The following is a 57,291-nucleotide window of genomic DNA, read 5'->3' as shown; positions in this document are numbered from 1 at the left end:
CGGCATCCTGGGCGCGGCCCTCTACGATCCGGTTTGGACCGGTGTGGTCGGCTCACCCCGCGATTTTGCCCTCGCCGCGCTCGCCTTCGTCCTGCTGACCGTCTGGAAGGCGCCGCCCTGGAGTGTCGTCGTGTTCACGGCCTTGAGCGGCCTCGCCCTCACTTGGGTTTGAGCGTCCGCTCGGCTCGAGCATCATCCTGGATATCGGATCCAGGACGATGCTCTAGATCGTTGTTTTTGCATCGTCTTTTCCCGAAAGCCGGCGGCCACCTTTCGGGACGATGCTTTCAGGGCCCGGTGCGGCCCGGTGCGGGGCGATAGGCCTCCGCCGGGAGATCGCGCGACAGACTCTCTCCGGTCGTGCGGCCCGGAGCCGGGCTCGGCATCAGCCCGCCGCCCGCGCCCTCGGCCGGTTTGGGCACATCGGTGATGTAGCGCTGTGCGCCCCCCGCCGGGGTCGTGGCCTGTGGGTCGGTTGCCGGGGTGGCACCCTGCGGCGTGGTGGGGGCGAGGTAGCGGCGCCCGCCGCTGTCGGGCGGTGTCGGTGCCGGCGGCCGGAGCGGCGGCGCAGCTTGCGGCTGGGCCGGAGGCACGGTCGCCGATTTCGGTGCGGCGTCAGTGGGCGCTTCGCTGGATGCGGGCCGGGCGGCCTGCCTCTTTGCCGGCGCGGCCCTTTCACGCCGGACCGCGGCCGGGCGCGGACGGGCCGCGGTCCGGCCGCCGGACACGCCGGGAAGGTTGATGGTCATCCGCTCGACCGCGGCGACGAGATCGTCGAGGCTCGCCTGCGCCGTGCGGCACAGCCGAATTCTCAAGGAGAGCGCGCGTCGGCCCGCGGTCGGGGCCACCGACCCGTCGAACAAGCCGCCGCTCCTCGCGACCCGTTGCGCCGCGCTCGCCCGCTCGAACCACTGCCAAGCGTAGAGGCAGTCGGTGCCGAGCGCGAGGCCGACCGGTCCGTAGCCGTTGCGCCGCGGCGCGACCACGCGAAGGGGCTGGCCGGGAAAGCGGACGGCGATCTCGCCCTCGATGCCGAACTGGCTCGGCTTGGCCAGCCGCGGCGGGAAGGCGAGCAGGAGGTCGCCGGTCTCGTTGCGCAGGGCGATCTCGGCATGGTTGCGGCCGTCGCCGCCCTCGAAGCGGATGCGCTGGTCGAACCCGTCGCGCAGACGCGTCTCGACGACGCCCGCGACCGGGCCGGCGCCGGGCAGGCGCAGCACCGGCGCGGACTGGGCCGAGGCGGACTGGATCAAGACGGGACCCGTCAGCAGCAGAGCCGCCGCCGCGAGGGGCCGGAGGAGACGCGATCTCACGGAAAGCCCTTCCCGTTCGGCCCGGTCCCGGAGGAGAGGCGGGAGGGCACCGAGAAGCGGTCGCTCTCCGGGTTCGACGCGGCCCGGCCGCGCTCGGCCTGCTGGTCCTGCCACAGCGTACCGGGCGGCGCCGGGGAGAGCCCCTCGGGCTTGTCGAGACCGTTATAGCCCGGCAGCAGGGTGAAGCCGTAGCGCTCGTAGGGCATCGGCCCCGCCCCGTTTACCCGCCGCGCCACCAGCGGCGGCCGCGCGGTCACGGGCTCGCGGGCGTACGAGCCGGGCGCGGCCGGTTCGGAGAGCGCCCGCTGCAGCGACCCCGGCGGGTAGCGCAAGGGGTTGTCGAGGGGCACGCTCAGCGGAAATTCGCCGCGCTGCACCGCCGCCGGCACCGTGCCGGCCTGGGCGCCGACCGTGGCGGCGTCCGGCCGCGGCACGCGCCCGTAGGAGGGGACGTCGGGCTTCGGCTCGGTCTTCGCCTGCGCCGGGGACCGGGCCGGTGGCTGCGGGGCGGCACAGGGCAGGGGCGGCCCGCCGGGATCCTCGCGGAACAGCAAATCGACGACCTTCGGAAACAGGCCGTCGTAGCGGTTCACGACCTCGAGATAGGAGCGTTGGCGCTTGAGACGCTGGAGCGTGAGAGCGTAGCCGAACACCGTGGTCTCGCTCGGCATCCAGGCGACGGCGCGCTGAAACCATTCGAGCGCCGTGTCGAACTGGCAGGAATTGTAGGCGTACCACGCCAGCCCCTGCGCGCCCTCGCCGGAGGCCGAGGCGATCACGACCTTGGCGTAGCGCTCGATCCGGGCCGGCTCGATGAAGGGCGGGTTGGCCTGGGTGAGCTTGCGTTCGAGCACGTCGATGAACAGCAACTCGTTGCCGACGAAGCGGTCGCGCCAGGCGTAAGCCACCTCTTCGGCCTCGCGCAGCATGTTGAGTTCGCGCAAGGTGTGGGCGAGGCCGTGGGCGACCATGGCGTCGCCGCCGCGGCCGATGGCGAGCTTGAACCATTCCAGCGCCTCGCGGAACTGGCGCCTCTTGTAGGCGTACCAGCCGAGCAGGCCGGTCTGGCTCGGGTCGCCGCTCTTGCGGGCGTAGGCCTGGAAGGCGGTGAGGTCGGCGAGCGTCGGCGTCTGGGCCGGCTCGTCGTGCAGGAAGGCGGCGATGCGGGCGCGGGTGATGTCGAGGCGGATCGCGTCGAATTCCGAGACGCCCTCCGAGACGGTGCGCCCCATGGCGATGAGCCGCTCGGCCTGATCCATCTTGAGATGGCCCATCGCCTTCTGGATCGTGGCGAGCCGCGCGCCCGCATCGGCGCTGCCGTCGAGGACGGACTTGTAGAGATCGAATGCGTCCTCGGTGGCCCCCGTGGCGGCGAGCGCGTCGGCGATGATCCAGAGGCTTTCGAGGTCGGTCGGGTCGAGGGCGCCGGGATCGGCGCGGTAGAGCGCGACCACCTCCTCGGCGTTCTTGCCCGAAGCGTTCCGCTCGGCGGCGGCCTTGATGCTGTTGCGGAACTCGGCCCGGCGGAGCTTGCGCGCGAGCTCCTCCGAGGGCTGCCAGTTCGGTTCGAGCGAGCGGCGGTTGGTGATCGCCGCGCGCAGGTCCTGGAAGCGCCCGGCGGTGAAGAGGTCCCACAGCGGCGCCTCCTCGGGCGGACTTGGCTGCAGGGTGTCGAGGTCGGAGGGCTCGGTCCAGCCCGGATAGAGCCGCTTCAGCCGCGCGATCTCGGCCTTCATCCGCGCGGTCTGCTTCTGCGAGGCGTAGTAGCGCAAGGCACTCTCATCGACCATGCCGGGCGTGCCGCCGGTCTCTGGATCGACCACGATCGCGGGCGCGCGGGCGCCGTCGCCGTAGATCAGGCGTGGGGCGGCCTCGGGCGCCGGCTGCGCGCCGCCTTGAGCCGCGGCGGGCCCAGAGCCCGCGGTCAGGAGGAGTGCGGCGAGCGCGGCCGCGGAGGGCGTCAGGATTTCACGCATGACGGATACCGCATCCGGGCCGCGATCAGCGCGAGAAGGTGGAGGGTGGTCGGATAGTAGTTCTGATTGTCCTGCACCGTCCTTAACGGTTCGGGAAAGGGCGTGCCGTCGGCGGCGCAGGCGGTGAGCGCGGGAATCGCCGTGTAGCCGACCTCGCTCAGCCACTCGACCGGCTGCCCGTCCCGGGTGTCGACGATCGGCAGGCGCTCGCGGTCGATCCCGCCCCACAGCGTCTTGAAGGGCGCGTAATCCTCCGGCCGCCCGACCCCGGCCCAGGCGAGATAGAGCGGCACGCGGATCGCGTTGTAGGAGAACAGCGGCGGGAAGCCGTCGGCGGGGCGAAGGGCCTCCTTGGCCGAGATCCACTCGGTCGGCAGGCTGCTCGGGCCGAAGCGGGACTGGCGCAGGAAGTCGAGGCCGCTGCGGATCAGCGAGGCCCAGTCGTATTCAGGCGCGACGATCGCCAGCCGCTGGAAGGCGGGAAAGACCCAGTAGGACAGGTTGATGAGCGGCCCGTCGGCGCGCTCGCGGGCGGAGAAGCCGGAGACCGCCGGCAGCAGGAGCGCCCCGTGCGGATCCTTGAACAGGATGGTCTTGCGGCCGAACTCGACGGCGATGCGGCGCGCGGCGGTGCGGTAGGACGGCTCGCCCCAGGCCTCCGCCGCCTCGGTCAGAGCCCAGGCGACGAGGATGTCGCCGTCGGTGGCGTTGTTCATGTCGGCCACCGCCGGGCGGTGGTCGGGGGCCCAGCGCCAGGCCAGCAACTCGTCGGAACGCACCATCAGGTTGGCGCGGGTCCAGCCCCAGATCCGCTCGAACGCGACCCGGTCGCCGGCCGCGACCGCGATCAGCATGCCGTAGCCCTGGCCCTCGCTGTGGCTGATCATGCCGTTGGCGGTGTCGACGATCCGGCCCTGCTCGGTGACGAACCGCGCCCGGTAGGCGCGCCAGGCCGCGTCGTCGCCGAGCGTGTTGGCAAGGGACGGCCCGGCATCGGTCCGCGCCGGCGCCTCGGGGCGCGGCGGGCTCGGCAGGGCGGTCGCGGGCGGCACCGTGGTGGCTTCCGACTGCTGAACCGCCGGCTGCGCCGCCTGCGCGGGCGACGGCTGCTGTGCGGGTTGTTGGGCAGCGGCCGGCCCGGCCGCCGCGAGGGCGATGACCCACCCGGCGCGGCGCAGGACCGCGCCGAGACGGAGACGGGCACTGGCACGAGCGCGAGCACGAGACCGTGCGGGGGCGGGCCGCATCAGGAGTTCCTCCGGCCGAGTTGGCGCACGAGGCCCGTGGTGGCGAGGCCGAGGCACAGGGCCATGAACAGGGTCATGCCGACGTAGTAGCCGGGATTGAGGGAGAGCCACGCCGCCGAGACCAGCCGGAAATTCGCGAGCGACCACGTCCGGGTCTCGATCAGCGCGACGCGGTCCGGTTCGACGGTGGTGAGGGTGCCGTCCGAGGCGTCGAGGAAGGCGGCACGCCCGACGAGGCGGGTCCAGACCACCGGATCGACGAGGCAGGAGACCGAGGCCTTGAGCATCGACGGGTTCGGGGCGGTGACGAGCACGGTGGTCTCGCTGAGCTGGGATCCGCTGCTATCCTCGGCGATGATCAGCGAGGCGCGCGGATTGATCGGCACGTCTCCCGCTGCCGGCGCCTCGATCAGACCGGTCACGTCGCTGCGCAGCCGCAGCGCCGCATTCGCGAGCCGGGTCCAGCCCTCCCGCAGAACCGTGGGCACGAAGGCGGCTCCCGACAGGGTCTGGTCCCAGCGGGCCACGAGCTCCTCGTCGGTTTCCGGGGCTGCCGACCGCGGCGGCGCGCGCGGAGAGGGCGCCGGGGCAGGGGCGGCCGCCGGTGCGGTGGGAGGCGGCGCGGCCGCGACGCTGACCGGTACCGCGGCGGGCGGCAGGGCGCAGCGCATCGGCAGGTTTCGCCGCAGCCGGTCGAGGGTCAGCACGCCCTCGGGCCCGAACTGCCCCGGTGTCGCCACCGTCTCGGCCCGCCCCTGCCAGACGCGGCGGATCTCGTCGGGATCGAGGCCGGCGGCCTGGATCGTCACCGGGTTGAGGGCGCGGGCGGGTGCCACCACGAGCTTGGCGCCGCCCTCCGTGCCGCCGGCATCGGGCACGAGTTCGAAGTCGATCACGCGCTTGGCGGCGATGGCGAGGCGGGCGGCGAGGGTCGCTGCGGCATCCGCCGTCTCGCGATCGGCGACCGGCAGCACGAGGCGCGGCCGCCCGCCCGATGCGGTGAAGGGGACGGCCCCCGCCTTGACCGCGGCGAGGTCGGGACTGCGCACGGCTCGCGCCAGCGCCGGGATTTCGAGGCGGGTGCGGTCGAGGAAGAGGAAGCGCGGCTGGCGCGCCGTCGGCGAGAGGGTGTCGCAGACCTTGTCGGCGGCGTTGGGCAACTGCGCGCTGATCTCGACGCTGTTCAGGCCCGGTCGCCACAGGCTCAAGGGCAGCGGGATCGCCTGATCGTCGAACACCTCGCCGCGGGCATAGGGCAGCGGTACGCTGGCGGCGTTGCGGCCGTTGATGTCGACGACGATCTGGGCGCTCGAATCGAGGCCCGCGGCGTAGCCGCCGGCCAGATGCAGCATGGCCTTGCCGTAATCGGCGGGCACGAAATCGGCGGGAAAGCGCAGCTCGATCCGGGTGCGCAGCAGGCGTCCGTTGAACTCGCGGCTGGTGACGCCGAGGCGCTCCAGTTCAAGCCGCTCGCCGCCCTGAACCTCGTAGCCCCGGATCAGGGGGGCGAGCGCGGCGCCGGGCGCGCTGCCGCCGCCATCGCCGGCCGCGGCGAGCTGGGTGATGGCGGACCGCACGTCCTCGGGGCCGGAACCGGTGACGACGAGCGTCGGTGCCCGGTTGCCCCGCGGCGGCAGCAGGGCGAGCCGCGGCCCGGTGATCGGCCCGAGATCCTCGATGCCCTCCGTGCCGCGGATCTCGGCGGCGGTGCCGACGAGCAGGTTGACGCCGTTGCGGCCGGAGAGCGGCGGCCCGAAGCTGACCGCCGGCCGGGCGAGCCGGCTGACCACGGCCACGGCCTGTACGGCGCCGATCATCCGCTCCAGCCGCGGCAGGGTCGGCTTCTCGTTGAGCAGCACGCCGATGGGCAGCGCCCCGCTCTCGTCGGGCTCCAGGGCGGCCAGCGATTTCAGATCGAGATCGGCGGCCGGCGCGACCACCAGCCCGGAGCGGGAGGGGTCGATCTGGGTCCACAGCTCGTAGGTCGCCTCGATCCCGCAATCGACCCGGTGGCGCTGGCTCGCGGTCAGGGTCACGGCGTTGTAGCCGGCCTTGAGGACGCCGTCGGGAATCGCGAATTCCACGACTTTGACCGCGCCGGGCGCCTGGATCCGGGTCCAGCCGACCTTGGTGCCGTTGACGAGGCCGGTGAGTTCCGAGCCTTCCGGTGCCACCGAGATCGCCGAGAGGTAGGAGACCCGCAGCCGCGCCGCGCCCCGCACCTGCCCCTCGGTGAGGTAGACCGGGTATTGCAGCACATCCTCCTCGCCCGAGAGGCGGAAGCCGCGGGTGCCCGCGGGCAGGCGGCGGGCCGGGGCGATGGTCGCTTGAACCGGGGGCTGGGAGCGGCGCGCGGTGTCGGCGTTGTCGCCGGCCGTGGGACGGGCCTGCGTCCCGGCCGGTGGGGCGGCGGACTGGGCCGGCGCTTGGGACGGGTTCTGCTTGCGCAGGGCGTCGCCGGTCGGGGGCACGGTCAGGCGCTCGGCCGGACCGGTTCCGAGGAAGCTCTGCGCCCGCGCGGCCGATCCCGACATGACCGAGCCCGCCGCGGCCATGCAGGCGAGCGCCCAGGCCAGCCGGCGCCACGGACCGAAGCCGAACCGTGAAGGATGCCGCATCGCCATCCCTCTCACGCCGTGCCCGCTTCGCGGCCGGAGCGCCCGGCGAGCGCACGTTCGTTCTCGTAGTCGAGCATCATCCGCACCCAGTCGTTCGAGGCGCGGGAAGGAGCTTGGGAAGGGGCCTGGGAAGAAGCTTGGGGCGCGTTCGGCGCCTCGGCCGGCGCAGGCTCACGCGCCGCCGGCGGAACGGCCTGGAGCGCGGGGGGCTGCGCCAGAAGCGGCTCGGGCAGGTTCGCCCCCGTCGGGGCCTGTTCCGGCGCGTCGTAGATCGGCGAGGTGCCGTCGATCACGGGCGCGACGGCCGGGCGGGCGTCGGCGGCGAGGGCGTAGCGCACGGCGCGCACCGGCTCGGAGAGCCCCCACCAGATGAATTGCAGCGTGCCGGTGAGGATGTCCTTGTGCCGCCGCCGTCGCATCTGGAAGCGGCGCATCGCCTCCGCGTCGCCGTACATCAGGCCGGCCAGCGCCACGTAATCCTGCGGGCGCAGGCGGCCGAAGCTCAGGCGGGCGAAGGCCTCGTCCTTGGTCCGCTCGATCCCTTCCAGGGTCACCGGCAGGGCGCCGGCCGGGCGCGCACCGGGCACCGGAACGACGGTGAGCGCGCCGGTGAGCGTGCGGTGTCCGACCCCGGTCGGCAGCAGGGCGGCGGGCAGGCGCACCGTGCAGGCTTCCGCCGAGACGCGCTCGATCGTCACGTCGATGGCCCGGCCGGCCAGCGTGATCTGGCCGCGGCGGTTGATGGCGAGCGAGGGCGCGCGCTCCAACTGGCGCCGCTCGGCGCAGACCCCGAGCGCGGCGCCTGCGGTGAGCAGGTTGAAAAAGTTCCACAGGCCGACCACCAGCATCAGGTTGGTCACGCCCGGCTCGAACAGGTAGCGCCACGCCGCCACCGCGCAGCCCGCCGCGAGCAGCCCGTAGACAGCGAAGAAGGGCAGCGAAGCCGACGAGAGGTGGTTGTGGTCGAGGCTGATGCCCTTGTCGGTGACATTGAAGGTGGGCTTGCGCGGCGACCAGATCACCGAGACGATCGCCTTCGACAGATAGAGGCCCTGGACGTACTCGTAGAGTTCCGACACGAACGGCCAGCGGAATTTGCCGTAGACGTAGTTCTGCATCATCAGGTTGATGACGATGTAGGTCGCCGTGTAGGCAATCGACTCATCGACGCTGGCCACAAAAATCTTCAGATCGAAGAAGATGTGCAGGAGCGGCGCGAACATGAAGATCAGCCGCGGCACCGGGAAGAACCAGAACGTCATGCTCGAGAGGTAGGCGATCTTCTGGATCGGCTTGAGCCCCTTCTGCAGCACCGGGTTCTTCAGCAGCAGGATCTGGAACATGCCCTGGCACCAGCGCGAGCGCTGGCCGATGAAGGCCGAGAGCGTCTCGGGCTGGAGGCCGGCGATCAGCGGCTTGTCGACATAGGCGCTGGTCCAGCCGCGGGAATGCAGCTCGAACGCGGTCTCGCAATCCTCGGTGATGGTGATGCCGGAGAACCCGCCGGCCTCGTCCAGCGCGGTGCGGCGCAGCAGGGCGGCGGAGCCGCAGAAGAACGAGCCGTTCCATTTGTCGAGCCCGCGCTGCGTCACCGCGTAGAACATCTCGTTCTCCGACGGCATCCGCTCGAAGGTCTTCAGGTTGCGCTCGATCGGATCGGGATTGAGAAAGGCGTGCGGCGTCTGAACGAGGAAGAGCTTCGGATCCTCGGCAAAGTAGCCGACGGTCTCGCTCAGGAAGGAGCGGAACGGGACGTGGTCGGCATCAAGCACGACGACGATCTCGCCGGTGGCGAAGGCAAGCCCGTTGTTGAGGTTACCCGCCTTGGCGTGCTCGTTGCGGGCGCGGGTGAGATAGCGGCAGCCGAGCCCTTCGGCGAGTGCGGTCAGCTCCCGCCGGCGCTCGCGCGCGGCCTTGGCCTTCTCGGGGTTCGGGTCGGCGCATTTCTGGTCCGATCCGCCGTCGTCGAGGAGCCAGACGGTGAGCTTGTCGGGCGGGTAATTCATCTGGCGCGCGGCCGCCAGCGTCATTGCCAGGATGGCGGCGTCCTCGTTGTAGCTCGGCACGAAGACGTCGACGGTGGGCAGGTCGGCCGCGCTCGCCGCCGGGGGCGGGCGCCGCTTGAGCGGGTCGGCGTTGATGATCAGGCTGACGAACAGGATGAAGACGCAGTACAGCTCGCCGACGAGCAGCAGCAGGCCGAAGCCGAAGCTGACCGGGTCGCCGGGCGAGGGCAGCGTGTCGGTGACCCGCCACAGGATGTAGCGGAGCACCACGAGGCTCCCGAGCGCCAGGAACACGAAGCGGGTGCGCGGCCCGTCGAGGAACAGCCACAGCACGATCATCGCCGCCATGGCGGCAAGGCTCATGGCAAGCTGGTTCTGGGTCCCGACCGGCTGGCTCAGCAGGACGAGGCCGGCGACCGTCGTTCCCATCCACGCCAGCCACCGCAGCGCACGTATCACACTCGCCACCCCTGCGTCGTGGACCGGTTCATCATTCAAATACGACGATTTCCGGATGCGTTCACGCGTCCGCAGCCCAACTTTGCGAACAGGGTTGATGTCGCGCCGCAGAGCGTCCGGTCATCCGTAGAAAGATGCCTGCGACTTTGGAAGGACCTTCACGGAAATCGTGCGCGACGTTAAGGAATACATTCCTTTCGGCGCGGGTTGTACTCAATTGAGCGGAAATACTTCGCGCTGAGACGCCGCGGCAAGGCGGCGGATTGTCCATGCGGCCTCAAGGTCTGACCGCGTCCGGCACGCACCATCGGCGCGATGCGGCGGGCCGGGATTCCCAACCTGTCGAGGAGGGCGATGCGCGCCTTCCCCTCAGAAATTCGCCCGCGCCTCGATGCTCGAATAATAGCCCGTGCCCTGCACCCGATCTTTCACGTAACCGACCGCGAGTGACATCTGGACCGGGCCGAAGCTCAGGCCGGAGAGGTGGGCGCCGACGCGGTACTGGCGGAAGAAGTCGTCGCCGAGGAACAGCGCCTCCGGGCCGATATAGACGCCGTCGGCAACCATGTAGCCGACGCGGAAGCGGGAATAGTAGGCGTTGAACTTGGTCGAGTAGGAGCCGTAGGCCGAGACCATGGTCCGGTCGGTCGGCGTCGCGTAGAAGTTGCCGGCGACCTTCAGGCCGACGCCGGTTCCGACCACCGGGTTTCCGGGGTCGGGGATCGAGAGCTGGTTGCTGCGGACGTTGAAGCCGATATAGCCGGCGAGCGCCGCGTCCCGCCAGATCCACTCGTAGCCGGCGAGCAGCGAGCCCTCCTGCTGGTAGCCGGTGACGCGCCCCCCGACGGACTGCCCCGGATAGGAGTAGGTGCCGGCCACGCCCTCGACGCGCACCCGCGCGCCACTCACCGTCGGCGGGCTTCCCAGCGCCGTCGTCACCGTGACGGAGCCGAAGGCCGAGGAGTTCGAGGTGATGCTGGTCGAGCCGTCGACGGCCACCGCCCAGCTGTCGTCCACCGCCTGCGCCTGCGCGCCGGTGTACCAATCGACGCCGGCCGCCGCGGGGGTCGGGGCCGGCAGGTCGGCGGCCTGGGCCGGAACAGCGAACGCGACCGCGAGGCCGCAAGCCAGAACACGGAGATTCCCGGGAGTCCGTTGATGGTTGCGAGAAACCACAGCCATTCGATCCTCGGATACGCACATACTACGCACCGATTTATCGGGGTCCAAGGTTAACGGGAGCCTCCCGGAAAGCGAAAAAGCCTCGGTTCTCTCGGCCGACATCTTGTCATGCGGCGTTCGCTGATCGCTTCAGGATCCTCTTCCACCATTCGAGGCGAAGCCGAAGCAATCCAGGCCGTGACCTTTCCTGAAAGGCCGCGCACTGGAATCGCTTACGCCGAGCCTCGCGATGACGAGGAAGGCAAAGCCCAAGCGATCAGCCGGAGACCGCCACGAGCGTTCGCGAGGCCGCCCGGTGTCAGGCCGCCCGGACCTGCGGCGCCGCCGCGCTCAGCACCGCCGCGAGATCGTCGGGGCGGAACGGCTTGTCCAGTTGCAGGAACTGCCGTGCGGCCGCCGGCAGATGCCCGTGCGGGCTCGCCAGGATGATGCGAATGTCGGGATAGCGCTCGACCACCGTCGCGGCGAGCTGGAGGCCGGTCATCACCGGCATCGACTGGTCGGCCACCATGGCGTCGTAGGCCGCGCTCTCGCACAGGAGCGCCAGGGCGTGCTCGCCCGAGGCCGCCTGGACCACTTCGTGGCCGAGATCGGCCAGCGCCTCGGCCACGCTCGCCCGCACGAGGCTGTCGCTCTCCACGAGGAGGACGCGCAAGGCGGGCTGCCAGAGGGCCGGCTCCTTCGGTCGCCGCGCGGCGGCCTTGAGCCAGATCTCGGCGAGGAAGGCCTCCGCGCCGGTCCCATCCGAGATGAGGCGCCAGCCGGCGCCGATCCCGGCGAGGAGCCGGGCCACCGTCTCCAGATGTTCGGGATGCGGCGCCCGCGCCCGCCGGCCCGGCTCGTGCTGCCCGCTGGCGATGAGGACGCGCAGGCAGGGCCCCGGCGGCAGGCCGAATCCGGTCCCAGGCTCACCGGCATGCTCGCCAACCTCCTCGGCAGCGCCGACGGCGAAGCCGCGAAGCCCATGATCGCGGAAGTGAAAGGCGAGGTTGAGCAGGACGACTTCGAGGATGCGCTCGGCGCACAGCACCCGCGGCAGGTCACCGGGGACGCGGTTGATGACCGGCACGTCGCGCAGCACGTTGGCCCCCATGAAGGCGAGCGCCGCCTCGACGCTCGTGCCGAGGTCGCACTCGGCGATTCCCTCATCCTCGCCGCGCACGAGACTGAGCATCCGCCGGGTCAGCGCCGCCCCGCGCCCGGCGCCCGCCAGCGCCGCATCGACGAGGCGCGCCGGTTCAGGGCTCAGGCCGTGGCGGCGGCGCAGGGTGCCCAGATTGGCCGACACGATCGTCAGCACGTCGTTGAAATCGTGGACGATGCCGTCCGTCACCCGGCGCAGGACAGCGTTGCGCCGCCGCTCGTTCAGGCCGGCGGGCGTCTCCGAGACGCCGCCCTCGATCGCCCGGCTGAGGGCATGGATGCGGCGGCCGTCGCCGGCCTCGCGCAGGAAGCGCACCAGCACCCGCCGTTCCGCCTCGGGAGCCGGATCGGGGCCCTCGGCGCGGGCGCGCAGCACCACGTCGTGCGGCCCGTCCGCCCGGCGCGCGGCGTCGAGCGTGAGGTCGAGGAGCGGGCGATCCTCCGGCTCGAACCACGCGGCGAGGTCGGACAGGTCGGCGGCATGGTCCGCGGCCGACGCCGTGCCGGTCATGTCGGCATCCGACCAGACAACCCGGCGCGTTTCCGGATCGATCTCCCAGCAGGTCCAGCCGGACATCGCCTCGAAGGTCTGGAGGCGACCCTTGATCCGGTCGAGGCCGGTTCCCGCCAGCGCCAGCGCCGCCTCGCGGCTCTGGGAACGGCCGGCGACCGCCTCGCTCAGCGCGGCGAACTCGCGCACCGGCGATGCTGCGGCCTCGTCCGGCCCGGCCTCGCCCGCCGCGAGGCGCTGCAGCGGCTGCGCCGCCCGGCCGCCCAGGGCGTAGCCGAGCGCCCCGGCGGCGCCCACCACGGCCAGCGCCAGCACGAGGAGACGTCCGTCCGGGCGTTGGGCCATCGCCGCGCCCGGAGGCGCGGAGGCGGTCACCACCCAGCCGGGAGAGCCGAGTTCCCGCCCGCCCTGGACCGGTACGGAGGCCGAGCGGTGCTCGCCCCATGAGGTGGAGGCGGTGCCCGCGAGCACCCGCCCATCGGCGCCGCGCACGGTGAAGACGACCGCCTCGGGCAGGTCGAGCGCCCCGCGCAGGCGCGGGCCGATCTCGAGGAAGGCCGGGGCGGCGCGAAGCTGGATCCGGTCGGAACGGCCGGGCATCCCGAGAGACAGGATGACATCGAAGGGGGCCGTCTCGTCGCCGCTGTTGGTGGCGATGACGATTTCGGCGTTGCGCGCCCGCGCGAACCAGGGCTGACGGGCGACGCTGCTGCCGGTCCGGCGCGGATCGGCGGCGGCCCGCACGCTTCCATCCGCCCCGATCAGGGCGGCATCCCCGTAGCGCGGGTTGAGGGCGAGCCAGTCGCGCAGCAGGGCGGCGCGGTCGGCTTCCGTCAGGGCGGGGTCGCCGGGGCGCAGCAGCAGCGCGAGGGTCCGCGCATCCGCGACGCTGCCGTGAAGTTCCGTATCGACCGCCTCGGCGAAGGCCCGCGCGCCGGCCTGGGCGGCCCGCTGCGCTCCGTCCGCGGCCGGGCTGGCGCCGAGCAGGGCGGTCCCGATCCAGGCGAGCAGCAGCGCGCCCGCCGCGATCAGGGCGAGCTGGGCCGCGTTCAGCACCTTGAGCGAGATCCGGACGGAATCCAGCATACGGGAGCTCCGCCGGCACAGCCGGCCGGCCGCAGGGAACCGGGATTGGCCTGCCTGCCCGATAGACGAGGGCGGTCAGCGCTTAAGGGCCGGTTAACGCTGGCCGCATTGCCCGCGATTGGAGGCGACGGTCCCTCGGATGAACCACGCCGCGCACGGCCCTGCGTGCGAAAACCGCACCCGCTCGGCTGGCAGGCGGGGCGCATTCCGAATCGGATGCCAGGTCGGTCAAAGCCATTTCGAGGGTTTTGTGGCTTTTGTGGCATGGCCCTTGCCAGAGGGCACCCGCCGGCCGTGAGGGCCGGTGACGGCGAGCACGCGAATCCGCACTCATACCCCCGAGCGGACGATTCTCGTGAGCGGTTCCAACGGGACGGAGCCGGCCTCGTCGTCTTCAAAGTTGCGGAGCGCGAGATCGAGATGAACGCAATGGCCCTTTCCGTCGCCGTCGCCCCCGAGATGGCCGAGGATGCGCTGGCGGACCACCTGATCGAGATGACGGTCGAGGATTGCCAGCGTGCCTTTGCCGAGGGCCGCGTCACCGCGGAGGCGCTGGCGGCGGCCTTCCTGGCACGGATCGAGACCTACAATCCGCGCTACAAGGCGCTCATCGTGATGAATCCGCAGGCACTCGACGACGCCCGCGCCATCGATGCCCGCCGCGCGGCGGGCGAGGCGCTGGGACCGCTCGCGGGCGTGCCCGTGGTCATCAAGGACACGATGGACATGGCCGGCCTGCCGAGCACCGGCGGCTGGCATTTCCTGAGCGCCGAGGCCGGCGGCGTCGATCTGATCCCGGCGACCGACGCGCCGGTGACGGCGCGGATGCGCGAGGCCGGCTGCGTCATCCTCGGCAAGACCAACGTGCCGGTGCTGAGCCATACCGGCAGCCACGCCAACGATAGCTGGGCCGGCCCCACCCTCAATCCGGCCGCGCCCGACCGCATCCCCGGCGGGTCGAGCGCCGGTACGGCCACGGCGGTCGCCGCGAGCCTCGCCGTCCTGGGACTGGCCGAGGAGACCGGCGGCTCGATCCAGAACCCGGCCTCGGCGCAGGGGCTGGTCGGCATCAAGCCGAGCTTCGGCCTCGTGCCGAATGCTGGGGTGATGCCGCTGGCCGGCAGCACCCGCGACGTGGTCGGGCCGATCACCCGCTGCGTGCGCGACGCCGCGCTCACCCTCGACGCGCTCGCCGGCTACACCGCCGCCGACCCCAAGACCGTGGCCGGCATCGGCAAGCGCCCGGCCGGCGGCTACGCGGCGGGCCTCGACGCGGGCGCGCTGGCGGGCAAGCGCCTCGGCCTCTACGGGCCGGGCTGGCGCGACCTGCCGCTCTCGGAGGAGGCGGCCGCCCTCTACGTCCGCGCACAGAAGGAATTGGAGGCCGCCGGCGCCACTCTGGTGGCCGACCCCTTTGCCGGCACGGGTTTCGCCGCCATCGCCGAGCCGACGCCGGGCCTCGTCTACTTCGATGCCCGCGGTTTTGAGTCCGCGCCTTACGATCTCCAGCTCTACCTGGAGCGGATGGGCCCGGACGTGGCGATCCGCAGCTTCGCCGCCTTCGCCGAGGCGACGAAAGCCGAGGATGCCTTCGCACCGGGCGGCGTGCTGCACCCGATCACCAACCTGCCCGGACTCGCGCCCTGCCTCGCCGACCCGGCGAGCCCGCCCGACCTCTCCGACTTCCTCGCCGCCCGCGAGGCCTATCTCGCCCTATTCGACCGGGTGATGGCGGAGCACGGGCTCGACGCCCTGGTCTTCCCGCAGATGCGAGCCGAACTGCCGCCGCTGCACGGGCCGGGCACGCTGCTCGAGACCACGGTCTGCGAGATCAACATCGCCGGCCTGCCGGGGGTGACGCTGCCAGCCGGTGCCTACGCCTCCGGCTCGCCGTTCAACCTGATCTTCGTCGGGCGGATGTGGAGCGAGGGCGACCTGCTCGCCTGCGCCTACGCCTACGAGCAGGCGACGCATCACCGCCGCGCCCCGACCCTCGACGCCTGATTCTTCAACTTGGGCAGCAGGCCCGTCCGGCTCCCACGGGGCCGGGCAGGCTTGCCCTGTGATCTTGCCGTGCGGACCTGCCGTGCGGGCTTGCACGGTGTGGTCCTTGCACCCTGTGCATGTGTTGAAATTGTGCGCGACCGACCTGCATCCCCGGCGCTATCCTGGCCTCAAAGGGGGACAGGGCCGGGATGCTGACCGATCATCGCCACGAGGAGATCCTCTCGCAGCTCGCGCAGACGGGGCGCGTCGGCGTCACCAGCATCGCCGCCACCCTGGCGGTCTCCGACGAGACCATCCGGCGCGACCTGAAGATGCTGGAGGAGCGCGGGCTCCTGCGGCGCATCCACGGCGGCGCCGTGCGGCCGCGCCTCGATCAGGAGCGCCCGCTCACCGAGCGCAGCGGGCTCAACAGCCGCGAGAAGGGCCGCGTCGCCGCGCTGGCCGAGGGGCTGGTGGAGGACGGGATGTCGATCTTCATCGACACCGGCACCACGACGCTGGCGCTGGCCCGCCGGCTAACCACCCGCAAGCTCACGGTGACGACGAATTCCGTCGACCTCGCGCTGCTGCTCGCCGACAGTCCGGCCCGGGTGAACCTGACGCCGGGCCGGCTGCGCCCGAACGACAACGCGCTCGTCGGCTACGACACCGTGGACTACGCCCGGCGCCACTTCTTCGATCTCGCGATCATGGGCATCGCGGCCTGCGACCTCGCCCAGGGCTGGATGGATTACGAGGAGCACGAATCCGTCCTGCGCCGGGCGCTGCGGGGCCAGACGCGGCGGGCGGTGCTACTCGCCGATTCCCGCAAGTTCGGGCGCCAGGCCAACCTCCAGACCTTCGATCTCGCCGCGCCGCTCACCGTGGTGACCGACCGGCCGCCGCCCGAGCCCTTCGCCGACCGCTTCGGCCGGCACGACATCGATCTGATCTGCGGCTGAGGGCCTGTTCGGCTGACCTTCTCCGGCGCGCGCCCCGCTCCTCATGCTGAGGTGCCGAGCGATAGCTCGGCCTCGAAGCACGCCAGAACCGCCGATCCCTTGGCACCAGCCGACTGGGACAAGCGTCGCGGCGTGCTTCGAGGCTGCTGGCGCAGCACCTCAGCATGAGGATCGTGGTGATCGCCGGAACAGATCGATCACACCGGCTCCGAGACCGGTCCCGAAGCATCACCTTACGCGGTGATCCTCGGGCATGACGCCTCACGGCGTCGGCAGCGTCGGCGTCACCTCGGGCGGGGTCTCGCGCACGGCGCGCAGCTCGTACCAGAGGGCGTTGAGCACGCCGAGTGCGGCGGCGAGTCCGAGGCCGAGGATCCAGGCGAAGTACCACATCGTCGCGTTTCCTGAGGCGAGAGGAGGCCCCGGCGATACCCGGGGCCGGGATCGTCAGTAGGCCGCCGAGCCGGGGGCGGTGATGTCGCGGTCCGAGACCTTGCCCCACAGCACCCGGTAGACCCAGGCGGTGTAGACGAGGATGATCGGCAGGAAGACCACGGTCGCGATCAGCATGTTGCGTAGCGTCGCCCGGCTGGAGGAGGCGTCGAACACGGTGAGTGCGTGGCCCGGATTCGTGCTTGAGGGCAGGATGACCGGGAACATCGACAGGCCGACGGTGGCGATGATGCAGGCGATGCCGAGACTGGAGGCCAGGAAGGTCAGCCCCTCGAACCGGGCGCGGAAGCCGAGCGCCGCCAGCAGCGGGCCGGCGATGCCGACGAGCGGCACCAGCGCGAGCGCCGGATGCGCCCGGAAGTTGGCGAGCCACGCGCCGGCATCCGCCACGACTTCCTTGGTCAGAGGATTGGACGGGCCGTCGCCGGGGAGCGGCGTGACCACCCGGTAGCCGCCGAAGGCGCCGGCCCAGACCAGCAGGCCGCCGAGGGCGAACAGGACGGCGGTGGCGAGCGCGGCCTTGAGCCCGATGGCACGGGCGCGCTCGGCGACCGGCCCCTCGGCCTTGAAGGCGAGCCACGCCGCGCCGTGCGCCACCAACATCGCCAGCGAGACGAGACCGCACAGCAGCGCCAGCGGGTTGAGCAGGCCGAGCAGGCTGCCCGCATAGATCGGGCGAAGGTCGCCCGTGAAGTGGAAGGGCACGCCCTGGAGCACGTTGCCGACGGCGACGCCGAAGATCAGCGCCGGCACCGCGCCGCCGACGAACAACGCCCAATCCCAGCGCGCCCGCCAGACCGCGCTCTGGCGCTTCGAGCGGTATTTGAACGCAACCGGCCGCAGGATTAGGGCGAACAGCACGAGGAACATCGCGAGATAGAAGCCGGAGAAGCTCAACGCGTAGAGCGCCGGCCACGCGGCGAAGATCGCGCCGCCGCCGAGCACCAGCCAGACCTGGTTGCCTTCCCAGGTGGCGGAGACGGTGTGGATCGCCACCCGCCGCTCCACGTCGGTGCGGCCAACGAAGGGCAAGAGGGCGCCGACACCGAGATCGAAGCCGTCGGTGAGGGCAAAGCCGATCAGCAGCACGCCGAGCAGAACCCACCAGACGAGGCGCAAGGTTTCGTAGTCCGAGAGAAGGGCGAGCATGAGGGAGACTCCTCGGGGAGGGGCCGGCGCGGCGGGGCTGGCCGGCAATCAGGAGGGGAAGAGCTACTCGGCGGCGACGAGGCCGGTCTCGTTCCGGTTGGCGCCGGCACCGGGGAAGAGCGCGGCCGGGTCCTCGGCCAGGGTCTCCGGACCCTTGGCGATGGCGCGCAGCATCAGTTGCACCTCGATCACCGCCAGTACGCCGTAGACGAGGGTGAAGCCGGCGATGGTGATGAGCAGCGAGGGGATGCCGAGTTCCGAGGTGGCGAGCGCGGTCGGCAGCACGCCCTCGATGATCCAGGGCTGGCGGCCGAACTCGGCGACGAACCAGCCGAACTCAATCGCGATCCAGGGCAGCGGCAGGGCCAGAAGCGCGGCCCGGAACAGCCAGCGCGGCGCCTCCGCTTCGCGGGCGGTGTACCAGAGCGCGGCCCCGAACAGGCCGATCAGCAGGAAGCCGCAGGCCACCATCGCCCGGAAGGTGAAGAACAGCGAGGGCACGTGCGGCACGGTGGTCCACGCCGCGCGGTCGATATCCGCGTCGGTCGCCTTCAGCGGATCGCCGATCAGCGGCTTGAGGAGCTGCGCGTAGCCGAGATCCTGTTGCGTCCGGGCGAACTCGGCGCGGGCCGCCTCATCCTTGCGGTCGGCCTTGATCCGCTCGAGGGCGGCATAGGCGACGAGCCCGTTGCGGATGCGGTCCTTGGCGTGCCCGACGAGTTCGGTGATGCCGGGGATTTCGGTCGTCAGCGAGCGGGTGCCGATCAGGCCCATCGCGTAGGGAATGTGGAGCGCGTAGCGGGTGGTGCGGTTCGCCAGATCCGGGACGCCGAAGGCGGTAAAGGCGGCCGGCGCGGGCTCCGTGTGCCACATCGCCTCCATGGCGGCGAGCTTCATCTTCTGGTGGTCGGTGACGGCGTAGCCGCTCTCGTCGCCGAGCACGACGACGCTGAGCGCCGAGGCGAGGCCGAAGGCCGCCGCGATGGCAAACGAGCGCTTGGCGAGTTCGAGATGGCGCCCGCGCAGGATGTAGAAGGCCGAGACGCCGAGCACGAAGACCGCGCCGCAGACATAGCCGGCCGAGACCGTGTGGACGAACTTCGCCTGCGCCACCGGATTGAAGATCACGGCGGCGAAGTCGGTCACCTCCATGCGCATCGTGTCGGGGTTGAAGGCGGAGCCGACCGGGTTCTGCATCCAGCCGTTGGCGATCAGGATCCAGAGCGCGGAGAAATTCGTGCCGAGCGCCATCAGCCAGGTGACGACGCAGTGGGCCAGCGCCGAGAGCTTGTCCCAACCGAAGAAGAACAGCCCGACGAAGGTCGCCTCCAGGAAGAAGGCCATCAGGCCCTCGATGGCGAGCGGCGCGCCGAACACGTCGCCGACATAGTGCGAGTAGTAGGCCCAGTTCATCCCGAACTGGAATTCCATGGTCAAGCCGGTCGCCACACCCAGCGCGAAGTTGATCCCGAACAGGAGGCCCCAGAACTTGGTCATGTCGCGCCAGATCTTGCGGCGCGTCATGACGTAGACCGTCTCCATCATGGCAACGAGGATCGAGAGTCCGAGCGTCAGCGGCACGAACAGGAAATGGTACATCGCCGTCAGCGCGAATTGCAGGCGCGACAGATCGACGAGCAGCGGGTCGGTCATGGGAGGCTCCTTGTCCGATGCTGCCTCTCGCGCCGCCGCGCTTTTGCATCCTTGACGCAGATCAAAGCCGCTCCGGTGGCCCAAGCCGCACAAGGCGGCATGACCCGTCGATCCCTCCGCGCCCGCTCCGGCCGCGCCGCGTCCGAACCCGCGGCGCTCACCCTCGCCCGAGGGGCGGCGCGGGCCGGCCTGTCGCGCCTCCACGGGCTCCAGGCCCTGCGCTGCGCCGTGACGCTGGGGCTCGCCGTAGCGTTGGCGCGGCTCGCCGGGGCGCTGATCGAGACGGGCGAATGCGACGGCCTCGCGCTGGGCGTCGCCGGGGCCTGCCTCCTGGCGGTTGCCGGCCTGGCGCGCGCGATCGAGGCGCGCAGTGCCGCCCTGGAGGCGGAGGTCGCCGTTGCTCTGGTCGATGCGGCCGAGGCGCGGCTCGCGGCCATGCCGGCGCGTGTTGCCGCCGACCTGCCGCGCGGCGCGGTGATCGCCGGCCTGCAGCGGCATCCCGGCGCGCTCGCCCGGCTCGTCGTCGGCCACGCGGCGGCGCGCAGGATGATGGGGCTCGGGCCGGTGCTGACGGCGGGCGCGGTCGCCTTCGTCTCGTGGCAGGCGGCCCTGGCGCTGCTGCTGGCCACACCGGTGATGATCGTGTTCTTCGCCCTCGTCGGCGGCATGATCCGCGACCGGGCCGCAGCCCAGGAGGCGGCACTCGGACGGCTCGCTACCCAGTTCGCCGACCGGGTGCGGAGCCTGCCGACGATCCTCGCCGCCCACGGCTTGCCCCGCGAGACGGCCAAGCTTGACCGGCGGCTCCAGGCCTATGCTGACGGCACTATGGGCGTGCTGGCGGTGGCCTTTCTGAACGCGGGCGTGCTCGACTTCTTCGCCTCGCTCGCCATCGCCATCCTGGCGGTGTTTCTCGGGCTCGGCCATCTCGGCCTCGCCGAGATTCCGGGTTTTGCGCATCTGGCGCTGTGGCAGAGCCTGCTGATCCTGCTGCTCGCCCCCGAATATTTCCTGCCGTTCCGCCGCTACGCCGAACTCTACCATGCCAAGGCGGAGGGAGAGGCCGCCGCCGAGGCGCTCGCCTGGGTGTTTTCGGAAGAGGCCGAGCCGAGGCCCGAACGCGGCGTGGTTCCGGCGGCGGGTGCCCGCGGCCTCGTCCTGCCCCATGCCGGGTCCGTCGCCGATTTCGACCTGCCGGAGACGGGGCTCGTCGCCGTGACTGGGCCGAGCGGGGCCGGAAAATCGACCCTGCTGCGGGTGCTGGCCGGCGTCGAGGCGCCGCTCGCCGGGGCTTTTCGCCTGCCGGATCAGGACCATCCGGCGACCTGGGTGTCTCTCGACATGCCGATCCCCGCCGGCACGCTCGGCGTGGCGATCGCGGACGGTACGCCCGCGACGCCCGAGGCCGTGACGGCGGCCGCCGAATCGCTCGGCCTGAACGACGATCCGCACTGGCCCGGCGGCCTCGACGCCCCCGTGCGGGCGGGCGCCGAAAACCTCTCCGGCGGCCAGCGGGTCCGGGTCGCCGTCGCGCGCCTGCTGCTGCGGCCGGGCCCCGCCTTCTGCGACGAGCCCACCGCCAAGCTCGATCCCGACAACGCTGCGCGGGTGCGCCGGGCCCTGGCTGCCGCCGCCCGCACCCGCCTCGTCGTCGTGGCGACCCACGATCCGATGCTGGCGGCGATGGCCGACCGGCGCATCGCCCTTGGGGCCCCCGTTTCCGAGAAGCAGGCCGCCTGATGCGCACCCGCTCCGACACAATCTCAACCGATCCGATCCCCGCCGGCTCGACCCGAGCCTGGCGCCTCGCCTTCGCCCTCGCGGCCCTGGCGCTCGCCGCGAACCTCGCGCTCGCCGGCACTGCCGTGAGCTTCCTGGCGGCGGTGGCCCTGGCCGGGGCCGGGCCGGCGGCCTTCGCCTTCAACTTCCACCACCCGGCCGCCCTGGTGCGCCTGTTCGCGATGCTGCGCACGGCCTCGCGCTACGGCGAGCGCATGGCCGGCCACCGCGCCGCGTTGAGCGATCAGGTTCGCCGCCGCGCCGGCCTGTTCGCGGCGCTCGCGCGAGCGCCGGAGAGCCGCGGCGCCGGCTGGCAGCTCGGCCGCCCGGAGCGGCTCGCCGACTTCATCGACGACGTGGCCGATGTCGATTACGCCCGGCTGCGCGTCGGCTTCCCCCTCGCCATCACCGGTGCGGCGCTCGCCGGCCTCACGCTGCTGACCGCCTTCATCGCACCCCTTGCGCTCCTTCCCGCCGCCGCGCTCGCGCTGGCCGGGGGGCTCGTCGCCCGGCGCACGCTCGCGCGGCTCACCGCAACAGAGGCTTGGGTCCGAAACGCGCGCCGCACCGCCGCCACCGCTCTCGGAGCCGCGCTGGCCGGCGCCGTGCCCCTTGAGGCCGAGGGGCGGCGCGGCCCGGCCCTGCGGATCGCCCTCGACCCGCTGCGCGATGCCGAGCGCGAGGCGGCCTGCGGACGGCGGGCGCTGGCCCGGTTCGAGGCCGTGCTGGCGCTGGCCGGCCCGGCCCTGGCCCTCGCCGTGCTCCTCGCCGCCTGGGGCGCGGGCGCCCGCGGCACCGCGCTCCTGCCCACCGCCTTCCTCGCCTTCGCTTGGCTCGCGCTGGCCGAGCCGATCCTGGCGCTGCCGCGGGCCCTGCTCGGCTCCGTCCGCGCCCGCCTCGCCCGCCCCTCGCTCGCCCGCACCGCCCTCGCCTCCGAGGTGGGCGCCGCTGCGGAGCCGGCGCCCCGGCCCGGTCCGGCCCGCGGCGCCCTGACCCTGCACGGCCTGCGTCTGCGGGCGCCGGACGGGCGCGACCTCGGCCCGGCGCGGGATCTCGCCGTCCTGCCCGGCACGCCGCTGACCCTCGTCGGCGCCAGCGGCTGCGGCAAGACTACCCTGCTGAAGGCGCTGGCCGGCTGGAGCGCGGACGAGCCCGGCGCGACGATCCAGCTTGCCGGCACTGCTCGTCCGGCGGCCGAGCGGCGGGCGCTGACGCATCTGAGCCTGCACGATGCCGCGATCCTCTCCGATACCGTGCGCGAGAACCTGTTCGCACCCACGGCCTCCGACGCGGATCTGTGGGCGGCGCTGGAGGCGGTCGAACTCGACGCCCGCCTCCGCACCGGCGGCGGTCTCGATACCTGGATTGCCGAGGGGAGCTTGTCGCTGGGCGAAGCGCAGCGCCTCAATCTCGCCCGTGCGCTCCTGAGCCCGGCGCCGGTCATCCTGCTCGACGAGCCGGCCGAGCATCTCGGCGACGATCAGGCCGCGCGCATCCTCACGCGCCTGCTCGCCCGGTGGCGCGACCGCATCGTCGTGCTGACAAGCCACCGCCCCGATCTCGGGCTGCCCGGACGCCGGGTCTCCCTCGGGCGGGATTGAGGAGAGCCGACGCGGGATCGCGCCCGCCGCCGTATCCGGGAGATCGCCGCGTCGCGCCTCGCGCGTCGGCTTCCGAGGCGGCCAAGATCGGTGCAACGATCCCGATAACAACGAGAACGAAGAAAGGGCGCATCCGGAAGAAAGGTCGCGCGCCCGTCGCCGTAATGCGGCGGCCTGATCCGTACCTCATCCTCGACGCGTTTCGGCCGGGCCCGGTTTCGACTTCACAAGCGGCGCAGGCGCAGGCTATTGAATCGGCTTGAGCGTGCCGCGGGCGGGAGGTCTCCGATGCAAGGCTCTGCCGAGAGCAGCGGTGTCCAGCCGATTTCAGTCGGGCACGCCTGCGTCCACGACCGGTCGGAGAGCGGCTGCGCCGCGTGCAAGGTCCGCCTCGTCAGCGTCTGTGCCGCCCTGACGCACGAGGAACTCGCCGGTTTGGAGGCGCTGAGCCAGACCGTCCATCTCGATCCGCGCCAGGCCCTGTTCCAGCAGGACGACCGGGCGGGCGCCGTCTACAACGTCACCGAGGGCGCCTTGCGCCTGTCGCGGCTCCTGCCGGACGGGCGGCGGCAGGTGATGGGCTTTGCCATGGTCGGCGACTTCCTCGGCCTCGCGCTGCCGGAGCGCTTCACCGTCACCGCCGAGGCGCTGGCGCCGACGACGCTGTGCCGGTTCGAGCGGCGCGCCTTCGCCGGCCTCGTGGCGCAGACCCCGCACCTGCTGCAGCGCCTCTACGAGCGGGCCGGCCACGAGCTGACGCTGGCACAGGATCACATGATGCTGCTGGGCCGACGCACCGCCGAGGAGAAGGTGGCGAGCTTCCTGCTCGGCCAGCGCGCGCGCTACGGCCGCATCGGCCACGATTCCGTCACTGTCGAGCTGCCGATGGGCCGCCAGGACATCGCCGACCATCTCGGCCTCACCATCGAGACGGTGAGCCGGATGCTGACGAGGCTCGACCGGGAGAAGGCGATCCTGATCGTGCCCGGCGGGGTGCGCCTGCTGGACCCCGCCCGGCTCGAACATCTCGCGGCGAACTGAGGCCCCTAGCCCATCGTCCCGAAAGGTGGTCACCGGCTTTCGGAAAAAGGCGATGCGGAAACAAGAGGATAGAGCATCGTGCCGGATCTGATATCCGGCACGATGCTCTATCGTTCGAGGGTCTGAAGATAGCTGATCAGCGCCTGCGCCTGGTCGGGATCGAGCCGGAATTCCGGCATCGACGGGTGGCCCGTGGTGATGCCCTCGGCCAGCGCCTCGCTCAGATCCGTGACGGGATAGCGATGGTGCAGCTCGCGGAAGGGCGGCGCCTCCGCCAGGGGGCTCGCGCCGACCCGGCCGATCGCGTGGCAGCGGGCGCAGTGGGTCCGCGCGATGGTCTCGCCGCGCTGGGCGCGGGCATCGAGGGCCTGGGCCGCGGCCGGCAGGGCGATCAGGCCGAGGGCGAGGATCGAGAGGGCGGTCGGTCGGCGCATCAGTGACACATCAGGCAAGGGAGGGGGCTGCGTTGCAGCATCTCGTGGGTGACGCCGCCGAACAGCCACTCGCGCAGGCGCGTATGGCCGTAGGCGCCCATCACGATCAGGTCGGCCTCCTGCTTCAGGGCGAAGCGCAGGATCTCGTCGCCGTCGCTGACGACGGTGCGCAGCAGGTGCGTCGTCACGGAGGCGCCGTGGCGGGCGAGGTGGCCGGCCACATCCTCCGCGCCCTCGTAATGGGCGCCCTCGCCGGTGCTGGCGACGAAGACCTGATCCGCCTCGCGGATGAAGGGAAGGGCGGCCGAGACCGCCCGGCGCGCCTCTAGGCCGTCCTTCCAGGCCACGACGATCCGGGCGCCCCGAAGGTGCTCGACGCGCGGGGGCACCACCAGAACCGGGCGGGCGGCCTCCATCAGGACGGGGCCGGGCGAAACGCCGAGGGCACCGGGCGCGGCGTCTTCGGGGCCGCGGCGTCCCACCACGACAAGGTCGGCCGCCCGCGCCTGCTCGACGAGATGGGTGATCGGGCCGGCCAGGGCCTCGCGCCAGTCGCGGCGCAGCGGCGCGTCGACGGAGCGCTCGAACAGATCCCGCGCCTGCGCGAGCGCGGCGCGGGCCTTCTCCTCGAAGTGCGGCTCCTCGTCGTCGATCTCGCCGATATCGCGCACGTAGTCCGGTGCCGGCACCTTGCAGGCGGCGGCCCCGGTCAGCGTCGCCTCGAAGCGCCGCGCGAGGCCGGCGGCGAGCCGGACGCGGTCCGCGGCGGCCCCGCCGAGATCGACCGAGACCAGGATGTTCGCGTAAGCCAATCTCGCCTCCTGGGGCTTCCCCTTCCGCTCGACGGCGCCATCCTTGCCGGCCGCCCGGCACGGATGCCTTGATCCAGCGCAAGGCGGTCGGTGGGCGCGACGGCCTGGGCGGGTGCCGCCCGTCTCAGACCAAATCCGGCTGATCCCTTCGGGATGGCGGATTGGGTCACCGCTCAAGCGCCGCGCGGGCTTGCTGAGACCACCTCCGGTCGATGGGCCGGCTCCGTCCCGCCTGCGTCACTCCGGGCCGCCCGCCCTCAGGGCGGCCGCGACGGTCGCGCAGGCGCGGTGCGAGAGGGCGGCCGCCGTCGTGACGGTCGAGGCCTGCTGCCAACTCAGGAAATCCGTGCCCGTGCGCGTGCCGCCCAGCGCATAGATTGCCGAGCGTCCCGCGCGCGTCCCGGCCTGTTCGACGACGACCGACATCCGGAAGTACTGGCGCGGGGACGGGACGGGCCCGGCTTGGCGCAAGGACCCGTCGAGGTGGGAGGGGCGCAGCCGCGCCACGAGGGCGGCGAGATCGAAGCGGCCGCCCTCGTTGTAGACGGTCAGCACCGGCCTCAGGATCGCGGCGATGTCCGGTGTCATCGAGGGAAGCCGCTCGATCTCGTCCACGCTGGCGAAGGGCGCGTTGCGCGGCCCCCAGGGGAGACCGCGCCCGCGGTATTGCGACCGCTCGGCGCCGCCCGTGGGTTCGGGGACGTCGTCGGCGTCGCGGTAATCGACGATCTCGGCGGCGACCGCGAGGACCGTCCGGTCCGGCACGCCGAGCCGGCGGAAGGCGTCCTCCATCGCCGGCCGCGGGGTCCGGTTCAGGTCGATCAGGCGCCCCTGGTCCTGCAACGACACGAAGGCGGTCCGGCTGCCGCCCAAGGGACAGGCCACGACGGTGCCGTCCTCGGGAAAGTCGAGGCCGGCGAGACGATAGGCCCGCCGCACGCCGAGATCGTAGGCGATCAGGCGCGTGATCCCATCGGCGATGCCCTGGAGCTGGACGATCCGTCCGCGCGCCTGCGTCAGGGCCGTGCCGGAGCGGACCTGAAGCAGCGCCCCGGCCAGGATCGCGCTCACCACGGCGAGGATGCCGAGGACGGACAGGAGAACGAAGCCGGCCTCTCCCTCCCGCCCCTGTCCCGTGCCGGGCCTGCCTATCCAGGAGGGATTCATCGCCGGTTGCCGAGGGCGATGACGAGCGGGGTCCAGCGCCGCGGGTCACGGGGGGCGAAGGCGATCCGGATCTCGACGAGCCCGGGCAGGCGGCCGGACGCGTCTCCAATCGGCTGCCAGGCCGGATGCCAAGTCGGCGGGGTGCGGTCCTTGAGCGTCCCGAAATAGCGGATCGACAGGCCGGTAATGCCGTGCAGCAGAACCTCCGAGGGGGCGGCGGGGTCGCCCGAGGGCACGGCGCCCGGCAGGCTTTCGAGCGGCGCGCGACTCTCGACGAGATCGAAACGGCCGTCGCCCCGCGCAAGACCGCTGAGGGCGACGGTGAGATCGAGCGGTCGTTCCAGGGCCTGATCGGCGCCGATCGCGGCCCGCAGGCCGTCCGGCCCGCCCTGCAGCACCGGGCCGGTCCCGTCGATGCGACGCGGCGTGAGGCTGCCGAGCGTCCGGCGCAGATGCTCGCGGACGGATTGCACCTCCTCGGCGGTCGCGACGGCGCCGGCCGCCGCGGTGGCCGTGCCCGCCACGCGGATCGCGCCGACGAGCAGCGTGGCGAGCAGTGCCGCGAGCGCGAGGCAGACGATCATCTCGATCAGGGTGAAGCCGGCCTCCGACTCAGCTTCGGCCATCGGGCTCCCCCGAGACCAGCGTGGTGTAGATCGCCTCGCTCCCCGGTTCGCCCCGGAACACCTCGATCAGGAAGAACGGGGGGACCTGCATCCGGCCGAAAGCAGGACGGGTGTCGGTGACGCGAAGCGTCCAGGCCCGGCCGTCCGAGAAGGCGCCCCGGCTCAGCCCGGGCCGAAGCGGGCCTGCCGCGGCGTGGCGCAGGGCGATGCCCTCGGCCTCGTCGAGGCTGACGCGGGCCGTGTCGAGGCGCCGGATGCCGGTGGCGGTCATGCCGGCGATCTCCAGGGCGATCAGGGTGCCGAGGCTCGCCACCGCGAAGGCGACGAGCACTTCGGCGATGGTGAAGCCCGCCTCCGTCTCTGCCGGCTGCGCCGGCCCGGAGCCGGCGCGCCGCATCGACCGGAGACGTCGCTGCAATCGGTGCCACCGGCTCACGGCTGAGGCTCCCGGCGCACGCGGCCGGTCAGGGGCGCCACCGTCACGGTCGCCCCAAACCCTGCCCCCGGCGCGGCAAGCACGATGCGGCCGCCCGAGGCGCTGCCGTCCGGCAGGAGCCTGATCTCGCCCGGTGCCCCCCAGGACGACGGCGGAACGGCGACGCTGACGTGGAGGGACTCGGCCGGGATCGGCGCGGCGCCCGGACGGGAGCTGAGGAAGCGGCCCGCCTCCGCATCGTAGACGAGGCGGCCGGTCCGGCCCGTGCGGAGCGCCTCGGCCCGCAGCCGGTCGATCTCGGCGGCGACCCGGTCGGCGATCCGGCCCGGCTGGCGCGCGGTCTCGCCCAGGACGACGGAGCGGGTCCCGAGGGCGACGGCGGCGGCAAGGATCGCCAGCGTCACCAGCATCTCGATCAGCGTGAAGCCGTCGCACCCGCATTCTTGTCGTCGCGTCGTCGCTGTCCGAAAGCCGGCGGCCGCCTTTCGGGACGATGCTCTCGCTCCGTCGCTCATGGGCGGCTCCTGCTCCCCATCGTCTGCCGGTCGGTCCTCTCGCTTCCGGATCGGCCGATGCTACGACGCATTCCTTTCGGATCGTTGTGAGGCCGGCGTCCCGCAAGCACGGGATCGGGCACGGCTTCGCTCTCCCCGTCGGAGCGTCCCGCCGCGCCGTGTCCGGCGTCGGCGGGGCGCGGGTCTCACTGGGTGAGAGTGGCGCTGGAGAAGGTCTGGTTGCCGCCGCCGTGGCAGGCCCACACCGCCGTCGTCGCGCCGGGTTGCGGTGCGATCCCGAGGACGTCGAGGCAGAGATTGGGCGCTGCCGCGGTGGTCAGAGCGTTGCCGCCGCCTTGCGCCCGCGTCGTCCAGGCCTGGTTGGTGCCGCCGTGGCAGGCCCACTGGAAGACCTGCGTGCCGTTGGCGACCGGCGGCCGCAACAGGCTCACGTCGAGGCACTTGCCGCTGGCGGCGTTGACGAGGGCGGAGCCTCCCGCGGTGGCCCGGACGCGCCAGCGCTGCTCGGCGGCGCCGGTGCAGGCCTGCTGGGTGACCGGTGCGCCGTCATTGCCGTTGCCGGCCGGCACCGAGAGGCACAGCCCGGAATGCGCGGCCCTGAGCGGAATGCCGGCCGTGTTGCCGGCTCCGCCGCCGGTGGCAGTGCCCGAGAAGGTTTGGTTGCCGCCGCCGTGGCAGGCCCACACCACCGTCCCGGCTCCAACCTGCGGCGTGGCTCCGAGCACATCGAGGCAGAGGTTGGCGGTAACCGAGATATAAGCGTTGCCGCCGCCTTGCGCCCGCGTCGTCCAGGCCTGGTTGGTGCCGCCGTGGCAGGCCCATTGGAACACCTGCGTGCCGGGGCCTGCCGGCAGGCGCGCCAGGCTCATGTCGAGGCACTTGCCGCTGGCGGCGTTGACCAGCGCGGAACCGCCCGCGGTGGCTCGCACCCGCCAGAGCTGCTCGGCGGTGCCGGTGCAGGCCTGCTGGGTGACCGGTGCGCCATCGTTGCCGTTGCCGGCCGGCACCGCGAGGCACAGCCCGGAATGCGCGGCCTTGAGCGGAATCCCGTCGGTGCCCGGCGCACTGCCGGGCCCTGTTCCGGGATCGGTTCCGGGGTTGGTTCCCGGACTCGGGCCGCCCGTCCCCGGGCCGCCATCCGCGATCGGGCCGGTCCCGCCGGGCGTCGCCGGGGTGCCGAAGATCGGTGTCGTCGATTGCGGCGGCGCCGCGACCGGGCCGACCGCGAGGATCACGCCGGGGGAGGGGACGCCCTTCCGGTCGATCGCGATGAGCTGATAATAGCCGGGCGGTGCCACGTTGCCGGAGGGCGGGCCTTTGAGCGAGACGGTCTGATCCGTCTGGGTGAAGGTCACCGGGTAGCGGCGCTGCGTGAAGTTGAAGCTGTGCGTGACCTGGCTCAGCCCGATCAGCACCACCTCCGCGATCTCGTCCCGCGACCCGAGCTCGAACTGCATCGTCTGGCCGTATTGCAGCCGGTTCGTCGTCAGGCTGAGGATCTGCGGACGCGGCGCCAGAACGGCGCGGCCGTCCACCTGCGTGAACAGGTAGGGCGGATAGTAGAACTCGGCGTTCTCGTTGACGACGGGGCCCGGCGCGCCGCCGCCGGCGATGACCAGCGCCCCGTTCTGCAGCAGCAGGGCCGAGGAGTGGTAGCCGCGATAGACCGCGCCCGAGGCGCCGACCGACCAGCGGCCGGTCTTCGGATCCCAGCTCTCGCTGGAGAGCACCACGTCGCCGCCGCCGCGATCGTTGTACCGGCTGCCGCCGGTCACGAGCACCTGACCCGTGGGTAGCACCGTCGCATTGGCCCAGCTTCGTCCCGTGCTCATCGGCGCGGTCTCGGTCAGGACGGGCGTATCCCCGTTGATGTCGATCAGCGTGGCGCGGCTGCTCGACAGAAAGCCCTCGCCGTTGGAATAGGCGTTGCCGCCGACCTGGATGATCTTGCCGGGCTCGTACATCGCGGCGGTCGAGTTCGGCCCGACATTCGGCGCCTCGATGGCCGTGCGGGCCTCGTGCTGTGCCTCGCGGAACGGCAGGGTGCGGACCGATCCGTTCCCGGCCGTGTCGAGGTACCACATCGTCTCGGAGGAGATGCCGAAGACCTGTCCGTTCGGCGCGATCCAGGCGCGGGGATACCAGAACCGGTTGAAGTCCGGGCCGAAGGCCGCCCGGCTGTTGGCGCCGAACAGGCTGCGCCACCGGGTGCCGTCGTAGACCTCGGGGGTCATCCCGGTCATCCAGCCGCGGCCGATGTCGCCGTTGGGATCGGCCCATCCGCCGAGATAGGGATAGGAGCCGCCCACGATCACTTGCTGGCCGTTGGGCAGGGTGAGCATGGTGGAATAATAGCGGTCGCTGGCCAGTTGCGCCGTCGTGGCGGTGACTTTGTCGGCCGCCGCGTTCAGCACCGCGCTGCCCCTGTCGTTGCCGTCCTCGAAGATGCCGCCGGGGATCAGGAGCGAGCCGTCCGCCTGGAAGGCCTGCGCCCCGCAGAAGCTGTTGACCCGCCGCGGCCCCGGCAGGATCACGTGGCTGTTGCGGTCCAGGCCGGTATAGGGATTCCAAATGGCGAAGGTGCGCCCGTCCTGGATTTCGGGCTTGCCGCTCGCGGTCCCGAAGGACACGATCTTGCCGGTGGGCAAGAGGCCCATATGGATCGCGTTCAGCGGCCATTCGCGCACGCCCGACCACATGCCGAGGGTCGGGGCGCTGTCGGGAATCTGGAGGCCGGCGAAGAGCGGGTCCTGCACCGGGTTGACGACGATGCCGAAGCGGGCGGCTTCGGCGGAATGCAGCCCGCTCGCGAGCATGGTGGCCGAGAACAGGGCCGTGCGGCGGGCGCGCGCCCGCCGCCGGCCCTCGGCCGGATTCGGTCGTGTCATGATGTACTCCCCCTTTTGGATTGAAAGATCAGGCCGGATCGCGGACCGCGCCGCGCGCCGGGCGGCCGATTCCGTTCTCGAAGGTTTCGAGGAGGGTGAGGTCCTGCAGCAGGCGCGGCCCGTCGAGCGGATCGCTGCCGTAGGCCATCGCCATCCGGCCGGTCCGATCGAAGACGAGGATGGTCGGCGGCGGTTCGGGCAGGGCGGCGGGTGGGTAGCGCAGCGCCGCGGCGAGCGCCGCGGTCGAGGCGGCGTCGCTGTCGAGGAAGCGCAGCCGCGTCGCCTTGCCGACCAAGCCTTCGGCGAAGGCGCGCAGGCGCGCCGGGTCGTCGCGGGCGGGATCGGTGCCGATGCTCAGGAAGGTCACCCGCTCGCGCAGGGGCGCCGGTAGCGCCTGCGCGAGCTTGTCGAGGTCGAGAACGCGCACGGCGCAGGCGATCGTGCAATCCGCGTGGACGAAGGACACGACGACGAGCCGGTCGCGCAGGGATTCGGGCTGCAATCGGTCGCCATGCTGGTCCAGCCGCCGGGGCGGCGCGGTGCCCGGCCAGAGGAACGCGTCGAGTTCGCTGCGCGGCGCCGGAGCCGGCTCGGCCCCGACCGGCATGGACAGGGGCAGAGCGGCGGCCAGGGCAAGACAGAAACCCACTGCAATGATTTTCGTCGACATCTTCAGCATTGATCGAGAGGCGACAGGCGGTCGCGCTGAACTTTGCAAATGATGGTCGGGAAAAGTTGACGAGGGGTAAGACTTGTTCTGCAAGGCCGAAACCTCGTCCGATATCCTGAATGAAGTCTAAGGATCGGATTGCAAGATCGGGTCCTGCCTCAAAACATCAAAACCGAGTATTTTTGGAACGGTTTGTGAGGATCTGTTCCCGCGGGGATCTCATTCTGTTTCCAAATCGAAACGGCAACATTGTGCATTAGTGAGTGGCGGGCGGCGGGCGTAAGGGTGGTACAGAAGAATATTCGAAACAAACTCGCAGGATGGACGGGCTGCGGCGCGGCTCCCGGCCGTAGCGAGGAAGCCGAAGCGCCGATCAGTCTTGGAATTTGCAACAAATGATACCTTGAAAGGCGAATCTTATGGGCTGCCTATTGCTCAAATAGGCAGAAAAACCGGCACGGGTCGACAATGTATACGCTTAATGTCGCTGTCATTGTTTTCGGTTTGTATTGAAAAATCGCGAAGGCGTGGCGTGCTAATCAGTCGTGTGAAATGGGAGAAGTCGCCCCTCAACAACTCGTTAACCATAAATCCCTAACGTTCCGGTCAGCGAACAAGCCAGGGTGCGAAGGATCGGCGACGGCATGAGGTGGGGGGCATATGTCGTCGGGGCGGCGCTCGTCTTCGCCGCTGGCGCGGCGCTCGCCGCCGAACCGCTGGGGGGCGCCTATCCGGCCGCTCCGGCGCCCGAGCCCGCGCGGCGGGGATCGGCCGGGATCGTCGTGCACGGCACGGACCGGTTCGTGGGCGGCGAGACCCCGGTCCGCGCCCCGCTCCCCGGCGGCATGGTCACGCTCAACCTCGTCGAGGCCCCCTTGCCGGTGGCGGCGAAGGCGGTCCTCGCCGATACCCTCGGCTGGGGCTACACCCTCGACGAGCGGGCCTCGGGCACGCTCACCCTGCAGACGGGCGGCCCCGTCACCCGCGACGCCTTGCTGGCGATGTTCGAGACCGCGCTCGGAAGCCGGGGGCTCGTCCTGCGCCGCCGGGGGCGCACGGCCCTGATCGCGCCGGCCGGCGGCACGGGGGTGCAGCCGGTCCAGGGGCCGGGCGCGGAGGCCGGGGCCGTCGTCGTCCCCCTGCGCTGGATCGCGGCGGCCGAGATGCAGGCCATCCTCGCCTCGGTCGCCCCGCGCGAGGTGCTGCTGCGGGCCGATCGCACGCGCAACGTGCTGATCCTGTCGGGGGACGCCGGGCAGATCCGGGCCCTGCGCCAGACCATCGAGGTGTTCGACGTCGACTGGATGCGCGGCATGTCGACGGCGATGCTGCCCGTGCGCAGCGCCAATCCCCGCACCATCGCCCGCGACCTCTCGCAGATCTTCAACGCGGAGGCCGCCGGGACCGGCGACATGATCCGGTTCGTGCCCAACGAGGCGCTCAGCGCGATCCTCGTGGTCAGCTCGCGCGCGGTCTATCTCGACCGTGCCCGCGCCTGGCTGGAGCAACTGGAATCGCTCGCCGCCGAGCGGGAGCGACAGCTCTTCGTCTACCGCATCCAGAACCGCTCGGCCAAGGAACTGGCGCAGGTGCTCCAGGGCGTCGTCGCGGCCGAGACCGGCATGCCGGTCGGCACCGGCATTGGAACCGCGGGTTTCGGAGGGGCGGGCCTCGGGGCAGGGAGCTTCGGGGCAGGCAGCTTCGGGGGCGGCATCGGCTCGGACATGTCCGGAACGGGCATTGGGGCGGCCGGATACGGCGACCCGTCGACCCTTGGCGCAGGGGCGGCCTCGGGGAGCCAAGCCTCGGCGCAATCCTTCTCGAACCAGCCCTCGGGAGGTTCGGGGTTCGGAGCGGGGGCATCTGCGGCGGGCTCGGCCTCGTCCGGTCACGGCTTCGGGCAGGCCGGAGCCGGCCTCGCGCCGGGTGCCGCAGGCGGCGCCTCGACCTACGGCGCGGCACCATCTGCGGGGGGCTACGGCGCCGATCCGGGCACGATGGGCGGCTATGGCGGGGGTTATGGCGGGGGCTATGGACGGCGCGACGCCATCGGCATCGTGGCGGACGAGGCCAACAACAGCCTCGTCATCTCGGCCACGCGCAACCAGTACGACAAGATCCTGCGCATCCTCGGCCGCCTCGATGCGATGCCGACCCAGGTGCTGCTGGAGACCGTGATCGCCGAGGTGACCCTCAACAACGACCTGCGCTTCGGTGTACAGTGGTTCCTGAACAACGGCCGCTCGCAGTTCAACAACATCCAGAAGGACACCTTCGGCAACGGGTCCATCGCCGGCACCGACGCGCTCATCAAGGCCGCGGCGCGGGGCGTGCCGGGCTTCAACTATCTGCTCAACGCCGCCGACTTCAACGTCGTGCTCAACGCGCTGCAGGGCGTGACGCGGGTCAACGTCATCTCCTCGCCCAACATCACCGTGCTCGACAACCGCACCGCCAAGCTGCAGGTCGGCGATCAGGTGCCGATCGTACAACAGACCGGCCAGAGCGCCCTGTCGGCGAACGCGCCGATCCTCAACCAGATCGAGATGAAGGATACCGGCGTCATCCTCTCGGTGACGCCGCGGGTGAACAAGAACGGCCTCGTGGTGCTCGACATCAACCAGGAGGTCAGCGACGTGGTGAAGACGACGACCTCGGACATCAACTCGCCGACCATCCGGCAGCGGCGGCTGGCGACGAGCGTCGCGGTGAACGACGGGCGCAGCCTCGCCATCGGCGGCCTCGTCCAGGAGAAGGCCCAGATCCGCAGCGAGATCGTCCCGGTCCTGGGCGACCTGCCCGTGCTCGGCCCGGCCTTCCGCAACCGGATCGACGAGCGCGTGCGCACGGAATTGATCGTGTTCATCCGGCCCAGGGTGATCCGCGGAACGGCGGAGGCCGACCGCATCGCCGAGGATTTCCGTCAGCAGCTCAAGGCGATGATGCCGATCCGGCCGGTGCCGGCCCCGCCGCCGATGGCGGCCTCGCTGCCGGGCACCGAGGGGATCCTGCGGCGGATGATCGACTGATCAGCGCAGAGTCGTTTCAGAGCGCCTCACGAGACTCCTGGTCATCACCCACGTCGATCGAGAGGCTGACTTTGCCGTCGAAGGTCGAGGCGAACAGGGAACCCGCCGCTCCACAGCCGCCGGGCCCATCAGCCCTCCTCGTTGGCCGACAGATCGCGCTCCCAATCCCTGCCGCCGTACAGGATACGCAGGATCGTGACCCGCTTCGGCTCGACCGTGAAGGCGATCGTCACGCGCCGCTCGAAGCCCGCGATTCGCAGCCCTGGCCGAACGTCGTCCCGCCTGGTGCCACGCTCCGCCGCCATGTCGAAGCCGCCCAGGTGACGCTCGATCCGCTCGATATACTCGAGCGCCACCTCCGATGAGGCCGCGCCCGCGATCCAGTCATAGAGGCTGTTGAGATCATCGCGCGCTTCCGGGGCGATGATGAGCGCCCGCCGCGTCACTTCGGATCGCGCAGGTGCTTGGCATGACGATCCCTGATATCGGCAAACACGCTCTCGGCCGGAATGCCGCGGGACGGATCGGCCGCCATCGCGTCGAAGACGGGGGCGACCTCGTCCTTCAGCCAGCGCTCGACCGCCTCGTCCCGCTCCTTGAGCGCGCGCAAGCCTGCCCGGATCACTTCGCTGGTCGATGCGTAGGCGCCCGAGGCCACCTTTGCATCGATGAACGCGGTGTGCTCGGACGGTAGGCTGATGGTTCTCTTCTCGATCCTCGGCATGGTCACTCCTCCCGACCATGATAGCACTTGCGGTAGGAATAAGTCATACTTCCCGCGGCGGCTTCGCTCGGCCCGTCAGCGCCGCAGGGCCGGGGCGAGCGGCAGCGGGCGCAGGATCGCCGGCCGGCCCATGAACGCGGCCGTGAAGGGATGGCCGCCCTGATCGACGCTCACGCCGTCGGCCGTGATCGCCGTGACACGCCAGCCGCCGCGGCCCTCGCCGGGGGCGAGCCAAGTCTGCTCCGGCGTGCCGTCGTCGATCAGCGCGCGTGCCGCCGTCCCGTCGAGCAGGATGCCCCGCACGGTCAGGACGGGCCGGTGCGGCTCGCCCTCCAGCACCGCGTCGCGGCTGCCGCGCGCGGTCCAGTCGCGCCGGCCGGGATCGAACAGGGGGCGTAGCAGACCGGTCTCGCCGGGACGGGGCGGTGCAGCGATCGCGGCTGCCGGGGGCGGGACCGGATCGAGGGGGGCCGGCCAGACGAAGGCGGCGCTAGCCACGGCCGCCGCCGCGGCGAACAGGAGGCGTGGTCCGGTGCCGGTGGCGGCGAGGGTCCGCAGGGAGGAATCGAGCGACGGGCGCATCGAGGGCCTCATCGATGTCCTCATGCCAAGCCCTGTGACCGGCTTCATCACCCCCGCCCTCCCGCTTCCGGCTTCGGCGGCAGGAGTCCGCGCAGGGTCAGGCGTGCGCGCATCACCGTCGGCCGGCCGATCTCGGCATCGGCGGCCCGCGCGACGCCCAGATCCGCCTCCTCGACGGCCATGAGCGGCGCCTCGGTCTCGAGCGCATGCAGGAGGCCGTACAGCCCCTCGGCGGTGCCGCGCAGGTCGGCGCGCAGGCGCGGCAGGGTCGGCTCGGCCGGGTCCGGCTCGACCGTGGCCGCATCGATCACCGCGGCCCGCTCCGCGGCGAGCGTTTCGAGCCGGGCGCGAAAGGCAGCGAGCAGCGCGTCCGCATCCGCCGCGACGAGGGGCGCCCGCTGCGGCGGCCGGAGCGCCGCCGCCTGCGCCCGCGCGAGCCGCTCGCGGGAAGCGGCGATCTGCTGCTGCGCCTCGATCGCCCCCGAGACGGGGCCCGCTGCAAGAACGCCGACGAGGCCGAGCGCGGCAAGGCCGAGAAGCGGCGCCCGCAGGGCCGGAGGAAGCGGCGGCAACCTCACCGCTGCGCCCCACGATCGATGCGCGGCAGAAGCACGACGAGCCGGCGCCGCCCCTCCAGGCCCAACGAGGATTCCTGGAGGAACGGAGCGCCGAACCCCGGCACGCGAGCGAGAGCGGCGAGCGCCGCCGCCTCGTCCGTGACGGAGAGCGTCAGTTGCGCGCCGTCGGAATCGAGGCGCAGATCGGTGGCCGAGGCGGAATCCGGCAGCGCCGCGGCGAGCGCATCCCAGGTTCGGCCGAGCGGCGGCGCGCGGCGGGCCAGGATCGCAGCGGTGCCGGCCTGAACCGTCGGCGGTACCGGCGGTCCGGCGGCCCGGCGCGCGGCGGCAAAAGCCGTGTCGAGGGCGCTGAGCGTCGCGTCCTGATGGGCGCGAAAGCCGATGAAGGCGGCGACGAGGAGCAGGGCCGCGCCCGTCAGAAGCGCGAGGTTGCCTCGGCCCGGTCCGACGAGGGCCCGGAGGGAACGGTGCCCCCCGCTCAGGAGATCGATCGGCAGGGTGCGCGCCTCGTCGGCCCCGACCGTGACCGGGCCGGCGGCGATGCCGGCCTCGGCAAGAGCGGCGAGGAGCGGATCGAGCCGCCCTCTCTTGACCACGACGTGCCGGACACGAAGCATCCGGCCCGGCACGTCCTCGCTCTCGACATACCAATCGCTGTGCACGCTCTCCGGCTTGAAGGGCGTGGCCGCCTCCAGTTCCTGCGCCAGCACCGCGCGCATCCGCGGCAGGGCGGCGCTCGGCAGGCTGACCGAGCGGATGAAGCAAAGGGCGGGATCGAGCAGGACCTTGGCGCCGACCCCTGTCTGAGCCCCCCGGATCGCGCTCAGGCGCGCGGAAAAATCCTCGGCCCCCGGATCGAGCCGGTGCGTGCGGGGCTCCGCCTCGCGCCGGTCGATCACCGCCACGTCGGTCGCGCCGGGGGCGCCGAGCCGGATCGTCAGGGGCGCGTCCTCGCGGTCGGTCCGGATCTCGCCGAGGCCGAGCCAATGCGCCGTGGTGTCGAAGCCTTCGCGCAGGGCTGTGCGCCCGGCCATGCCGAGCGGGGAGGGGCCGCGTCCCGGCGCGGGGGCTTCGATGGCACTCACGGATCGGACGGTCCCGGACGGCTGGCCGCGAGAGGACTTGTTAAGACGGGCGGTGTTTACGTCGGCTTAAAGGACCCGTCTCCGGCGCGGGCTCGGGACGGCTTGCATCCCGGGCGCGCTCGAGCGGGGCCGGGGGCCGCACCATGCTGAGCGTCTGGGGTTCGAAAAGCCGTCCGCGGCGGATCCGGCCCGACCAGCGCGGCCGGAGCCGTGACCGCCAGGACACCGCCCGCGCCTTCGTCGAGGCGCTCGCCGCGACGGGTCTCCTCGACGCGGCCGGGCACGAGCGCGCGCTCGCCGCCCTCGACCTGCCGGGCAAGCGGCCGCTGCCGGTGCTGCTCGCCGAACTCGGCCTCGTCCACGAAACCGCCCTGGTCGCTGCCCTCTCGGAGGCGACCGGCCTCGACGTGCTGCAGGAAACGGACTTCCCGCCTGCGCCGGTCCTGCCCGAGCTGATCGGCGCCGATTACTGCGCCCGTGCCCGCGTACTGCCGCTCGCCGAGACGCCCGGCCGCCTCGTCGTCGCCCTGGTCGATGCGTTCGATCCGGACATTCCGGCCGCCCTGGCGCATCTGACCGACCGCACCGTCGTGTGCTGCCTCGTCGGCCCCGGCAGCTTCGAGCGGGCCCACCGCGCCCTTTACGGCGATATGGCCTCGGAGGACGACGGCGGGGCTCTCGACGACGACCTCGCCCGCCTCGCCGACGTAGCGAGCCAAGCCCCGATCGTGCGCCTCTCCGCGAGGCTCGTGCGAAAGGCCTTCGAATTGTCGGCCTCCGACATCCACCTGGAAGCGGAGGAGGCCGACATGCGGGTGCGCTACCGCGTCGACGGCGTGCTGGTCGAGGCCGAGCGGCTGGCCAAATCGATGCAGCTCGCGCTGACCACCCGCATCAAGATCCAGGCCGGGCTCAACATCGCCGAGCGGCGCCTGCCGCAGGACGGGCGCATGAAGGCGCCCGACCGCGGCCAGGAGGTCGATATCCGCGTTTCGACCCTGCCCACCGCCCACGGCGAGAGCGTGGTGCTGCGCATCCTCGACGGGTCGCGCCGGGTCGAGGATTTCTCTTCCCTCGGCTTCGATGCGCCGGCCATCGCCCGGATCGAGGCGATGACGAGCCGCCCCAACGGCCTCGTCCTCGTCACCGGCCCGACCGGCTCGGGCAAGACCACCACGCTCTACGCGGCGCTTCGGCGCATCAACGGCCCGCATCTCAAGGTCGTCACGGTGGAGGACCCGGTCGAGTACCGGATGGCCGGCGTCAATCAGGTGCAGGCCCATCCCGGCATCGGTCTCGACTTCGCCGCCGCCCTCCGCTCGATCCTGCGCCAGGACCCGGACGTGGTGATGGTCGGCGAGATCCGCGACGGCGAGACCGCCCGCATCGCGGTGCAGGCCTCGCTCACCGGCCACCTCGTGGTCTCGACGCTGCACACCAACTCCGCCCCCGCCACGGTCACCCGGCTGATGGATATGGGCGTCGAGCCCTACCTCATCGCCGCGACGCTCAACGGCGTCATCGCCCAGCGCCTCGTGCGCCGGCTCTGCGCCGCCTGCGCCACGCCCGCGCCCGCCACCGATCAGGAGCGCCTGCGCCTCGGAGTGGCGCCGGGCTCCCCCTTGAGCCTCAAGCGGGCCTGCGGCTGTGCGGCCTGCAACGGCACCGGCTATCGCGGGCGCATGGTCGTGTCCGAGATCATGCCGCTCGACGGCGCGTTGCGCGGGCTGATCGCGTCGGGGGCCGGGGAGGGCGCCATCGCCGCGCACGCTCGCGCGGCCGGGATGGCGAGCCTCGTCGAGAGCGGCCGGGCGCGCGTGACCGCCGGCGACACCACCCTCGACGAGATCGCCCGCGTGCTGGAGGGCCAGATCTGATGCCGCGCTTCGCCTACCAGGCGTACGCCGCCGACGGCAGCGCTCGCGCCGGCCGGATCGAGGCCGACAGCCGCCAGCGCGCGGTGGCGCAGTTGCGGGCCGACGGGCTCCAGGTCTTCGCCATCGAGCCCGCCGCCTCGGCCTCGATCTGGACACGCGACCTGTTCGGGCGCGACCGAGTCAACGACGCGGCGCGGCTCGCTTTCCTGCGCGAGTTCGGCACCCTGATCGGGGCCGGGCTCACCGTCGATCGAGCGCTGCGGCTCGTCGAGCGGCAGGCCTCCGTCGCGCTCAAACCCGTGCTGGCCGACATTCTGGAGCGGGTCATCGCCGGCGCCTCGCTGTCGCGGGCGCTGGCGGCCCACCCGCAGGCCTTCTCCCGCGACATGGTCGACATCGTCCGGGCCGGCGAGGCGACCGGCACGCTCGAGGCGGTGATCGGCTCGCTCACCGACTCGATCGAGCGGCGCGACGCGGTGCGCCGTCATCTCACCTCGGCGATGGTCTACCCGGCCCTGCTGGTACTGATGGCGATCGGGACGCTGGTGATGATCGTCGTCGTGCTGGTGCCGGCGCTCACGCCTTTGTTCGAGGGCAGCGGCCAGGCGCCGCCCCTCGCCATCCGCGCCGCCGCGGCGCTCGGCGATACGATCAGCGCCGGCTGGCCGGTGATGCTCGGGGCCGCCGCGCTCCTCGGCCTCGGACTCGCCCGGATCTGGCGCGAGCCGGGGTTCGCCGCCGCCCGCGGGCGGCTGGCTTTGCGCCTGCCGCTGGTGCGCGAGATCGTGGCGGGCATCGAGCTCGGGCGCATCTGCCGGGTGCTCGGAACGCTGCTCTGCGCCGAGGTGCCGATCCCGGATGCGGTCGCCGCGACCCGCCCGCTCGCGGGCAACCGCGTGTTCCGCCAAGCCCTCGACGAGGCCGGCCGCCGGCTCACCGAGGGCGGCAGCCTCGCCTCGGGTCTCGCCGGCCTGAAGCCGCACGCGCCCTCGACCCTCAACCTCATCGCCAGCGGCGAGCAGGTGAACCGCCTCGGCCCCGTTCTCCTCCACGCCGCCGAGATGCACGAGACTCAGACGCGCCAGCGCATCGATCGTCTGCTCGCGCTGCTCACGCCGCTGGTCACCGTGACCATCGGCGGTCTGATCGGCGGGCTGATCCTCTCGGTCATGGGCGCGATCATGAGCGTCGGCCAGCTCGTGCAGTGATCCGGGGCCGGCCCGGCGAAGCCCTCAGCCGGGGGCGCCGGCCCACAGCACCGCGTGCAGCCCAAGCGCCAGGAACGGCCCGAAGGGCAGGCGGAAGGCCGGGCCTATCCGCGTCCCGGCCAGGGCGGCGAGGCCGAGCACCGCCAGCGCGCTGGTGCTGGCGACGAGGAGCAGCAGCGGCAGGCCGGCCAAGCCAATCCAGGCGGTGGCGGCGGCGATGAACTTCACATCGCCCAAACCCAACCCCGTGCGTCCGCGCAGCCGGGCATAGGCGGCGCGCAAGGCCCAGAGCAGCAGGAACGCGCAGGCCGCCTGGATCAGGCTCGCCCCGGCCGCCGCCAGCGCCGGACCGTGGAGCGCGGCGAACCCGACGCCGAGGACGAGCAGCGCGAGGTTCAGCCCGTCGGGAATGATGCGGCGGCGCAGGTCGATCAGGCTCACCGCGAGGGTGAGGGGCAGCAGCGCCGCGACGGCCGGGTCGCCGAGATCCATGGCCTCAGATCGCGCTCAGCCGCGCCCTGAGGGCGGCCACCCGGCTCTCGCGCACGCAGGTCATTCCCAGCGGAATCGCCCGCATCGGATGCGGCGCGAAGGCCTCCCTGCCGTCGCGGTCGGGCGCGCGCAGCTCCACGGCCGATGACGCGAGCGGAGCGGTTTCAGGGGCGACAGGGAAGGTTCCCGGTGATGCCACGACCGGGCGTGCCCGGCCGATCCGCGCGCGGATCCGGCGCATGAGCGCGGGCCATGACGGGATGGCGGAGACGGGGGCCTCCTCGGCAGCCTCGATCCGCGCATCGAGGCTGCGACGACGCAGGAACTGCCAGAAGGCGTAGGCCGCGAGCCCGGCGGCGACCATGGCGGCAAGCCAGAGCGCCAGCAGGAGGCCCGCCGCGACGCGCCCGTTCAGCTCGCGCATCAGGCCCAGCGCGAAGGCCGTGTACCACGAGACGCCCGAGACCGCCCCCGAGATCAGGAAGACCCCGGTGCGCAGGCGCGACACGCCGTCGAACATCGGCCGGCTCACGTCGCGCAGCACGCCCGGCAGGACGAGGGCATGGATCAGCCATCCGTTCAGCGTCAGCACCGCGACCACCATGACCTTGGCGACGAGCTTCGGGTTCGAGAGCTTCTCGGGCGTCTCGAACGCATAGACGGCCAGGAATCCAAGGCCGGAGACCCAGAGCAGGGCGAGCCCGACGCTCACCACCTTGCTGACGAACAGGAAGGTGCGCGCGATCTCGTTCGGCAGGCCACCCCAGCGCATCCAGCGCAGGATCCAGAAATCGAGCATTGTCGCCCCGCCGAGGCCGAAGCACAGGCCGAGGAGGTGGAGGCCGACCAAGATCGTGAGCAGCCGGACGGACGGCAGCGGCGCCGGCATCGGCAGGCTCAGAAGCGCCTCGGGCGCGGCCTGCGCCGCCGCGGCGGCCGGCCCTTGAAACGCGAACAGAACCGCCGCGAGCACGACGAGCAGAGCCGGTACCGCGCGCCGGAGGTTCGAGATGACATCAGGCTCGCGCATGACCGCCCCAGGAGCCGCCGGCGGGCCGATTCCTGCCGGTTCTGTTCCGGGACGGTCGCACGGGGAGCATAACAAAGATCAAAAAATTCCGGTGAATCCCGGTCCAAAGCGCCGCGGAGTCCGGTGCCCGCAGGGGATTCTTAGGCTTCGCGCCCCACCGTGCACCCATCACTTCACGATGCGGACGGCGACGGCGATGTCTCACCCAGAGCAGGGTTGCGAGCGGGACGACGCCTGTCCCCGTTCGGCCGAAGCCGGCTTCTCGCTGGTCGAGCTTCTCGTCGTGCTGGCGATCATCGGCATGATCGCCACGATGGTGACGCCGCAGGTGATCGGCTATCTCGGCCGCGCCAAGGGCGAGACGGCGCGCATCCAGGTCAAGAACATCGCTCAGGCGGTCGAGCTCTACTACCTCGACAACGGCGCCTACCCGACGGCCCAGCAGGGCCTTCAGGGCCTCGTCCAGCCGACCGGGCCCGGCTGGCGCGGTCCCTACATCCGCGACAGCCGCGGCCTGACCGACCCGTGGGGGCAGCCCTATCTCTACCGCTCGCCCGGCGCCGATGGAAAACCCTACCAAGTCTACTCGCTCGGCAGCGACCGGCAGGCCGGCGGATCGGACGATGCCGCGGACGTCGCGAGCGATTGAGGAAGAGACACGAAGCGCCGCGCCCGCTTGTCGGGCAACCGGCGATAGGACAGCTTCGTCATCGCGGAGAGGAGGGGAGGATCGCCATGCAGCGCACGACCATCGCCATCGACGACGAACTGGCGGCGGCGCTCGATGCCTACATGGACAGCACCGGCGCGGGCAGCCGGTCGGAAGCCGTCCGCGACCTCGTGCGGCGCGGCCTGTCCGCGCGTCCCGGAGCGCCGGCCGATGCGCCGTGCTTCGGCGTCGTCAGCTACACGATCGACCAGTCGGTGCGGAACCTCGCGGCGCGGGTGCCGCAGGGGCGCCTCGACCGTCACGATCAGGCAGTCGCCTCCCTGTCGATCCCGATCGATCACTCGACCTCGATCGACGTGACGCTGATGCGCGGCCCGGTCGGCGACGTGTCTTCCTACGCGGAGAAGCTATTTCTCGAACGCGGCGTCATGCACGGCACGCTCAACCTGATTCCCATCGGTGAGGACACCTCCGCGCATTCGCACGACGAGGGGTTCGCATCGAACCACACCCACACGCATCTGCGCGTGCGCAGCGGCTTCTGAGCGGCGCCGATCGGGGCGCCGGTCGATCGCTTCGGCTTCGCCTTGCGATGCTGGCGTGAAGCCGATTCCGAGACGGGACCCCGACCCTCGGATGATGCGGGCCCCGAAACACCTCGCCCGTCATGCGGCGCGGGCCATGTCGTCCGGATGGGCCGCGCCGCCATGCTGCTTGAGCGGACGGTTGCCGGCCATGCGGCGCAGCAGCACGTAGAAGACCGGCGTCAGGAACAGGCCGAAGGCGGTGACGCCGATCATGCCGGAGAACACCGCGACGCCCATGGCGTTGCGCATCTCCGCTCCGGCCCCGGTCGCGGTCACCAGCGGCAGAACGCCCATGATGAAGGCCAGCGACGTCATCAGAATCGGGCGCAGCCGCAGGCGGCTCGCCTCGATCGCCGCCTGGAGCGGGGTGCGGCCTGAAAATTCCAGCTCGCGTGCGAATTCCACGATCAGGATCGCGTTCTTGGCCGAGAGGCCGACGAGCACGATCAGGCCGATCTGCGTGAAGACGTTGTTGTCGCCCGCCGACAGCCAGACCCCGAACATCGCCGCGAGCAACCCCATCGGCACGATCATCAGGATGGCCAGCGGCAGGGTGAGGCTCTCGTACTGCGCCGCCAGCACGAGGAAGACGAGCAGCAGGGCCAGCGGGAAGACCCAGATCCCGGAATTGCCGGCAATGAATTCCTGGTAGGTCAGGTCGGTCCACTCGAAGGCAAAGCCCCGCGGCAGGGTCTCGGCGGCGATGCGGGCCGCTGCTTCCTGCGCCTGCCCCGACGAGTAGCCGGGGGCCGCGCCCGCGTTGATGTCGGCGGACAGAAAGCCGTTGTAGCGCATGGCCCGCTCCGGCCCTGCGGTCTGGCGCACGCGCAGCAGGGCCGAGAGCGGCACCATCTCGCCGGAGCCGGCGCGGACCTTGAGCTGCCCGACATCGTCGGAGCGCGCCCGGAACGGCGCGTCGGCCTGGACGCGGACCGAGTAGGTGCGGCCGAACCGGTTGAAGTCGTTGACGTAGAGCGAGCCGAGATAGATTTGCAGCGTGTCGAACACGTCCGTGACCGGGATGCGGAGCTGGCGCGCCTTGGTCTGGTCGAGGTCGGCGAAGAGCTGCGGCACGTTCATCTGGAAGCTGGAGAACAGGCCGGCGAGTTCCGGCGCCTGGGCTGCCTTGGCCATGAAGGCCTTGGTGGCCTCGTTCAGCGCCTCGTAGCCGAGGCCGGCCCGGTCCTCGATCTGCAGCTTGAAGCCGCCGATGGTCCCGAGCCCGTTGACGGGCGGAGGCGGGAACATCGCGATGAACGCCTCGGGGATCGCGGCGAACTTCTTGTTGAGCGACTGCGCGATCGCCGCCCCGCTCAAGCCCGGTCCTTGACGCTCCGCGAACGGCTTCAGGGTTGAGAACACGATCCCCGAATTCGAGGAGTTGGTGAAGCCGTTGATCGACAGGCCGGGGAAGGCCACTGCACTCTCGACGCCGGGCTCCTTGAGCGCGATCTCGCTCATGCGGCGGATCACCTCCTCCGTCCGGTCGAGGGTGGCGCCGTCGGGCAGTTGCGCGAAGCCGACGAGGTACTGCTTGTCCTGACCCGGCACGAAGCCGCCGGGGATCCTCTGGAACAGCAGCGCGGTCACCCCGACGAGCACGAGGTAGAGCACCATCATCGCGCCCTTTCGCGTGACGACGGCGCTGACGCCGCGCCCGTAGCCGTCCGAGGCCCGCCCGAAGGCGCGGTTGAACCGCCGGAAGAACCAGCCGAGCAGCCTGTCGAGCATGCGGGTCAGCCGGTCCTTCGGGGCGTGATGGTCCTTGAGCAGAAGCGCGGAGAGGGCTGGGGAGAGGGTCAGCGAGTTGATCGCCGAGATCACCGTCGAGATCGCGATGGTGAGCGCGAACTGCTTGTAGAACTGGCCCGTCAGCCCGCTGATGAAGGCGAGCGGCACGAAGACCGCGACGAGCACGAGGGCGATGGCGATGATCGGCCCGGAGACCTCGCGCATCGCCTGATAGCTCGCGTCGCGCGGCGAGAGCCCGGCCTCGATGTTGCGCTCGACGTTCTCGACCACGACGATGGCGTCGTCGACGACGATGCCGATGGCGAGCACGAGACCGAACAGGCTCAGCGCGTTGATGGAGAAGCCGAAGGCGTGCATCACCGCGAAGGTGCCGACGATGGAGACCGGCACGGCGAGAAGCGGGATGATCGAGGCCCGCCACGTCTGCAGGAACAGAATCACCACGAGGACGACGAGGGCGACCGCCTCCAGCAGCGTGTGGATCACCGCCTCGATCGAGGCGCGCACGAACTGCGTCGGATCGTAGACGATCTGGTAATCGACCCCCTCCGGCATGGTCCGCTTGATCTCGGCCATGGTCTGGCGGACCTGATCCGAGATCCGGATCGCGTTCGAGCCGGGCGATTGCGAGATCGGGATCGCCACCGCCGACTTGTTGTCGAGAAGCGAGCGCAGCGCGTAGTCGGAGGCGCCGAGTTCGATCCGCGCGAGGTCGCGCAGCCGCGTGATCTCGCCGTTCTCGCCGGTCTTGACGACGATGTCGCCGAACTGCTCCTCGTTTGCGAGGCGCCCTTCCGCGTTGAGCGATAATTGCAGGTCGAGCCCCGGCACTGCCGGCGAGGCGCCGATGACGCCGGCCGCCGCCTCGACATTCTGGGCCTGGATCTCGCGCACCACGTCGCCGGCGGACAGGCCGTGCTCCGCGACCTTCTGCGGATCGAGCCAGATGCGCATGGCGTAGTCGCCGGAGCCGAAGAGCTGGACCTGACCGACGCCGTCGAGGCGGGCGAGGCGGTCCTTGATGTTCAGGACCGCGTAGTTGCGCAGATACGTCATGTCGTAGCGCCCGTTGGGCGAGACGAGGTGCACGACCATGGTGAGATCGGGCGAGGACTTCACCGTGACGATGCCGAGCTGGCGCACGATCGCCGGCAGCCGCGGCTCGGCCTGCGAGACACGGTTCTGGACGAGCTGCTGCGCCTTGTCGGGATCGGTGCCGAGCCGGAAGGTGACGGTCAGCACCATCACGCCGTCGGTCGTGGCTTGGCTCGACATGTAGAGCATGCCCTCGACGCCGTTGATCTGCTCCTCGATCGGCGTCGCCACGGTCTCGATGATGACCTTGGGGTTGGCGCCGGGGAAAGTCGCGCGCACGACGACCGAGGGCGGCACGACGTCCGGGTATTCCGAGATCGGCATCGCGAAGAGCGAGAGCAGCCCGCCGACGAAGATGAGCACCGAGAGCACGCCCGCGAAGATCGGCCGGTCGATGAAGAACTTGGAGAGATTCATGCCGACCCTCGGGGAAGACGGGGCGTGAGGTGACCGCCCGCGCAGCCGACGGGGCTGCCGGTCACGGCGTTGCCGCCGGGCGGTTTTGGGTGGGGGAGAGCGAAGCGGTGTCAGCGCTGCGCGAGGTTTTTCAGCGCTGCGCGACCGTTTTAGCGTTGCGCGAGCGTCTCACCGCTGCGCGAGCTTGCCCGTCAGGGGCGAAGAATCCTGAGGCCGGGCGCCCATCCGGACCGGCTCGGGGCTGATGCGCGTGCCGGGGCGGATGCGCTGCAGCCCGTTGACCACGATGCGCTCGCCGCCGGACAGGCCGGAGGTCACGACCCGCAGGCCGTCGACGGCCCGGCCGAGGGTGACGGCGCGGAACTCGGCCCGGCTGTCCGCCCCCACCACGAGGACGAAGCGCTTGTCCTGGTCGGTGCCGATGGCGCGCTCATCGACGAGCAGGAGGGATTCGGGCACGGCCTGGCCCAGCCGCATCCGCGCGAACTGGCCCGGGATCAGGCGGCCGTCGCCGTTGGCGAAGGTCGCGCGGACGCGGACCGTGCCGCTGCGGGCATCAACCTTGTTGTCGATGAACTGCAGGCTGCCCTGGGCGCGCGCGCCGTCGGCCGTGATCATCTCGACCGGAATCCGCGCGAGCCGGCCGCGGCCGCCCGACGGCTCGGCGATCGAGGCCAGCGCCTTCAGGATGACGGTCTCGTCGGCGTCGAAGCTGGCATAGACCGGATCGACCGAGACGAGGGTCGTCAGCACCGCAGCGCCGGCGCCCGTCGCGACGAGGTTGCCCGGCGTGATCTCGCGGCGGCCGACGCGTCCGCCCACCGCCGCCCGCACTTCCGTGTAGCTGAGATTGAGCCGCGCCGCCGCCAGCGCCGCCTTCGCACCCTCCAGGGTCGCCTTCGCCTCCTTGAAGGCGTTGGCGCGCACGTCGAGGTCGCGGGCCGTGACGATGTGCCGATCCGACAATTGCTGCCCGCGCTCGAGGTCGCTCGACGTCAGGGCGACCCGCGCCTCGGCGCCCGCCACCTGGGCCTCCAGGCGCTGGACCTCGGCCGCGTAGGGCGCAGGATCGATGGTCACGAGGAGGTCACCGGGCTTGACCAACTCACCCTCGACGAAATGCGTGGCCTGGACCGCGCCGCCGACGCGGGCTCGCACCTCGATGCGGTCGACCGCCTCCAGGCGGCCGGAGAACGCGTCCCACAGGATCATGTCGCGCGGCTCGACCGTGGCGACGGCGGCCGGCATCGCCGGCTCGTCCTGCGGCGCTGCGGCCTGAGCGGGTGCGGCGCGCCACACCGAGGCCGGCACCGCGAGCCAGGCGGCGCCTCCCAGGAGGGAGAGCGCGAGACCGACCCCGACGCTGCGCCGGAGCAGAAAACGGCCTAAAGAGGTGCCACGCTGAGGATCCACGAGCGGCTCCGACATCTGTAGAGTTCGCTACACATGTCGGCATGGACGCCGCGCGTCAAGAGACTTATCTACCACTCGATACAAAACTTCGATACGAAATTTGGAGCCCGCGGACGATGGTGATGGGGCGGCCCCGGTCCTTCGACACGGACAAGGCCCTCGACGAGGCGATGGAGGTGTTCTGGCGCCACGGCTACGACGGCGCGAGCCTCGCCATGCTGACGAAGGCGATGGGCATCAAGGCGCCCTCCCTCTACGCGGCCTTCGGCAGCAAGGAGGGGCTGCTGAAGGCCGCCCTCGACCGCTACGCGCAGCGGCGCTGCGAGCACATGCGCCACGTGCTCGCCGGAGCGACCGCCCGCGAGGTGGCCGAGCGCTTCCTGTCGAGCATCGCCGAGAGCCACACCGATCCTGCCAACCCACCCGGCTGCCTCCTGGTCCAGGGTGGGCTCGCCTGCGGCGAGGGCTCGGAGAACATCCCCTTCGAGCTGGCCTCCCGGCGCGGGCAGACCGAGGCGGACCTGCGCGCGCGGTTCGCCCAGGCCCAGCGGGACGGCGACCTCGCGCCGGAGGCCGATCCGGCGGCCCTGGCTCGCTTTCTCTCGACGGTCGCCTCCGGCATGGGCGTCCTGGCCTCGTCGGGCGCCGACCGCGACGCCTTGAGGGCGGTCGCGCGGGTGTCTCTGAGCGCCTTCACGCGCTGTCCTGAGGCCGGCGGCGCCCAGCCCTGACTGGGCCAGGGATCTCATCGGGGTCGTGCGGGGTGATCCCCGGCGGTACGGAGAGCTGGGGCGCGGCGCGTTCGCTCTCCGCCGCCTCGATCAACGCGCCGCGCGCCCCGTCTCGAACCGGGGCGCGAGATGGGCTAGGATGATCACTTCCGGAGAGGGAACGATCACAATCTCCCGCTTCGCTGCACGAGAAGTCGCCGGATGGACGACGAAGACACGATTCGCACCGATCTCGAGTTCGCGGTCGCCGATGCCTGCTGGCGTCACGAGGTCGCCCGGCAGCTCGGCACGCCCATCGCCGAGGAATCGTTGACGCCGCCCGAGATGAAGGGCGAACCCGACACCGCCCTCCGTCTCGCCTACGAGGAGCGCCTGCGCGCGCTCCGGGCGTGGCGGCGCGCCCGCGGCCTCGCCTGATCGGGTCCTACTGCACGGGCGGCCCGCGGCGAGCGAGGGCCGAGGCCGTCCGTTCGATCCGGTCGCCGGCCTGGTACAGGGCCCGCTCGACGAGGGCGAACAGCTCGGGATCACCCGCCTCCTCGGCTTGGCGCGCCGCTTCGAGCAGCGCGTCGAAGGCGGCACAGAGTGCGTCCGCCGGCGGCGTCTCCGGCTGGCGCGGGCGCGGGGGGCGCCCTGACGCATCCGGCGCGCCGTTCGCCGAGAGGATCTCCCGCGAAGTGGCGATGATGAGCTTCGTGCGCTCGACGATCGTGCGGATTTCCGAGGCCAGTTGCGCGGTCCGTTCGACCTTCGCGAGCGCGGCGCTCGCCCATGGTTCGGTCATCGGGCTTCACCTCGCCGGTCAGTCCAGGATCGCCTCCGGGGTGTCGAGTCCGTGCGACGCGCGCCCGGCGCTCCGGCCGTTCGACGCGCGGAGGGGCGGGCCCCGGTCGGGCGGCGGACACGGTCCGCAACCGGCAGCTTCGCATCCCGGCGGGTGACACCGCAAGTCGGTGCAAGCCGGTGCGTCGCGGGCCGATGATCCGGAAGCCGGATCAGTGGGCGATGAGGCGGCTCACGGCCCGCAGCAATTCTTCGTCGAGGATGGGTTTGCCCAGAACGGCGTGCGAGCGGTAATCCGAGCCCTCGGCGATCCTGACTTCGCCGGTGGCGAACAGGTAGGGCACGCCGCGCTCGGTGAGGCGGTCGGCGACGACGTAGGCCGGCTCGCCGTTGAGGTGGACGTCGAGCACGGCCGCATCGAGCGCTTCCGTTTCGATGAGGGCCAGCGCCCGCTCGGTGTCCGACACCGGACCGGCGACCTCGGCTCCGGCTTCCTGAAGCCATCGCTCCATCTCGATGGCGATGAGGTACTCGTCCTCGACCACGAGGATGCGGCGACCGGACAGGGGAAGGGTCGGCGAGGTCATCACGGCTCCGGCAGCAAGATGCCGCCGAAACCTATCCCGATCGCCGATGCGGCGAACTTTCCCAGGTTACTTCTGTCCCGGATTACTTCAGCGGCAGTTCGATCCGGCAGCGCACGCCGTCGAGGTCGAGCACGTATCCGGTCTGCCCCTTCAGGGCATAGGCGAGCGCGTTCTCGATCAGTTCGCGCCCGTAGCCGCGCCGGCTCAGGAATTGCGGCTCGACGCGGATGTCGCTCTCGATCCAGCTCAGCGCCAAGCGCTTGCCGTGGCTGTTGTTGTAAACGCGCTCCCAGGTCACGGAGAGACGACCCGCATCGTCCCGCAGGGCGCCGTACTTGACGGCGTTGGTGGTCAGCTCGTGCAGCGCCAGGGCGAAGTTCTGCACCTGCTCCGAGGTCAGCAGCACCTTCGGGCCTGAGATCGTGATGCGCTTCGGGGAGGCGCTGGTATAGGCCGACAGCTCCGCATGCACGAGGGCGCTGACCTCGACGGTGTCGTTGCCCGACCGGCTGAGCAGGGCCTGGGCCCGCCCTAGGGCGTTCAGCCGCGTGGTGAAATTCTCGACCGGCGCCCCCTGGCCGACGGTGCGGGTCGCGAGCGAGGTGACGACGCCGAGGAGGTTGCGCGAGCGGTGCTGCAGCTCCTTGACCAGCACGTCCTGACGCTCGGTGGCCAGCTTGGCGTCGGTGACGTCGGAGGTGATGCCGCCGATGCGGTGCACCTGTCCCTTCTCGTCGAAGAGCGGGAAGTTGGTATTCGCCAGCCACCGCTCCTCGCCGTCGCTCGGCCGGCGGATGCGGAAGATGTGGGACACGCGCCCGCCCGCCCGCACTTGGCGGAAGGTGTCGATCACCTCCCGACGGTCGGCCCCCACGATGAGCTTCAGCCAGGATCGCAGGGGGTTCTGACCGGACTTGCCGGGGACGGCACCGTACAGTGTCTCGAAGGACGGGCCGGCATACTCGAATTCCAGCGTCTGCGCGTTGCGGATCCAGAGCACGTCCGAGGAGGCGTCGGCGAACTGGCGGAAGCGCTCCTCGCTCTCGCGGAGCGCCGCCTCGGCCTGCTTGCGCGCGGTGATGTCGACGAAGGTGATGACGACGCCGGCGATGAAGTTGTCGACGCTGCGATAGGGCAGGACGCGGACCATGAAGCGGGTCCCCGTCTGCGGGTTCTCGATCTCGCGCTCGGAGCTGTTGAGGGTGCGCAGGACACGGCGGGCATCCTCGTGCAGCTCCTCGTACGCGATGCGCGACTTGATGTGGGCGATGGGCCGGCCCGCATCCGACTCGACGAGGTGGAACAGCTCCGCCGAGGCCGGCGTGAAGCGCATGACCCGCAAGTCGTTGTCGAGGAAGACGGTGGCGATCTGCGTGCTTTCGAGGAAGTTCTTGAGGTCGCTGTTGGTGCGGCCGAGTTCCTGCACCCGCAGGCCGAGCTCGCCGTTGACGGTGGTCAGCTCCTCGTTGACCGATTGCAGCTCTTCCTTCGAGGTCTGAAGCTCCTCGTTGGCCGATTGCAGCTCCTCGTTGAGCGACTGGTACTCCTCGTTGGAGGCCTTCAACTCCTCGTTCGTGCTCTCCGCTTCCTCGGCGATGGCCTGCAGCCGGTCCTTGTTCTCGCGCAGCTCCGTTTCGAGCTGCCGGATGCGGTCGCGCTGATCCTGCGACGAGGCCGAGGCGATCTCCGCATCGGCGGCGGCCGTCCCCCCGTCCTTGAACAGCACGAAGAAGTGCCGGACGGGGCTGGCGGTGTCCTTCACCGGCTCGACCACGAGATCGACCAGGAGCGCCTGCCCGTCCAACTCGATCCGCCGGTTGGGGAGATGGGCCGTCCGCCCTTCCTCGGATGCGCGCACGAGGGCCGAGCGCAGGTCGAGGCGCAGGTCGGGATGCACCAGTTGCAAGAGGTTGAGCGAGGCCGCCCCCCCGGCCGGATCGATGTAGCGCCCGGTCCGGCCGGAGAAGTGCAGCACCGTGTGGGTCTCGTCCACGATCACGTAGGCCGGCGTGTAGCGCTCCACGAAGCGCTCGGCCCGCTGGGCCAGCGAGGGCTCGACCGCACGGGCGGGCAGGCTCGCCGCCTGCCGATGCTCGAAGCGCGGGGACGACACGGCGAAGGGGAAGTCGGGCAGGATCCGGCTATGCGTCTCCAGGCGGCGGAAGATGCGCGAGCGCTGCTCGATCGGCGCAAACAGGTTGGTGTGGCGCGAGACGTTCTCGGAATTGCCGAGGAACAGCACGCCTTCCGGTCTCAAGGCGAAGTGGAAGACCGGGATGACGCGGCTCTGCAGCTCGGCATCGAGGTAGATCAGCAGGTTGCGGCAGGAGACGAGGTCGAGGCGGGAGAAGGGCGGGTCCTTGATGATGCTGTGCTGGGAGAAGATGCACATCTCCCGCACTTCCTTGACGATGCAATAGGTGTTGCCCTCCCGCACGAACCAGCGCGCGAGCCGCTCGGGGCTGACGTCGCGCACCACCGTCTCGGCGTAGCGGGCCGACCGCGCCGCCGCGAGCGCCCGGCCGTCGAGGTCGGTCGCGAAGATCTGGACCTGCGGCACCTCTTCGAGGTTCGCCATGTGCTCGCGCAGCAGGATGCCGAAGGAGTAGGCCTCCTCGCCGGTCGAGCAGCCGATGATCCAGATCCGCAGTTGATCGCTGCGGGTCTTCCCCTCGAACAGCTTCGGGATCACGCTGCGTTCGAGGAGTTCGAATTCCTTCGTGTCGCGGAAGAATTGCGTCACGCCGATCAGCAGGTCGTTGAAGAGTTCCTGCGCCTCCCCCGGCTGCGCGCGCAGGTATTCCACGTAGTCCGTGCTGTCGTTGATCTGGGCGACCTGCATCCGCCGCTGGACGCGGCGCATGAAGGTGCCTTCCTTGTAGCCGTGGAAGTCGTGGCCGGTCTTGTTGCGCAAAACCGCCGCGATGCCGGCCAGCACCGTCGAGGCCTCGGCCTCGTTGAGCTGCACACCCGCTTCCGTCTTCGATCCGAGCTGGTGGATGCTGGCCCGGACCCGCTCGGCCAGCTCGTCGATGGGCAGGACGGCATCGGCCAGCGCGGCGGGGATGTTGCTCGCGGCGAGTTCGCCGGATTTCGACTCCTCGGTCTCCTCCGCGAAGGCGATGCCGCCCATCTCCTTGACGGCCTTGAAGCCGAGGGTTCCGTCCGAGCCGGTCCCGGCGAGGACGATCGAGATGGTGCGCCCGTCCATCGCGCCGAGGAGCGAGACGAGGAAGCTGTCGATCGTCCCGCGCTCACCGAAGCGCTGCTCGGCGGGACGAAGCCGGAAATGGTCGTCCTCGATGCTGACGATGACGTTCGACTCGGGCAGGTAGACCCGGCCCGGCGCGAGCGGCATGTTCTGCTCGATGACGGTCAGTTCGTGGCCGGCCGCCTTGAGCGCGCGGCCGAATTCGGCCGCATCGAGCGATTCCCGGTGCTGCAGCACGACGATGATGGCCGTGTCCGACCGCGTCGGCAGCTCTTGCAGAAGATGGACGAGCGAGCGGGTGTTCGCGGCCGACGCGCAGAGCGTGACGACGACAGGCTTGCCGCCTTGCGTGACGACTGTCTTGGAGGACTTCACCATCACCGCCTCCAGCCGCCGCGCGCCCGTGTGCCCGCAGCCCAGCCTGTAGGACGATGCGGCGTGCGCTGGCCAGCCTCAAATGAGGCGAGGAGGCGTTCGCCGAAGCGCGCATGCTACGCCTCCTGTCCGCCCTCGTCGTCCGTCGGCTCCGGTGACGGCAGGGTTTGGAGGACGGCCCGCCGGATCACGTCGGCGTAGCGGCGGTACTCGGCGGCGCGCTCCTCGTACATCGCGCTGACGGCCGGGCGCCCGGCCTTGCGCCCGTCGCCGGCCATGCGCCGGACGAGCTCGGCCCGCTCCTCGATGATGCGCAGGGCCACGCGCAGGGCCTCGTCGATGGACCCCTCCTGCTGCTTGGCCACGGCCTCGGCGGTGTAGGCATGGCCGACCTGGCAGCGGAAGCGCAGCGGCCTGCCGTCCCGCACCTCCGAGAGGACGCCGCCGCAATGCGGGCAGGACATCGCGGAGGGGTCGGCGATACGGCGCAGGACGTCGCTGTCGATCCGCTCCCCCGCGGCGATGTCGACCTCGAGCCGGATCTCGGGCGGGACGGACCGGCGCGGGCCGGGGGCGTCGCGCACGAGGTCCGAGAGGACGTCGCCGATGCGGGCCGCGGACAGGGTGAGATCGACCTCCATGATCGAGAGGGCGCTGCGCGGCATCTCGTCGGCGACCGCCTCGGCCGGATCCTGCACCAGCGTGACGCCGCCGCAGCGCTGGATCGCTTCGAGACCGGAGGCGCCGTCGTTGAGCAGCCCGCTCAGAAGCACCCCGATCACCCGCGGGCCGTAGGCCGCGGCCGCCGAGCGGAACAGCGGATCGATCGAGGGCCGGGCCATGTTCTCGCGGGGGCCGCGCCCGAGCTTGATCCGACCCTCGTCGAGGATGAGGTGATGATCGGGAACGCCGAGATAGACGTTGCCCGGCCGGATCGCCATGCCGTCGGCGGCCGGGTGGACCGGAAGGTGGGCGACCGCCGAGGTGACGGTCGCGAGCAGGCCGAGGCTGCGCGCGGGGATGTGCAGCACGATGAAGACCGCCGCCGGCAGATCCTGCGGCAGGGCGCCGAGGATGGCCTTCAGCGGAACCGTGGCACCGGACGAGCCGCCGATGACGATGATATCGCGATTGCTCAAGCCGCGCCGCTCCACGCTCCGCCGGCTTCGCGGCCGTTCCGGCCGATGCGGGCCGCGCGCCCGTGCCGCCTCGGGATAGCCCGTGACCCGGGACGAAGGTTCCGCCGGAAGCGGCGGGACGCGGCCGGCCGCACGAACTTGTCCGCTTCTCCGGTCCGGTCCTTCCGGCGCGCATCGGCCACTGCCCGGCGGCCCCATGGCGGGAAACGCGGTCCCTACAACCCTGGCGTCGGCCGCGGCAGGGGCGCGCCGACGCCGGCGGGACGCGGAGGCCGAGCGAAGCCGCATACAACTTCCATCCGTGGATTCGTGGACCGATCAGCCTTTTGCGGTCTCGATGGAAGACGTTCTGAAAGCAGTCCAAGGCGGAGCCTTCGATGCAATATCATCTGAATGTTTTCCGGTGTTAGGCTATCAAAAGTCAGAATTTAACAATCGAGAAAGTAATAACTCGGTCTTGCGGAGGTGCTTTCCTTGTGAGAGAAGATGCTGCTGCAGGTTGAAAAGAGAGAACTTTCCTGACTGCCGCTCATGTGGCTGTTCGGGCCGGCTGCATTCGCTCGGGAGGCTGCCTATGCACTTCACTCAGCGCGAAACCGACAAGCTCTTGATCTACATGCTCGCGCAGGTGGCGCAGCGCCGTAAGGACCAGGGTCTCAAGCTCAACCATCCCGAGACCGTTTCGCTGATCTCCGTCGCGGCCCTGGAGGGCGCGCGGGCCGGCAAGACGGTGGAGGAGGTGATGGAACTCGCAGGCAAGACCATCACCCGCGACAGCGTGATGGAGGGGGTCGCGGAGATGATTCCCTACGTCCAGGTCGAGGCGGTGTTCACCGACGGTTCCCGCCTCGTCACCGTCCATTCTCCCATCAAGTAATTCCGAGGTGTGAGGAGAGGCCGCGATGAGTCCTGCTCAGAAGAAGGCGCCCGTTGGCGGCATCGTCTTCGGCTCCGGCGAGATCGAGATCAATGCCGGCTACCCGACGACGACGCTCAAGGTCCGCAATACGGGTGACCGTCCGATTCAGGTCGGGTCGCACTATCATTTCTTCGAGGTGAACGCCGCGCTCGAGTTCGATCGCGCGCAGGCCTTCGGCAAGCGGCTCAACATTCCGGCCACCACCGCGCTGCGGTTCGAGCCGGGGGACGAGAAGGAGATTTCGCTGGTGCCCTATCAGGGCAAGCAGCGGGTGCTCGGCTTCAACGGCCTCGTCGACGGCTGGGTCGGCGACGAGAGCTACGACGATTACCGCCCGCGCTTGGCCGACGCGCTCGATCGCGTGAACCGCTACGGGTTCAAGAACAAGCCTTAAGCATCGTCCCGAAAGGTGGTTCCCGGCTTTCGGGAGAAGACGATGCAGAAACGAGAGAACAGCGCATCGTCCCGAAAGGTGATTTTCTTTCGGGAGAGGACGATGCTTCCGCTTACCACTTCAGCCGGACCTGGAGCGCTGGGATGACCAAACTCTCGCGGCGGCAATATGCGGATCTGTACGGGCCGACGACGGGCGATCGGATCCGGCTCGCGGACACGGATCTCTACATCGAGATCGAGAAGGATCTGCGCGTCTACGGCGAGGAGGCCGTCTATGGCGGCGGCAAGACGCTGCGCGACGGCATGGGCTACGACAACGAGCTGACCAGTGCGGCGGGCGCGCCGGATCTCGTGGTCACCAACGTCACCATCGTCGATGCGGTGCTCGGCGTCATCAAGGCCGATCTCGGCATCAAGGACGGGCTGATCGTCGGGATCGGCAAGGCCGGCAATCCCGCGACGATGCCGGGGGTGACGCGGGGCCTCGCGCTGGGACCGGGCACCGACGCCATTTCCGGCGAGCACCTCATCCTCACCGCGGGCGGCATCGACGCGCATGTCCACTTCATCTCGCCGCAGCAGGCGCAGGCTGCACTCAGCAACGGCGTGACGACGCTGTTCGGCGGCGGCATCGGCCCCTCCGACGGCACCAACGGCACCACGATCACGCCGGGCACCTGGAACATCGAGATGATGCTCCGCTCCTTCGACGCGTGGCCGGTCAATGCGGGCGTGCACGGCAAGGGCAACGGCTCGGCGCCGCTGCCGATCGACGAGCAGATCCGCGCCGGCGCGATGGGCCTGAAGGTCCACGAGGATTGGGGCAGCACGCCGGCGGCGATCCGCATGGCGCTCACCGTCGCCGACGACCACGACGTCCAGGTCTGCATCCACACCG

Annotated in this window: 47 protein-coding genes (2 of these 47 running past the window's edge); 16 read left to right on the top strand and 31 right to left on the bottom strand. The window is 71.1% G+C overall.

All coding sequences use genetic code 11. The annotated features are described in order from the left end of the window. Positions 1–172, top strand: the 3' end of a protein-coding gene (chrA, locus tag LPC10_RS07170; RefSeq protein ID WP_231346082.1) for a chromate efflux transporter. 1,052 nt of this gene lie to the left of the window's left edge; 172 of the gene's 1,224 nt are visible here — the last part of the coding sequence; the start codon falls outside the window, past its left edge; the stop codon is at positions 170–172. A 115-nt stretch (positions 173–287) separates the two neighbouring features. Here chrA and bcsN read toward each other — a convergent pair whose 3' ends face one another. From bcsN to LPC10_RS07135, 7 genes are all read right to left on the bottom strand, one after another. Further along, entirely contained in the window at positions 288–1,313 is a 1,026-nt protein-coding gene (gene bcsN / locus LPC10_RS07165; protein WP_231346081.1) for a cellulose biosynthesis protein BcsN, read from the bottom strand. Beyond that, a complete protein-coding gene (locus LPC10_RS07160) occupies positions 1,310–3,289 on the bottom strand; it encodes a hypothetical protein (protein WP_231346080.1) in 1,980 nt (659 codons plus the stop codon). The genes bcsN and LPC10_RS07160 overlap by 4 nt, the downstream gene beginning before the upstream one ends. Further along, on the bottom strand, positions 3,274–4,536 hold the full coding sequence (locus LPC10_RS07155; RefSeq protein ID WP_231346079.1) for a glycosyl hydrolase family 8: 1,263 nt from the start codon (positions 4,534–4,536) through the stop codon (positions 3,274–3,276). Before LPC10_RS07155 ends, LPC10_RS07160 begins: the two co-directional genes overlap by 16 nt. Beyond that, positions 4,536–7,160, bottom strand: coding sequence for a cellulose biosynthesis cyclic di-GMP-binding regulatory protein BcsB (locus LPC10_RS07150; RefSeq protein ID WP_231346078.1), 2,625 nt, complete (start codon positions 7,158–7,160; stop codon positions 4,536–4,538). Before LPC10_RS07150 ends, LPC10_RS07155 begins: the two co-directional genes overlap by 1 nt. 5 nt (positions 7,161–7,165) lie before the next feature. Continuing rightward, complete coding sequence (gene bcsA, locus LPC10_RS07145; protein WP_231346077.1) at positions 7,166–9,589, bottom strand: UDP-forming cellulose synthase catalytic subunit; 2,424 nt, start codon at positions 9,587–9,589, stop codon at positions 7,166–7,168. Between the two features lie 399 nt (positions 9,590–9,988). Next, complete coding sequence (bcsS, locus tag LPC10_RS07140) at positions 9,989–10,801, bottom strand: cellulose biosynthesis protein BcsS (RefSeq protein ID WP_231346076.1); 813 nt, start codon at positions 10,799–10,801, stop codon at positions 9,989–9,991. Between the two features lie 298 nt (positions 10,802–11,099). Continuing rightward, positions 11,100–13,541, bottom strand: a complete 2,442-nt coding sequence (locus LPC10_RS07135) for a response regulator (protein WP_231346075.1) — start codon at positions 13,539–13,541, stop codon at positions 11,100–11,102. A 420-nt stretch (positions 13,542–13,961) separates the two neighbouring features. Between LPC10_RS07135 and LPC10_RS07130 the strand changes: the two genes are divergently transcribed. Then, positions 13,962–15,545, top strand: a complete 1,584-nt coding sequence (locus LPC10_RS07130) for an amidase (RefSeq protein WP_231346074.1) — start codon at positions 13,962–13,964, stop codon at positions 15,543–15,545. Positions 15,546–15,736: 191 nt separating this feature from the next. Next, positions 15,737–16,489, top strand: coding sequence for a DeoR/GlpR family DNA-binding transcription regulator (locus LPC10_RS07125; RefSeq protein ID WP_108939337.1), 753 nt, complete (start codon positions 15,737–15,739; stop codon positions 16,487–16,489). 261 nt (positions 16,490–16,750) lie between these two features. Here the strand turns inward: LPC10_RS07125 and cydX are convergent, their stop codons facing one another. From cydX to LPC10_RS07110, 3 genes are all read right to left on the bottom strand, one after another. Beyond that, a complete protein-coding gene (cydX, locus tag LPC10_RS07120) occupies positions 16,751–16,882 on the bottom strand; it encodes a cytochrome bd-I oxidase subunit CydX (RefSeq protein WP_108939336.1) in 132 nt (43 codons plus the stop codon). Positions 16,883–16,936: 54 nt separating this feature from the next. Continuing rightward, positions 16,937–18,091 carry a cytochrome d ubiquinol oxidase subunit II gene (gene cydB, locus LPC10_RS07115; protein ID WP_231346073.1) on the bottom strand — a complete coding sequence of 385 codons (1,155 nt, stop codon included), beginning with the start codon at positions 18,089–18,091 and terminating at the stop codon, positions 16,937–16,939. Positions 18,092–18,154: 63 nt separating this feature from the next. Next, positions 18,155–19,744, bottom strand: a complete 1,590-nt coding sequence (locus LPC10_RS07110) for a cytochrome ubiquinol oxidase subunit I (RefSeq protein ID WP_231346072.1) — start codon at positions 19,742–19,744, stop codon at positions 18,155–18,157. A gap of 99 nt (positions 19,745–19,843) precedes the next feature. Between LPC10_RS07110 and LPC10_RS07105 the strand changes: the two genes are divergently transcribed. From LPC10_RS07105 to LPC10_RS07095, 3 genes are all read left to right on the top strand, one after another. Further along, complete coding sequence (locus LPC10_RS07105) at positions 19,844–21,484, top strand: ATP-binding cassette domain-containing protein (protein ID WP_231346071.1); 1,641 nt, start codon at positions 19,844–19,846, stop codon at positions 21,482–21,484. Next, entirely contained in the window at positions 21,484–23,124 is a 1,641-nt protein-coding gene (locus LPC10_RS07100) for an ATP-binding cassette domain-containing protein (protein ID WP_231346070.1), read from the top strand. Before LPC10_RS07105 ends, LPC10_RS07100 begins: the two co-directional genes overlap by 1 nt. A 288-nt stretch (positions 23,125–23,412) precedes the next feature. Further along, positions 23,413–24,165 (top strand): Crp/Fnr family transcriptional regulator, encoded by a 753-nt coding sequence (locus tag LPC10_RS07095; RefSeq protein ID WP_231346069.1) that lies wholly within the window; start codon positions 23,413–23,415, stop codon positions 24,163–24,165. 107 nt (positions 24,166–24,272) lie between these two features. Here the strand turns inward: LPC10_RS07095 and LPC10_RS07090 are convergent, their stop codons facing one another. The 8 genes from LPC10_RS07090 to LPC10_RS07055 form a co-directional block, all read right to left on the bottom strand. Then, entirely contained in the window at positions 24,273–24,599 is a 327-nt protein-coding gene (locus LPC10_RS07090) for a cytochrome c (RefSeq protein ID WP_231346068.1), read from the bottom strand. Next, the gene (locus tag LPC10_RS07085; protein WP_231346067.1) at positions 24,599–25,411 is read right to left on the bottom strand and encodes a universal stress protein; all 813 of its coding nucleotides are present in this window, start codon (positions 25,409–25,411) and stop codon (positions 24,599–24,601) included. The genes LPC10_RS07090 and LPC10_RS07085 overlap by 1 nt, the downstream gene beginning before the upstream one ends. A gap of 237 nt (positions 25,412–25,648) precedes the next feature. Beyond that, the gene (locus LPC10_RS07080) at positions 25,649–26,578 is read right to left on the bottom strand and encodes a general secretion pathway protein GspK (protein ID WP_231346066.1); all 930 of its coding nucleotides are present in this window, start codon (positions 26,576–26,578) and stop codon (positions 25,649–25,651) included. Beyond that, positions 26,575–27,204, bottom strand: a complete 630-nt coding sequence (locus tag LPC10_RS07075; protein ID WP_231346065.1) for a prepilin-type N-terminal cleavage/methylation domain-containing protein — start codon at positions 27,202–27,204, stop codon at positions 26,575–26,577. The genes LPC10_RS07080 and LPC10_RS07075 overlap by 4 nt, the downstream gene beginning before the upstream one ends. Continuing rightward, positions 27,191–27,601 (bottom strand): type II secretion system protein, encoded by a 411-nt coding sequence (locus tag LPC10_RS07070; protein WP_231346064.1) that lies wholly within the window; start codon positions 27,599–27,601, stop codon positions 27,191–27,193. The genes LPC10_RS07075 and LPC10_RS07070 overlap by 14 nt, the downstream gene beginning before the upstream one ends. Before the next feature lie 35 nt (positions 27,602–27,636). Beyond that, positions 27,637–28,155 carry a GspH/FimT family protein gene (locus LPC10_RS07065; protein ID WP_231346063.1) on the bottom strand — a complete coding sequence of 173 codons (519 nt, stop codon included), beginning with the start codon at positions 28,153–28,155 and terminating at the stop codon, positions 27,637–27,639. 185 nt (positions 28,156–28,340) lie between these two features. Further along, on the bottom strand, positions 28,341–31,043 hold the full coding sequence (locus LPC10_RS07060; RefSeq protein ID WP_231346062.1) for an RICIN domain-containing protein: 2,703 nt from the start codon (positions 31,041–31,043) through the stop codon (positions 28,341–28,343). A 28-nt stretch (positions 31,044–31,071) separates the two neighbouring features. Then, on the bottom strand, positions 31,072–31,713 hold the full coding sequence (locus LPC10_RS07055; protein WP_231346061.1) for an SCO family protein: 642 nt from the start codon (positions 31,711–31,713) through the stop codon (positions 31,072–31,074). A 644-nt stretch (positions 31,714–32,357) separates the two neighbouring features. Between LPC10_RS07055 and gspD the strand changes: the two genes are divergently transcribed. Beyond that, complete coding sequence (gene gspD / locus LPC10_RS07050) at positions 32,358–34,742, top strand: type II secretion system secretin GspD (RefSeq protein WP_231346060.1); 2,385 nt, start codon at positions 32,358–32,360, stop codon at positions 34,740–34,742. Positions 34,743–34,870: 128 nt separating this feature from the next. On the opposite strand, the gene LPC10_RS07045 is transcribed toward gspD, so the two are convergent. From LPC10_RS07045 to LPC10_RS07025, 5 genes are all read right to left on the bottom strand, one after another. Beyond that, a complete protein-coding gene (locus LPC10_RS07045; protein ID WP_231346059.1) occupies positions 34,871–35,188 on the bottom strand; it encodes a type II toxin-antitoxin system RelE/ParE family toxin in 318 nt (105 codons plus the stop codon). Then, positions 35,185–35,466 (bottom strand): type II toxin-antitoxin system ParD family antitoxin, encoded by a 282-nt coding sequence (locus tag LPC10_RS07040; protein WP_231346058.1) that lies wholly within the window; start codon positions 35,464–35,466, stop codon positions 35,185–35,187. The genes LPC10_RS07045 and LPC10_RS07040 overlap by 4 nt, the downstream gene beginning before the upstream one ends. Before the next feature lie 75 nt (positions 35,467–35,541). Then, positions 35,542–36,060 carry a hypothetical protein gene (locus LPC10_RS07035; RefSeq protein ID WP_231346057.1) on the bottom strand — a complete coding sequence of 173 codons (519 nt, stop codon included), beginning with the start codon at positions 36,058–36,060 and terminating at the stop codon, positions 35,542–35,544. A 35-nt stretch (positions 36,061–36,095) separates the two neighbouring features. Beyond that, the gene (locus LPC10_RS07030) at positions 36,096–36,620 is read right to left on the bottom strand and encodes a GspMb/PilO family protein (protein ID WP_231346056.1); all 525 of its coding nucleotides are present in this window, start codon (positions 36,618–36,620) and stop codon (positions 36,096–36,098) included. A gap of 2 nt (positions 36,621–36,622) precedes the next feature. After that, positions 36,623–37,711 carry a hypothetical protein gene (locus LPC10_RS07025; RefSeq protein ID WP_231346055.1) on the bottom strand — a complete coding sequence of 363 codons (1,089 nt, stop codon included), beginning with the start codon at positions 37,709–37,711 and terminating at the stop codon, positions 36,623–36,625. A 143-nt stretch (positions 37,712–37,854) separates the two neighbouring features. Between LPC10_RS07025 and LPC10_RS07020 the strand changes: the two genes are divergently transcribed. Next, positions 37,855–39,588, top strand: coding sequence for a GspE/PulE family protein (locus LPC10_RS07020; protein ID WP_231346054.1), 1,734 nt, complete (start codon positions 37,855–37,857; stop codon positions 39,586–39,588). Next, the gene (locus LPC10_RS07015) at positions 39,588–40,796 is read left to right on the top strand and encodes a type II secretion system F family protein (RefSeq protein ID WP_231346053.1); all 1,209 of its coding nucleotides are present in this window, start codon (positions 39,588–39,590) and stop codon (positions 40,794–40,796) included. The genes LPC10_RS07020 and LPC10_RS07015 overlap by 1 nt, the downstream gene beginning before the upstream one ends. Before the next feature lie 24 nt (positions 40,797–40,820). On the opposite strand, the gene LPC10_RS07010 is transcribed toward LPC10_RS07015, so the two are convergent. Together LPC10_RS07010 and LPC10_RS07005 are read right to left on the bottom strand one after the other, a co-directional pair. Further along, positions 40,821–41,288 carry an A24 family peptidase gene (locus LPC10_RS07010; RefSeq protein ID WP_231346052.1) on the bottom strand — a complete coding sequence of 156 codons (468 nt, stop codon included), beginning with the start codon at positions 41,286–41,288 and terminating at the stop codon, positions 40,821–40,823. A 4-nt stretch (positions 41,289–41,292) separates the two neighbouring features. Continuing rightward, entirely contained in the window at positions 41,293–42,318 is a 1,026-nt protein-coding gene (locus LPC10_RS07005; RefSeq protein WP_231346051.1) for a hypothetical protein, read from the bottom strand. Positions 42,319–42,514: 196 nt separating this feature from the next. Between LPC10_RS07005 and gspG the strand changes: the two genes are divergently transcribed. Continuing rightward, positions 42,515–42,967 (top strand): type II secretion system major pseudopilin GspG, encoded by a 453-nt coding sequence (gene gspG / locus LPC10_RS07000; RefSeq protein WP_231346050.1) that lies wholly within the window; start codon positions 42,515–42,517, stop codon positions 42,965–42,967. An 86-nt stretch (positions 42,968–43,053) separates the two neighbouring features. After that, a complete protein-coding gene (gene nikR, locus LPC10_RS06995) occupies positions 43,054–43,533 on the top strand; it encodes a nickel-responsive transcriptional regulator NikR (protein ID WP_231346049.1) in 480 nt (159 codons plus the stop codon). A 120-nt stretch (positions 43,534–43,653) separates the two neighbouring features. On the opposite strand, the gene LPC10_RS06990 is transcribed toward nikR, so the two are convergent. Next, positions 43,654–46,839: an efflux RND transporter permease subunit gene (locus tag LPC10_RS06990; protein WP_231346048.1), complete on the bottom strand. Its 3,186-nt coding sequence runs from the start codon at positions 46,837–46,839 to the stop codon at positions 43,654–43,656. Positions 46,840–47,007: 168 nt separating this feature from the next. After that, on the bottom strand, positions 47,008–48,267 hold the full coding sequence (locus tag LPC10_RS06985; protein ID WP_231346047.1) for an efflux RND transporter periplasmic adaptor subunit: 1,260 nt from the start codon (positions 48,265–48,267) through the stop codon (positions 47,008–47,010). Between the two features lie 101 nt (positions 48,268–48,368). On the opposite strand from LPC10_RS06985, the gene LPC10_RS06980 reads away from it, so the two are divergent. Both LPC10_RS06980 and LPC10_RS06975 read left to right on the top strand, forming a co-directional pair. Further along, on the top strand, positions 48,369–48,983 hold the full coding sequence (locus LPC10_RS06980) for a TetR/AcrR family transcriptional regulator (protein WP_231346046.1): 615 nt from the start codon (positions 48,369–48,371) through the stop codon (positions 48,981–48,983). A 201-nt stretch (positions 48,984–49,184) separates the two neighbouring features. Beyond that, positions 49,185–49,400, top strand: coding sequence for a hypothetical protein (locus LPC10_RS06975; RefSeq protein WP_231346045.1), 216 nt, complete (start codon positions 49,185–49,187; stop codon positions 49,398–49,400). Positions 49,401–49,407: 7 nt separating this feature from the next. On the opposite strand, the gene LPC10_RS06970 is transcribed toward LPC10_RS06975, so the two are convergent. The 4 genes from LPC10_RS06970 to LPC10_RS06955 form a co-directional block, all read right to left on the bottom strand. After that, on the bottom strand, positions 49,408–49,767 hold the full coding sequence (locus LPC10_RS06970) for a hypothetical protein (RefSeq protein WP_231346044.1): 360 nt from the start codon (positions 49,765–49,767) through the stop codon (positions 49,408–49,410). Between the two features lie 211 nt (positions 49,768–49,978). Beyond that, positions 49,979–50,353: a response regulator gene (locus LPC10_RS06965; RefSeq protein WP_231346043.1), complete on the bottom strand. Its 375-nt coding sequence runs from the start codon at positions 50,351–50,353 to the stop codon at positions 49,979–49,981. Between the two features lie 82 nt (positions 50,354–50,435). After that, positions 50,436–53,942, bottom strand: a complete 3,507-nt coding sequence (locus LPC10_RS06960; protein ID WP_231346042.1) for a CheR family methyltransferase — start codon at positions 53,940–53,942, stop codon at positions 50,436–50,438. 113 nt (positions 53,943–54,055) lie between these two features. Next, positions 54,056–55,078, bottom strand: coding sequence for a chemotaxis protein CheB (locus tag LPC10_RS06955; RefSeq protein ID WP_231346041.1), 1,023 nt, complete (start codon positions 55,076–55,078; stop codon positions 54,056–54,058). Positions 55,079–55,652: 574 nt separating this feature from the next. On the opposite strand from LPC10_RS06955, the gene LPC10_RS06950 reads away from it, so the two are divergent. The 3 genes from LPC10_RS06950 to LPC10_RS06940 form a co-directional block, all read left to right on the top strand. Then, entirely contained in the window at positions 55,653–55,955 is a 303-nt protein-coding gene (locus tag LPC10_RS06950) for an urease subunit gamma (RefSeq protein ID WP_231346040.1), read from the top strand. Positions 55,956–55,980: 25 nt separating this feature from the next. Then, on the top strand, positions 55,981–56,391 hold the full coding sequence (locus tag LPC10_RS06945) for an urease subunit beta (protein ID WP_231346039.1): 411 nt from the start codon (positions 55,981–55,983) through the stop codon (positions 56,389–56,391). A 143-nt stretch (positions 56,392–56,534) separates the two neighbouring features. Then, positions 56,535–57,291 carry the beginning of an urease subunit alpha gene (locus tag LPC10_RS06940; protein WP_231346038.1) on the top strand. Its footprint extends 962 nt past the window's final position, so only the first 757 of its 1,719 coding nucleotides appear in the window; its start codon is at positions 56,535–56,537; its stop codon lies beyond the right edge, outside the window.

Source organism: Methylorubrum sp. B1-46 (assembly GCF_021117295.1).
Lineage (GTDB): Bacteria > Pseudomonadota > Alphaproteobacteria > Rhizobiales > Beijerinckiaceae > Methylobacterium.
Note: the sequence above shows the minus strand (reverse complement) of the source record. Positions and strands in the feature narration are given on the sequence as shown.

Bases quoted from the DNA above. Each gene is read 5' to 3' on its own strand.
- LPC10_RS06965 (WP_231346043.1), bottom strand. From the start codon at position 50,353: ATGACCTCGCCGACCCTTCCCCTGTCCGGTCGCCGCATCCTCGTGGTC.
- LPC10_RS07090 (WP_231346068.1), bottom strand. From the start codon at position 24,599: ATGCGCCGACCGACCGCCCTCTCGATCCTCGCCCTCGGCCTGATCGCC.
- LPC10_RS06985 (WP_231346047.1), bottom strand. From the start codon at position 48,267: ATGTCGGAGCCGCTCGTGGATCCTCAGCGTGGCACCTCTTTAGGCCGT.
- LPC10_RS07075 (WP_231346065.1), bottom strand. From the start codon at position 27,204: ATGGCCGAAGCTGAGTCGGAGGCCGGCTTCACCCTGATCGAGATGATC.
- gspD (WP_231346060.1), top strand. From the start codon at position 32,358: ATGAGGTGGGGGGCATATGTCGTCGGGGCGGCGCTCGTCTTCGCCGCT.
- LPC10_RS06990 (WP_231346048.1), bottom strand. From the start codon at position 46,839: ATGAATCTCTCCAAGTTCTTCATCGACCGGCCGATCTTCGCGGGCGTG.
- LPC10_RS07095 (WP_231346069.1), top strand. From the start codon at position 23,413: ATGCAAGGCTCTGCCGAGAGCAGCGGTGTCCAGCCGATTTCAGTCGGG.
- LPC10_RS07080 (WP_231346066.1), bottom strand. From the start codon at position 26,578: ATGAATCCCTCCTGGATAGGCAGGCCCGGCACGGGACAGGGGCGGGAG.
- LPC10_RS06980 (WP_231346046.1), top strand. From the start codon at position 48,369: ATGGTGATGGGGCGGCCCCGGTCCTTCGACACGGACAAGGCCCTCGAC.
- gspG (WP_231346050.1), top strand. From the start codon at position 42,515: ATGTCTCACCCAGAGCAGGGTTGCGAGCGGGACGACGCCTGTCCCCGT.
- LPC10_RS07130 (WP_231346074.1), top strand. From the start codon at position 13,962: ATGAACGCAATGGCCCTTTCCGTCGCCGTCGCCCCCGAGATGGCCGAG.
- LPC10_RS07160 (WP_231346080.1), bottom strand. From the start codon at position 3,289: ATGCGTGAAATCCTGACGCCCTCCGCGGCCGCGCTCGCCGCACTCCTC.
- LPC10_RS07020 (WP_231346054.1), top strand. From the start codon at position 37,855: ATGCTGAGCGTCTGGGGTTCGAAAAGCCGTCCGCGGCGGATCCGGCCC.
- LPC10_RS07010 (WP_231346052.1), bottom strand. From the start codon at position 41,288: ATGGATCTCGGCGACCCGGCCGTCGCGGCGCTGCTGCCCCTCACCCTC.
- LPC10_RS06945 (WP_231346039.1), top strand. From the start codon at position 55,981: ATGAGTCCTGCTCAGAAGAAGGCGCCCGTTGGCGGCATCGTCTTCGGC.
- LPC10_RS07155 (WP_231346079.1), bottom strand. From the start codon at position 4,536: ATGCGGCCCGCCCCCGCACGGTCTCGTGCTCGCGCTCGTGCCAGTGCC.
- LPC10_RS07035 (WP_231346057.1), bottom strand. From the start codon at position 36,060: ATGAGGCCCTCGATGCGCCCGTCGCTCGATTCCTCCCTGCGGACCCTC.
- LPC10_RS07070 (WP_231346064.1), bottom strand. From the start codon at position 27,601: ATGCGGCGCGCCGGCTCCGGGCCGGCGCAGCCGGCAGAGACGGAGGCG.
- LPC10_RS07125 (WP_108939337.1), top strand. From the start codon at position 15,737: ATGCTGACCGATCATCGCCACGAGGAGATCCTCTCGCAGCTCGCGCAG.
- LPC10_RS06960 (WP_231346042.1), bottom strand. From the start codon at position 53,942: ATGGTGAAGTCCTCCAAGACAGTCGTCACGCAAGGCGGCAAGCCTGTC.
- LPC10_RS07100 (WP_231346070.1), top strand. From the start codon at position 21,484: ATGCGCACCCGCTCCGACACAATCTCAACCGATCCGATCCCCGCCGGC.
- LPC10_RS07060 (WP_231346062.1), bottom strand. From the start codon at position 31,043: ATGACACGACCGAATCCGGCCGAGGGCCGGCGGCGGGCGCGCGCCCGC.
- bcsS (WP_231346076.1), bottom strand. From the start codon at position 10,801: ATGGCTGTGGTTTCTCGCAACCATCAACGGACTCCCGGGAATCTCCGT.
- cydX (WP_108939336.1), bottom strand. From the start codon at position 16,882: ATGTGGTACTTCGCCTGGATCCTCGGCCTCGGACTCGCCGCCGCACTC.
- LPC10_RS07110 (WP_231346072.1), bottom strand. From the start codon at position 19,744: ATGACCGACCCGCTGCTCGTCGATCTGTCGCGCCTGCAATTCGCGCTG.
- cydB (WP_231346073.1), bottom strand. From the start codon at position 18,091: ATGCTCGCCCTTCTCTCGGACTACGAAACCTTGCGCCTCGTCTGGTGG.
- LPC10_RS07150 (WP_231346078.1), bottom strand. From the start codon at position 7,160: ATGGCGATGCGGCATCCTTCACGGTTCGGCTTCGGTCCGTGGCGCCGG.
- LPC10_RS07105 (WP_231346071.1), top strand. From the start codon at position 19,844: ATGACCCGTCGATCCCTCCGCGCCCGCTCCGGCCGCGCCGCGTCCGAA.
- nikR (WP_231346049.1), top strand. From the start codon at position 43,054: ATGCAGCGCACGACCATCGCCATCGACGACGAACTGGCGGCGGCGCTC.
- LPC10_RS07005 (WP_231346051.1), bottom strand. From the start codon at position 42,318: ATGCGCGAGCCTGATGTCATCTCGAACCTCCGGCGCGCGGTACCGGCT.
- LPC10_RS07055 (WP_231346061.1), bottom strand. From the start codon at position 31,713: ATGTCGACGAAAATCATTGCAGTGGGTTTCTGTCTTGCCCTGGCCGCC.
- LPC10_RS06950 (WP_231346040.1), top strand. From the start codon at position 55,653: ATGCACTTCACTCAGCGCGAAACCGACAAGCTCTTGATCTACATGCTC.
- LPC10_RS06970 (WP_231346044.1), bottom strand. From the start codon at position 49,767: ATGACCGAACCATGGGCGAGCGCCGCGCTCGCGAAGGTCGAACGGACC.
- LPC10_RS07015 (WP_231346053.1), top strand. From the start codon at position 39,588: ATGCCGCGCTTCGCCTACCAGGCGTACGCCGCCGACGGCAGCGCTCGC.
- LPC10_RS06975 (WP_231346045.1), top strand. From the start codon at position 49,185: ATGGACGACGAAGACACGATTCGCACCGATCTCGAGTTCGCGGTCGCC.
- LPC10_RS07065 (WP_231346063.1), bottom strand. From the start codon at position 28,155: ATGAGCGACGGAGCGAGAGCATCGTCCCGAAAGGCGGCCGCCGGCTTT.
- bcsA (WP_231346077.1), bottom strand. From the start codon at position 9,589: ATGGGAACGACGGTCGCCGGCCTCGTCCTGCTGAGCCAGCCGGTCGGG.
- LPC10_RS07040 (WP_231346058.1), bottom strand. From the start codon at position 35,466: ATGCCGAGGATCGAGAAGAGAACCATCAGCCTACCGTCCGAGCACACC.
- LPC10_RS07135 (WP_231346075.1), bottom strand. From the start codon at position 13,541: ATGCTGGATTCCGTCCGGATCTCGCTCAAGGTGCTGAACGCGGCCCAG.